55 protein-coding genes and 1 tRNA gene (2 of these 56 only partly in view) are annotated in these 56545 nt (G+C 68.9%); 17 read left to right on the top strand and 39 right to left on the bottom strand.

Annotated elements, in window-relative coordinates:
• The 3 genes from ACZ5IK_RS06005 to ACZ5IK_RS05995 form a co-directional block, all read left to right on the top strand.
• Positions 1-952: the 3' portion of a hypothetical protein gene (locus tag ACZ5IK_RS06005; RefSeq protein ID WP_465486788.1), read on the top strand. 191 nt of this gene lie to the left of the window's left edge; the window shows 952 of its 1143 coding nt (coding positions 192-1143); its start codon lies beyond the left edge, outside the window; its stop codon occupies positions 950-952.
• Positions 953-961: 9 nt separating this feature from the next.
• The gene (locus ACZ5IK_RS06000) at positions 962-1588 is read left to right on the top strand and encodes a response regulator (RefSeq protein WP_101611730.1); all 627 of its coding nucleotides are present in this window, start codon (positions 962-964) and stop codon (positions 1586-1588) included.
• Positions 1589-1689: 101 nt separating this feature from the next.
• On the top strand, positions 1690-3234 hold the full coding sequence (locus ACZ5IK_RS05995; protein WP_465486787.1) for a hypothetical protein: 1545 nt from the start codon (positions 1690-1692) through the stop codon (positions 3232-3234).
• Here the strand turns inward: ACZ5IK_RS05995 and ACZ5IK_RS05990 are convergent.
• The 10 genes from ACZ5IK_RS05990 to ACZ5IK_RS05945 all read right to left on the bottom strand — a co-directional run bounded on the left by ACZ5IK_RS05990 (position 3215) and on the right by ACZ5IK_RS05945 (position 17285).
• Complete coding sequence (locus tag ACZ5IK_RS05990) at positions 3215-5392, bottom strand: NB-ARC domain-containing protein (RefSeq protein WP_465486786.1); 2178 nt, start codon at positions 5390-5392, stop codon at positions 3215-3217. The two genes, ACZ5IK_RS05995 and ACZ5IK_RS05990, sit on opposite strands and share 20 nt — an antisense overlap.
• Before the next feature lie 73 nt (positions 5393-5465).
• Entirely contained in the window at positions 5466-6731 is a 1266-nt protein-coding gene (locus ACZ5IK_RS05985) for an HAD family hydrolase (RefSeq protein WP_465486785.1), read from the bottom strand.
• Between the two features lie 42 nt (positions 6732-6773).
• Entirely contained in the window at positions 6774-7382 is a 609-nt protein-coding gene (locus ACZ5IK_RS05980) for a histidine phosphatase family protein (RefSeq protein WP_465486784.1), read from the bottom strand.
• A 9-nt stretch (positions 7383-7391) separates the two neighbouring features.
• Complete coding sequence (locus tag ACZ5IK_RS05975) at positions 7392-8024, bottom strand: class F sortase (RefSeq protein ID WP_465486783.1); 633 nt, start codon at positions 8022-8024, stop codon at positions 7392-7394.
• A complete protein-coding gene (locus ACZ5IK_RS05970; RefSeq protein ID WP_465486782.1) occupies positions 8021-8653 on the bottom strand; it encodes an excalibur calcium-binding domain-containing protein in 633 nt (210 codons plus the stop codon). Before ACZ5IK_RS05970 ends, ACZ5IK_RS05975 begins: the two co-directional genes overlap by 4 nt.
• 132 nt (positions 8654-8785) lie before the next feature.
• Positions 8786-9931, bottom strand: coding sequence for a GAF domain-containing sensor histidine kinase (locus ACZ5IK_RS05965; RefSeq protein WP_410601692.1), 1146 nt, complete (start codon positions 9929-9931; stop codon positions 8786-8788).
• Positions 9932-9945: 14 nt separating this feature from the next.
• Positions 9946-13197, bottom strand: a complete 3252-nt coding sequence (cydD, locus tag ACZ5IK_RS05960) for a thiol reductant ABC exporter subunit CydD (RefSeq protein WP_465486781.1) — start codon at positions 13195-13197, stop codon at positions 9946-9948.
• The gene (cydB, locus tag ACZ5IK_RS05955) at positions 13194-14201 is read right to left on the bottom strand and encodes a cytochrome d ubiquinol oxidase subunit II (RefSeq protein ID WP_410601690.1); all 1008 of its coding nucleotides are present in this window, start codon (positions 14199-14201) and stop codon (positions 13194-13196) included. The genes cydD and cydB overlap by 4 nt, the downstream gene beginning before the upstream one ends.
• 537 nt (positions 14202-14738) lie before the next feature.
• A complete protein-coding gene (locus ACZ5IK_RS05950) occupies positions 14739-16250 on the bottom strand; it encodes a cytochrome ubiquinol oxidase subunit I (RefSeq protein ID WP_101611722.1) in 1512 nt (503 codons plus the stop codon).
• An 81-nt stretch (positions 16251-16331) separates the two neighbouring features.
• On the bottom strand, positions 16332-17285 hold the full coding sequence (locus tag ACZ5IK_RS05945) for a S41 family peptidase (RefSeq protein WP_465486780.1): 954 nt from the start codon (positions 17283-17285) through the stop codon (positions 16332-16334).
• A gap of 187 nt (positions 17286-17472) precedes the next feature.
• Here ACZ5IK_RS05945 and ACZ5IK_RS05940 point away from each other — a divergent pair, with 187 nt between their 5' ends.
• Together ACZ5IK_RS05940 and ACZ5IK_RS05935 are read left to right on the top strand one after the other, a co-directional pair.
• Positions 17473-18060 carry a TMEM165/GDT1 family protein gene (locus tag ACZ5IK_RS05940; protein ID WP_465487233.1) on the top strand — a complete coding sequence of 196 codons (588 nt, stop codon included), beginning with the start codon at positions 17473-17475 and terminating at the stop codon, positions 18058-18060.
• Between the two features lie 88 nt (positions 18061-18148).
• Entirely contained in the window at positions 18149-18820 is a 672-nt protein-coding gene (locus tag ACZ5IK_RS05935; RefSeq protein ID WP_465486779.1) for a DUF998 domain-containing protein, read from the top strand.
• Positions 18821-18824: 4 nt separating this feature from the next.
• Here ACZ5IK_RS05935 and ACZ5IK_RS05930 read toward each other — a convergent pair whose 3' ends face one another.
• Entirely contained in the window at positions 18825-19463 is a 639-nt protein-coding gene (locus tag ACZ5IK_RS05930) for an IclR family transcriptional regulator (protein ID WP_101611718.1), read from the bottom strand.
• Positions 19460-20314, bottom strand: coding sequence for a hypothetical protein (locus ACZ5IK_RS05925; protein ID WP_465487232.1), 855 nt, complete (start codon positions 20312-20314; stop codon positions 19460-19462). Before ACZ5IK_RS05925 ends, ACZ5IK_RS05930 begins: the two co-directional genes overlap by 4 nt.
• An 85-nt stretch (positions 20315-20399) precedes the next feature.
• Here ACZ5IK_RS05925 and ACZ5IK_RS05920 point away from each other — a divergent pair, with 85 nt between their 5' ends.
• The 3 genes from ACZ5IK_RS05920 (at position 20400) to ACZ5IK_RS05910 (ending at position 24257) form a co-directional block, all read left to right on the top strand.
• A complete protein-coding gene (locus ACZ5IK_RS05920) occupies positions 20400-21569 on the top strand; it encodes a homogentisate 1,2-dioxygenase domain-containing protein (RefSeq protein ID WP_465486778.1) in 1170 nt (389 codons plus the stop codon).
• Positions 21570-21687: 118 nt separating this feature from the next.
• Entirely contained in the window at positions 21688-23505 is a 1818-nt protein-coding gene (locus ACZ5IK_RS05915; protein ID WP_465487231.1) for a substrate-binding and vWA domain-containing protein, read from the top strand.
• Positions 23506-23516: 11 nt separating this feature from the next.
• Positions 23517-24257 (top strand): hypothetical protein, encoded by a 741-nt coding sequence (locus ACZ5IK_RS05910; protein WP_465486777.1) that lies wholly within the window; start codon positions 23517-23519, stop codon positions 24255-24257.
• Positions 24258-24326: 69 nt separating this feature from the next.
• Here the strand turns inward: ACZ5IK_RS05910 and ACZ5IK_RS05905 are convergent, their stop codons facing one another.
• Complete coding sequence (locus tag ACZ5IK_RS05905) at positions 24327-25334, bottom strand: hypothetical protein (protein ID WP_465486776.1); 1008 nt, start codon at positions 25332-25334, stop codon at positions 24327-24329.
• 95 nt (positions 25335-25429) lie between these two features.
• Between ACZ5IK_RS05905 and ACZ5IK_RS05900 the strand changes: the two genes are divergently transcribed.
• Positions 25430-26221, top strand: coding sequence for a DUF2470 domain-containing protein (locus ACZ5IK_RS05900; RefSeq protein WP_101611713.1), 792 nt, complete (start codon positions 25430-25432; stop codon positions 26219-26221).
• A gap of 160 nt (positions 26222-26381) precedes the next feature.
• Here the strand turns inward: ACZ5IK_RS05900 and ACZ5IK_RS05895 are convergent, their stop codons facing one another.
• Positions 26382-26843 carry a PPOX class F420-dependent oxidoreductase gene (locus tag ACZ5IK_RS05895; protein WP_184898131.1) on the bottom strand — a complete coding sequence of 154 codons (462 nt, stop codon included), beginning with the start codon at positions 26841-26843 and terminating at the stop codon, positions 26382-26384.
• A 23-nt stretch (positions 26844-26866) separates the two neighbouring features.
• On the opposite strand from ACZ5IK_RS05895, the gene ACZ5IK_RS05890 reads away from it, so the two are divergent.
• The 3 genes from ACZ5IK_RS05890 to ACZ5IK_RS05880 all read left to right on the top strand — a co-directional run bounded on the left by ACZ5IK_RS05890 (position 26867) and on the right by ACZ5IK_RS05880 (position 29597).
• Positions 26867-27664: a CPBP family intramembrane glutamic endopeptidase gene (locus ACZ5IK_RS05890; RefSeq protein ID WP_101611711.1), complete on the top strand. Its 798-nt coding sequence runs from the start codon at positions 26867-26869 to the stop codon at positions 27662-27664.
• Positions 27665-27677: 13 nt separating this feature from the next.
• Positions 27678-28889 (top strand): arginine deiminase, encoded by a 1212-nt coding sequence (locus ACZ5IK_RS05885; RefSeq protein WP_101611710.1) that lies wholly within the window; start codon positions 27678-27680, stop codon positions 28887-28889.
• Between the two features lie 156 nt (positions 28890-29045).
• Positions 29046-29597 carry a ferritin gene (locus ACZ5IK_RS05880; protein WP_409489378.1) on the top strand — a complete coding sequence of 184 codons (552 nt, stop codon included), beginning with the start codon at positions 29046-29048 and terminating at the stop codon, positions 29595-29597.
• Between the two features lie 84 nt (positions 29598-29681).
• Here ACZ5IK_RS05880 and ACZ5IK_RS05875 read toward each other — a convergent pair whose 3' ends face one another.
• From ACZ5IK_RS05875 to ACZ5IK_RS05855, 5 genes are all read right to left on the bottom strand, one after another.
• On the bottom strand, positions 29682-30521 hold the full coding sequence (locus ACZ5IK_RS05875) for a hypothetical protein (protein WP_465486775.1): 840 nt from the start codon (positions 30519-30521) through the stop codon (positions 29682-29684).
• Positions 30518-31030: a SigE family RNA polymerase sigma factor gene (locus ACZ5IK_RS05870; protein WP_101611707.1), complete on the bottom strand. Its 513-nt coding sequence runs from the start codon at positions 31028-31030 to the stop codon at positions 30518-30520. Before ACZ5IK_RS05870 ends, ACZ5IK_RS05875 begins: the two co-directional genes overlap by 4 nt.
• 205 nt (positions 31031-31235) lie before the next feature.
• The gene (locus ACZ5IK_RS05865) at positions 31236-31589 is read right to left on the bottom strand and encodes a DUF952 domain-containing protein (protein WP_101611706.1); all 354 of its coding nucleotides are present in this window, start codon (positions 31587-31589) and stop codon (positions 31236-31238) included.
• An 86-nt stretch (positions 31590-31675) separates the two neighbouring features.
• Positions 31676-32560, bottom strand: coding sequence for a DUF5926 family protein (locus tag ACZ5IK_RS05860; RefSeq protein ID WP_465486774.1), 885 nt, complete (start codon positions 32558-32560; stop codon positions 31676-31678).
• Positions 32561-32642: 82 nt separating this feature from the next.
• Entirely contained in the window at positions 32643-33212 is a 570-nt protein-coding gene (locus ACZ5IK_RS05855; protein WP_465486773.1) for a hypothetical protein, read from the bottom strand.
• A gap of 350 nt (positions 33213-33562) precedes the next feature.
• On the opposite strand from ACZ5IK_RS05855, the gene ACZ5IK_RS05850 reads away from it, so the two are divergent.
• Together ACZ5IK_RS05850 and ACZ5IK_RS05845 are read left to right on the top strand one after the other, a co-directional pair.
• Positions 33563-33778 carry a hypothetical protein gene (locus tag ACZ5IK_RS05850; RefSeq protein ID WP_465486772.1) on the top strand — a complete coding sequence of 72 codons (216 nt, stop codon included), beginning with the start codon at positions 33563-33565 and terminating at the stop codon, positions 33776-33778.
• Between the two features lie 53 nt (positions 33779-33831).
• Positions 33832-35001: a cytochrome P450 gene (locus ACZ5IK_RS05845; protein WP_465486771.1), complete on the top strand. Its 1170-nt coding sequence runs from the start codon at positions 33832-33834 to the stop codon at positions 34999-35001.
• Here ACZ5IK_RS05845 and ACZ5IK_RS05840 read toward each other — a convergent pair.
• From ACZ5IK_RS05840 to ACZ5IK_RS05790, 11 genes are all read right to left on the bottom strand, one after another.
• Positions 34998-35306 (bottom strand): antibiotic biosynthesis monooxygenase family protein, encoded by a 309-nt coding sequence (locus tag ACZ5IK_RS05840; RefSeq protein ID WP_043847837.1) that lies wholly within the window; start codon positions 35304-35306, stop codon positions 34998-35000. The genes ACZ5IK_RS05845 and ACZ5IK_RS05840 overlap by 4 nt on opposite strands.
• A 115-nt stretch (positions 35307-35421) precedes the next feature.
• The gene (locus tag ACZ5IK_RS05835; protein ID WP_465487230.1) at positions 35422-36360 is read right to left on the bottom strand and encodes a DUF4328 domain-containing protein; all 939 of its coding nucleotides are present in this window, start codon (positions 36358-36360) and stop codon (positions 35422-35424) included.
• A gap of 35 nt (positions 36361-36395) precedes the next feature.
• On the bottom strand, positions 36396-36746 hold the full coding sequence (locus ACZ5IK_RS05830) for a rhodanese-like domain-containing protein (protein ID WP_465486770.1): 351 nt from the start codon (positions 36744-36746) through the stop codon (positions 36396-36398).
• Between the two features lie 47 nt (positions 36747-36793).
• Positions 36794-38425, bottom strand: a complete 1632-nt coding sequence (locus ACZ5IK_RS05825) for a solute symporter family protein (protein ID WP_465486769.1) — start codon at positions 38423-38425, stop codon at positions 36794-36796.
• The gene (locus ACZ5IK_RS05820; protein ID WP_410601674.1) at positions 38422-38766 is read right to left on the bottom strand and encodes a DUF485 domain-containing protein; all 345 of its coding nucleotides are present in this window, start codon (positions 38764-38766) and stop codon (positions 38422-38424) included. The genes ACZ5IK_RS05825 and ACZ5IK_RS05820 overlap by 4 nt, the downstream gene beginning before the upstream one ends.
• 140 nt (positions 38767-38906) lie before the next feature.
• A complete protein-coding gene (locus ACZ5IK_RS05815; protein WP_465486768.1) occupies positions 38907-40697 on the bottom strand; it encodes a sodium/solute symporter in 1791 nt (596 codons plus the stop codon).
• 31 nt (positions 40698-40728) lie between these two features.
• A complete protein-coding gene (locus ACZ5IK_RS05810) occupies positions 40729-41253 on the bottom strand; it encodes a DUF485 domain-containing protein (RefSeq protein ID WP_465486767.1) in 525 nt (174 codons plus the stop codon).
• Positions 41250-42089, bottom strand: a complete 840-nt coding sequence (locus ACZ5IK_RS05805) for a LytR/AlgR family response regulator transcription factor (protein WP_410601671.1) — start codon at positions 42087-42089, stop codon at positions 41250-41252. The genes ACZ5IK_RS05810 and ACZ5IK_RS05805 overlap by 4 nt, the downstream gene beginning before the upstream one ends.
• 143 nt (positions 42090-42232) lie before the next feature.
• Positions 42233-43666, bottom strand: a complete 1434-nt coding sequence (locus ACZ5IK_RS05800) for a carbohydrate-binding protein (RefSeq protein ID WP_465486766.1) — start codon at positions 43664-43666, stop codon at positions 42233-42235.
• A gap of 187 nt (positions 43667-43853) precedes the next feature.
• Positions 43854-44699, bottom strand: a complete 846-nt coding sequence (locus tag ACZ5IK_RS05795; protein ID WP_410601669.1) for a S49 family peptidase — start codon at positions 44697-44699, stop codon at positions 43854-43856.
• 19 nt (positions 44700-44718) lie between these two features.
• Positions 44719-46014, bottom strand: coding sequence for a histidine kinase (locus ACZ5IK_RS05790; RefSeq protein WP_101611693.1), 1296 nt, complete (start codon positions 46012-46014; stop codon positions 44719-44721).
• A gap of 170 nt (positions 46015-46184) precedes the next feature.
• Here ACZ5IK_RS05790 and ACZ5IK_RS05785 point away from each other — a divergent pair, with 170 nt between their 5' ends.
• Entirely contained in the window at positions 46185-47315 is a 1131-nt protein-coding gene (locus ACZ5IK_RS05785) for a serine hydrolase domain-containing protein (protein WP_465486765.1), read from the top strand.
• 67 nt (positions 47316-47382) lie between these two features.
• Here the strand turns inward: ACZ5IK_RS05785 and ACZ5IK_RS05780 are convergent, their stop codons facing one another.
• The 3 genes from ACZ5IK_RS05780 to ACZ5IK_RS05770 form a co-directional block, all read right to left on the bottom strand.
• A complete protein-coding gene (locus ACZ5IK_RS05780; RefSeq protein WP_465486764.1) occupies positions 47383-48246 on the bottom strand; it encodes an Fpg/Nei family DNA glycosylase in 864 nt (287 codons plus the stop codon).
• A 32-nt stretch (positions 48247-48278) separates the two neighbouring features.
• The gene (locus ACZ5IK_RS05775) at positions 48279-48719 is read right to left on the bottom strand and encodes a DUF983 domain-containing protein (protein ID WP_101611690.1); all 441 of its coding nucleotides are present in this window, start codon (positions 48717-48719) and stop codon (positions 48279-48281) included.
• Between the two features lie 106 nt (positions 48720-48825).
• Positions 48826-50400, bottom strand: coding sequence for a sigma-70 family RNA polymerase sigma factor (locus ACZ5IK_RS05770; protein ID WP_465486763.1), 1575 nt, complete (start codon positions 50398-50400; stop codon positions 48826-48828).
• A 198-nt stretch (positions 50401-50598) separates the two neighbouring features.
• On the opposite strand from ACZ5IK_RS05770, the gene ACZ5IK_RS05765 reads away from it, so the two are divergent.
• Positions 50599-50671 (top strand) — tRNA-Gly (locus ACZ5IK_RS05765).
• Positions 50672-50923: 252 nt separating this feature from the next.
• Here the strand turns inward: ACZ5IK_RS05765 and ACZ5IK_RS05760 are convergent.
• From ACZ5IK_RS05760 to ACZ5IK_RS05735, 6 genes are all read right to left on the bottom strand, one after another.
• On the bottom strand, positions 50924-52666 hold the full coding sequence (locus tag ACZ5IK_RS05760) for an ArnT family glycosyltransferase (RefSeq protein ID WP_465486762.1): 1743 nt from the start codon (positions 52664-52666) through the stop codon (positions 50924-50926).
• A gap of 51 nt (positions 52667-52717) precedes the next feature.
• Positions 52718-53119, bottom strand: a complete 402-nt coding sequence (locus ACZ5IK_RS05755; RefSeq protein WP_465486761.1) for an immunity 7 family protein — start codon at positions 53117-53119, stop codon at positions 52718-52720.
• A 38-nt stretch (positions 53120-53157) separates the two neighbouring features.
• Positions 53158-53697: a DUF2716 domain-containing protein gene (locus ACZ5IK_RS05750; protein ID WP_410601662.1), complete on the bottom strand. Its 540-nt coding sequence runs from the start codon at positions 53695-53697 to the stop codon at positions 53158-53160.
• 187 nt (positions 53698-53884) lie between these two features.
• On the bottom strand, positions 53885-54493 hold the full coding sequence (locus ACZ5IK_RS05745; RefSeq protein ID WP_465486760.1) for a hypothetical protein: 609 nt from the start codon (positions 54491-54493) through the stop codon (positions 53885-53887).
• Positions 54494-54568: 75 nt separating this feature from the next.
• The gene (locus ACZ5IK_RS05740; RefSeq protein WP_465486759.1) at positions 54569-55075 is read right to left on the bottom strand and encodes a hypothetical protein; all 507 of its coding nucleotides are present in this window, start codon (positions 55073-55075) and stop codon (positions 54569-54571) included.
• Between the two features lie 70 nt (positions 55076-55145).
• Positions 55146-55445 carry a helix-turn-helix domain-containing protein gene (locus ACZ5IK_RS05735; protein ID WP_465486758.1) on the bottom strand — a complete coding sequence of 100 codons (300 nt, stop codon included), beginning with the start codon at positions 55443-55445 and terminating at the stop codon, positions 55146-55148.
• A 337-nt stretch (positions 55446-55782) separates the two neighbouring features.
• Here ACZ5IK_RS05735 and ACZ5IK_RS05730 point away from each other — a divergent pair, with 337 nt between their 5' ends.
• Positions 55783-56545, top strand: partial view of a hypothetical protein gene (locus tag ACZ5IK_RS05730; RefSeq protein WP_465486757.1) — the 5' portion only. It continues 407 nt past the right edge of the window; only the first 763 of its 1170 coding nucleotides appear in the window; its start codon is at positions 55783-55785; its stop codon lies beyond the right edge, outside the window.

Raw genomic sequence — 56545 nt, 5'->3', positions numbered from 1 at the left:
GACCTGCGAACTGCTCGGGGCCGAGCTGATGCGCGCCATCGACGACGCCAACAGCGGCCTCTACTTCGACCTGTTCTTCGCCGTTCTGGTCACCGAGGTGTCCGCTCTGGCGAAGGCCGAACCGACGGAAGCGCTGTGGCGACTGCTGCACGGCCTGCTCGCGATCGCGGCTCCCGGCGTGGTGCCGACGCTGCGGTCCACGATCGCCCGCATCGAGTCCGAGAGCGGGAGTCTGTCGGACTGGCCGCGGTCCCTCGCGAACATCAAGGCGACCGGCGAGGTCTGGGAGATGCGTGACGTCTACGGCACCCGCCTCGCGGTGATCGCGGCGTACACCTATCCCGGCGTGTACCTCTTCGATGTCGACATGTCAGGGATCCCCGCCCTGACCGACGGGCGCGTCTACGGCGACGTCGAGCAAGCCACCGAAGCGTGGCGGAAGAAACTCGGCGACGAAGCGGGCGACGCGGAGCCGAAGGCGGTGACCGACACCGAACGGCTCACCGGCCTGGTCAGCTGCGACTTCGAAGTCATCGGCTTCGAGTCACGCGACGCGCTCGACAACTGGCATCGCGCGCAACGCCGGTTCGAGGATCTCGAAACGGCACTGAAGAAGCGGAACCTGCCGCTTCCGCCGTACCAATCGCTCTTCGACGACCCCGACCCGGCCGAAATGGCCAGTCTGTTCGTCGAGTGGCACAGCGAGCGCTACGGCGGCGAACCCGATCCCGAGGCCGTGGAAGACCTGGCGGTCGAATGGATGGAGGGCCTGGTGCCGGACACCCGGTTCGCCGTTTCCCCCGGCCGGATCGGCTACTACCTGGACGTGATCGGCGACTGGCGGGACCCGGTGGCGATGGCCCTGCTGCGGAAGTGGGCGTGCTGGCTGGCCGAGCGGGCCGAACTGCCGTCTCCGCTGGTGGAGCGGGTGGTCGCCAAGGCGACGAAGTAACGTGGGGGTATGCCGATCCAGGTGCTGCTCATCGACGACCACGAGGTGGTGAGGCGCGGCCTGCGTGACCTCCTCTCCGACGAGCCCGACATCGAGGTCGTCGCCGAGGCGAGCGGGGTCGACGAGGCCTTGGCCGTGGCGATGCACGTCGAGCCGGACGTCGCGGTGGTCGACGTGCGGCTCGGGGACGGCGACGGCATCGCGCTCTGCCGCGAACTGCGCTCGAAGCCGAACGCGCCGCAATGCCTGATGCTGACCGCGTTCGACGACGAGGAGGCCATGGTCGGCGCGATCATGGCCGGTGCGGCCGGGTACCTGCTGAAACAGGTCCGCGGCCAGGACGTCGTCAACGCGGTCCGCGAGGTCGCGGCGGGCCGGTCACTGCTCGATCCGCTGTCGACGGCGCGGGTGCTGGACAAGCTGCGGCATCCGCCCGAGGACGAACTCGGCTCCCTCACCGAACGCGAGCGCGAGGTGCTGGACCTGATCGGGCAGGGCATGTCCAACCGTGAGATCGCGGAACGCCTGTTCCTCGCCGAGAAGACGGTGAAGAACTACGTGACGTCCGTCCTCGCGAAGCTGGGCATGCAGCGGCGCACGCAGGCCGCGGCGTGGATCGCACGCCGGGACAGGTAGTGCGCGAAAAAGGCTCCCCCCCCCCGTCGTTTTGGGCCAAGGTCCCGGTTGATCCCGCATTCGATCAGTGGCTCACCATCGGAATCGAACGCAAGGTCCTGGTGGTCATCCGCACGGTCACGACGCTGACCAGGTTGCTGGACATCCTGTCGTTGATCGAAAACGATCGCCGCATCCAGCTGGTCTTCACCTACGACGCGGACAGCACCGCGATCTTCAGCGCCGGCGTCCCCGAATTCCTCGGCACGCTTCGCGCCTCGGTCGTGTCTTGGCGGCAAGCCCTCGAAAGCCGCTTCGATCTGGTGATCGCGGCGAGCGAGAACGACGACCTCCACCTCTTCGCCGCGCCGATCGTCCTGGTGCCTCATGGGATCGGCTACCAGAAGTACTACCCGCGGAGCCGGACGGTCGCCGGGATGAACCCGGCCCGGCTCGTGCACGACGGCCGGGTCGTCCCCGCCATGGTCGCGCTCTCCCACGCCGAGCAGCGCGCCCACCTGCGAGAAGCGGGTCCGGAGGCGGCGGCCCGCGCGGTGATGGTCGGGGATCCGTGCCATGACCGCCTGCGGGCGGGAATGCATCGTGCCTCCGCTTACCGCGCGGCTTTCGGGGATCCCGGCCACACCCTGGTCGTCATCGCCTCCACGTGGGGACCCGGTTCCCTGCTGGGGACCGTGCCCGATCTCCCGCTGCGGCTGGTGTCCGAACTGGAGTACGACGGTTACCGGTGCTGCGCCGTGCTCCATCCGGGGATCACCGCGGCCCACAGCCCTTGGCAGGTCGACGCCTGGCTCTCCGAGGCACGGCAGGCGGGGCTTCAGGTGCTTCCTCCCGAAGCCGGCTGGCAGGCCGCGCTCACCGCCGCTTCGTGTGTCATCTCGGACTTCGGTTCGCTGGCGCTGTACGCCGCCGCGGTCGACCGGCCGTTGCTCCTCATCGGCGACGGCGGCGAAACCATGGTCCCCGGTTCGCCCATCGACGCGCTCGCCGCGCAGACCGCGCGGCTCGATCCGGACGACGCGCTGGGTCCCCAGATCGATCTCGCGATCCGGCGGCACAACCCCGGCGACCACGCGGCCGTCGTCAAACAGGCCGTCGGCGCCGCGGGCATGTCGGCCGGACTGCTACGGCCGCAGCTGTACCGGCTGATGGATCTTTCCGAGCCCGCCACCGAAGCCACGTTCCCGCCCCACGAGGTGCCCGACGTCGAACCGCAGGACGTCGCCGCCTTCGTCGTCGGTGCGAAGGAAACCGGGCACGCGGTGAGGATCCTGCGGTTTCCGAGCACCGGGCGACGGCACGATCTGGCGGGAAAACATCTGGTGGCGCACGAAACCCGGGCGACACTGCGGCAACTGTCCAGTGCGGCGATCGTCTACAGCAGACTCGAAGAGCAGGAGCGCGACCGCTTTCCCCGGTGGTCGGAGGAAATCCTCCGGCAGTGGCCGGAGGCCGCGGTGGCCGCGGCGACGGTCGGCACGAGCACCTGCCTGGTCCGTACCCGTGACGGTGCCCAGCGGGAGCTGACGCTGGAGGCCCGGTCGTTCGACCCGCTGATCGCGGCTTCCCTCGCCTACCTCGGCCGATTGTCACCGGCCGAACTGCTCGAAGTCGGCGATCGGCCGGTCACGATTCGAGTGCGCTGAAGTACCGGTCGGCCCGCGGGTGGCCGATCCGGGTGGCGTCGTAGGCCAGCTGTCCCCACTCGGCGACCGCGGCGGGATCGCCTTCCGCCGTCATCAGCCTGGCCCTCAGCTCCCGGAGTTCCCACTGGTACTGGTCGGCGCGCTGCGCGGCGAGCTGATGCCAGGCTGAGTCGAACCGCACCCGCGCCTCGGCGAGTTCGCCGAGCGCCAGATACGCGTTGGCGTAGACCATCTCGACCCGGGCCTGATTGCGCCCGGCGGCGATCATCGCGGCGAGGACGGCGATCGCCTCGGCCGGTTCGCCGAGTTTGATCAGGACGTTCGCGAGCATCCGGGGGTGGATGGCCAGGGCGGGGCCGTCGGCGAGTTCTGTGCTGAGGGCGCACGCGAGACGGAGCTGACGGGCGGCCTCGGCGAGTTCCCGCTTGATTTCCGCTGCTCCGGCCTGCCGGTGGACGAGCAGATCCGCGCGCTCTTCGTGGAAGCGTCCCCGGAACTCCGCCAGCGACGCCTGGAGCTTGCGCCAGCGGTTCTCCGCGAACCCCGCCGCCGGACCGGCCAGGATCTCCGCCGCCCTGTCGAGATCCTCCAGCGCGGCCGGGAACCAGCGGGCCATGTAGCGGGCCTTGCCCCGCATCATCAACGCCCGCGCGAGCTGCGCGGGTTTCGCGTCCCTGTCCGCCTCGACGGCTTTCACGGCCCAATCACTGATCTCGATGAATTCGCGCCAGTACCAGCGTTTGTTCACGAGCGTTTCGAAGGCTCCGGCCAGCTGCAAGGTTTCCTTGTAGCGGCGGCGCAGGCAGGCGAGCTTCACCAGCTCACCGATCAGCGACCGGTGCCACTCCAGCCAGTCGATGTGATCGATCCGCTGTTCCCAGCTCCGCTTCGACGGAACGACGTAGGTGCGCAGCCGATCGGGGTTCTCGCGAAAGTCCGCCGCGACCGCCGTGTCACGGACGTGGGCGAGCAACCGGTCGAAGCCCGCGTCCCGGTCGGCGGGCAGTTTGCGCGCGTACTGTCCGGCGAGGACGGTGAGCGAATACCAGTCGCCGGCCTGGTAGGTCAGCCGCGCGGCGATCAGTTCGTCGACGGCCTTCGGGTTGCCCGTCATCTCCGCGGCGGTGGCCCGGGTGAAGAACCCGCCGGGGTGCTCGGCCAGCAGAGCAGCGGCCTCGACGGCGGCTTCCGAAAGGTGCGCGAACGTCCGCCGCAGGGATTCCCGAATGACCCCTTCGGCGTCGACGACACCCGTCGCGCGGTACTCGTCGAGCAGCGTCGCGACCGGCCGGGCTTCCCCGGCGCGACCGGCGAGGGTGACACCGACCTCGCGGAGCGCGAACGGCATCCGGTCGCAGAGGTCTATCAGCCGGTCGGTCTCGACCGGTTCGTCCGGCAGCCGGACCTTGCCGCAGAAATCCGTGAGCAGTTGGCGAGCGCCCTCGACGTCGAGGCCGCCCAATTCGATGGCGGTGGGATCGCACGCCTTCAGTTCGCGGCTGTAGACCGAGGCCGTCGCCAGCACCAGGCTGCTGCGGAACCGGGTGAACAACGCCAGCTCGGCGGCCAGTTCGACGTCGTCGAGGATCAGCACGAACGACCTGGTGACCAGCACGGACAAGAACTGCCTGTCCAGTTGCTCGTCGTCGACCGGGATCTCGCCGTGGGGGATCCCGAATTCCGTGAGCACATACCGTTTCACCGCGGCGGCGTCGAATTCGTCGCCGTCGCGGTACCGGGCGAGCGGCACCTCGACCCGGCCCGACGGGAAGTCTTCCCGCACCCTGTCCGCGATCTGGCGGGCGAGCTCGGTCTTTCCCGAACCTCCCAGGCCGACGATCAGCTTCAGCCCTGTCCTCGGTGGGTCGGCGAGGATCGCGAAGTGGTTGCGGAAGTTCTCGATTCCGGCTGTCGCCGTCGAGACGTTTTCGTCGTGCAGGACGGAAACCGCCTCGATCAGGCGATCCGCCCACTCCTTGTCCGCCCGGGCCGCGGTGAGTGCCCGGCGGCTCAGCGCGTCCTTGCCGGACTTGCCCGTGCCGAGCCTTTCCTTGAGCAACGACACCACGTTCCGGGTCGCGGTGGAGACGGACCCCACCGCCGAGGCCGCGGCCGCCTTCGCGGCTTCGTCCACGACGACCTGAAGCAGGTCAACCACGGCCTCCCCCTCACTCAGCCAAGAACGCCACGGTAGCAGCGGGGCGACCGAGGGTCACGCTTCGTGAACCCGCTCAGGGGTGAACGGTGTCGCGCTGCTCCGGGATGACCGTGCCGTCGTCGCGCAGCACCGGGCCGTGCGTGCCGTCGGCGTTCTCGTACGCCGTCGTCGAGCACGGGTAGGTGCGGTTCAACGCGGGGAAGGGCTCGATGAACATCGGGTTCACCGCCCACTTCCCGTCCGCGTTGTCGTAGGCGCGGCACATCAGCTCGTCCTTGTTGCGGTTGAGCGTGACGCGGACTCCGGTGGCGTCGCGCAGCATGGTGACGTCGGTGGTCGCGTCGCCGCCGGCGAGCGCCTGCCGCTTGGCCGCCGGTGCCGCTTCCATCGCCTTCGCGCCGCGGATCCCGAGGATCCTTTCGTTGATGAAGCAGCGTTTGCCGTCGATGTAGGTCATGATCTCGTCGGCACCGTCCGCGTGCCCGCCGCAGCCCTCGAGATGCCCGTTGATCCGGCCGTTCGTGGTCTGCGAGTAGATCCCCAGCGTGCGGCTCGGCGGGATGCCGATCGCCGAACCCCAGACGTCCGCGAACTCCTTCGGCGAGGCGGAAACGACCCACGTCGAGAAGCCCGCCTTGTTCAGCGTCGCGACCAGGTCCTTGATCTCCGGGTAGTACCGGATCCACGCGACCTGGGTGCTCGAGCCGACCTTCTGGGTCGCCCCGACCGGCGCCAGCAGCGCCGCCGCCCTGGCCTGCCGGGCGATCGCGCGGACCTCGTCCGGCCGGTAACCCGCGTTGATCTGCGCGACCCAGGCGTAGGCCGCCTCCATGTAGCGCCGGTTGTTCCCCGCGAAGACCTCTTCGCCAGTGGTCGTCTTCGCGTTCTTCCGCACGGACAGGAGTTCGTCGGCGCAGCTGACGTTCTTGCTGGTCGGCAGCGGTTTCCCGGCCGGGGTGGCGGTGCCGCACGCCTTCCCGAGCGCGTACGCCCCGGCGTCGGTCATGAACCGGCTGGTCGTACGCCAGTCCTTGTTCCGCGGCTGCAGGACCTTGTCGTGCCGGATCATCCAGAAGACGGTCTGGTCGGAGATGTCGTTCTTGATGACCGTGTTGTCCCAGTCGAACACCGCCACCGGCCGCTCGCCGTGCTTCCCGCCGCAACGACCGCGTTCGTCGATGACCTTCTGGATCTTCGCCGCGTTGTCGCCGTACCAGTGATCGGCCAGCCGTAGCTGAGGGCAGCGCGACTCGGTCGCGGCCGCCGACGTGCCGGGTAAGGCCACCGGAACGACCGCGACGGCGGCGGCAAGGGCCATGGCTCGCAGGAACCTCGGCATGTGATCTCCCCACGTCTTCGTCGACAGTTCGGGGAGATCCTGTCATTTTCCGGCGAGAGTCACGACCTGCCGGTTGTGAAAGTAGTCGTCCTCACGAAGCACCGTGACGCTGCCGGGCGACGCGCGGAAGTCGACGTACCCGGCCGACTCGAGCGGCATCCGGATCCACGCCGCGATGACGAAGGTCAGCGCGCCACCGTGCGTCACGATGATCTGGTGCTCGCGGGGGCTTTCCAGGATCGAGTCCATCGCCGCGTAGACCCGCGCGGCCATCGCGCCCTTGGTTTCGGCGCCCGGGATCCTCTCGTCGTGCCCCAGCCGTTCGCCGGTCGGCGGCGGCGGGACGAACCGGCGGTCCAGCCACTCTTGCGGCTTGCCCCCGGCTTCCCCGTACGACTTCTCACGCAGCCGCCGGTCCAGGACCGGTGTCACGCCGAACCGTTCGCCGATCAGTTCCGCCGTCCGCGCGGTGCGGCGCAGGTCCGAGGAGTGGATCTCCACGCCGTCCGGCACCTTCGCGCGCAGCGACTCCGCGATGGCGACGGCCGCGCGCTCGCCGTCGGGGGTGAGTTCGGCGTCGAACCAGCCGCCGACCAGGCGATCGACGTGATGAGTGGACTCCGGATGGGTGACAACGTGAACCGTGCGCATCCCTCGAATCTAAGCGCGGGTCAGTTTCGCGTAGGCGACGACGTTGTCGAGGTAGTTGCCGGTCGAGGAGTCGAAGTCCCCGCCGCAGGTGATCAGGCGCAGTTCCGGTCCGGTCGTGTCGCCGTAGACCTTCTCCGTGGGGAAGGACGTCTTCGGGTGCCGCTCGACGGCGTAGACGGTGAACACCGCGTTGACCCCGTCCTTGCGATGCACGACGGCTTCGTCGCCGGTCTTCAGTTCCTTGAGCCGGACGAAGACGCCAGGGACCTTCTTGTAGTCGACATGCCCGGCGAGGACGGCGGGCCCGATCTCGCCGGGGGCCGGGCCGCCGGTGAACCAGCCGGTGGTGATCGCGTCGTTCGGCACCTGCAGGGCGCCGTCACCGGCGAGGCCGAGGTCGACGATCTCGCCGGTGCGGACCCCGATCGCCGGGATTTCGAGCGTCGCCGGTTTCGCGGGTCCGAGTGGCGGTGCGGTGGTGGCCGGAGTCGCCACCGAAGACACCGTGGACGGTGCCGCCGGCGAGGCGACCTTGCCCGTCGGCGGGACGGCGCACGCGGTCAGCGCGGCCGCGAGTACCACCCCGAGGAGCGCGCCGATGACCAGCGGAAACGGCCACCGGCGCCAAGAAGCCCTGGTCATCGCTCGGCACGCCGCCGGAGGACGAGGGACGCGCCCGCGGCCGACACGGTCAGCAGGGCCGTGCCGGTGAGCGCGACCGCGCCGATCTCCAGGAGACCGCCGTTGACTTCGGCGGTTTCCTCACCGCCGCCGGTCGCGACGCCGCCGACAGGCTTGACTTTCACCTGGCCGGATTTCGCGGGCTCGCCGAACCGGGATTCGCAGGCGTACCCGTCCTTGTCACCGTCGAGCCGGTTCGGGTCACGCGGGTTCCTCTTGAGCTCGGCCTGCGCCGCGGCCTGGGACGGGAAATCGGCACAGTCCTTGTCCGCGGATTTCGCACTACCCGGCACCGGTTTCGTTTCCGTCGCGATCGGAGGAACGGTGGGCGTGATCGTTTCCGTCGGCGTCGTTCCCCGCTTCGACAACGTTTCGCACGCGATTCCGTCCTTGTCCCGATCGAGCCCGTGCGGATCCGATGGATCTTTGTCGAGTACGGCCTGCGCTTCTTCCTGGAACTGGAAGCTCCCGCAGTCCAGATCGGCGGCCGCGGGCGCGTCCGACAGCGCGAACGCGACGGAAGCGGGGCCGAACAAGGAGATACCGGCGAGGATCACGGCCGTGCCGAGGGCGCGACGAACCGAGGACATGGGGGTCCTTTCGATGGGAATTCGCGCTTCGAGCGCGTTCGATACCCTTACAGTCGTGCGCTGACCCAGACTGTTACCGATTAATCGGAAAACGCGAATAGTCACTCTAACGAGCGACAGACACCGTTAGTTTCACACGGTTTGGTCGAGCGGAACGTCGAAAGCGACCAAAGTGCCCAAACTCGGTGACGAATTGATCGAAAAACGCCCGCCGGACGTCGTCGCGCGTTCGTCGAGATGACGGAGACCGCGTTTGGCGACCCCCTGCGGGACACCGGATCCGTTGTCCCGCACGCGGAGTTTGACGCCCTCCACATCGCGACTGAGCGTCACGCGGGTCTCGCTCGCCCCGGAGTGCCTGACCACATTGGACAGTGCTTCGCGAAGCGCGGCGCGGATGTGATCCGCCTGCTCGGCGGGGATGTCGGCCAGTTCCCCGGACAGTTCGAGGGTCGGCGGGTAGCCGAGGAGTTCGCCCGCGATGCGCACCTCGCCGCGCGCGGACTCGGCGAGGTCGGTGGCGGTGATCGTCTCGTTCGCGGGTTCCGGGCTGCGCAGGGCGCGCACGGTGCCGCGGATCTCTTCGATGGTCTGGTCGAGCTGGTCGATCGCCTCGGACAGCCGCACGCCGTCGGCCTGCGCGAACCGCTTCCGCATGTTCTTGCGGACGCGGTCGAGTTGCATGCCCGCGCCGTAGAGCCGCTGCACGATGACGTCGTGCAGTTCGCGCGCGATGCGTTCGCGCTCTTGGTAAAGGGTCACGCGGTGCCGGGCGTTGGCACCTTCCGCCAACGCGAGGACCACGCCCGCCTGCGCCGCGAAGGCGGTGAGCACCTCGACCGTGCTGGCGGAGAACGGGGCGCCGCCGTGGCGGCGGTACACGGTGAGCGCGCCGAGGACGCGTCCGCCCGCGCCGAACGCCGACGCCGCGAAGGGACCGAAGCCCTGTAGTTCCGGCGGCACGAACGGCGCCGTGCGGGGATCGACGGTGAAGTCCTCACTGACCACCGGTTCACCGCCTCGGGCGACCTGTCCGGCGGCGGAATCCGCGGCGAACGCCAGTCCCCGCAGGCCCTTCGTGCTGGCTCCATGCACGGCCTCGACGACCACCTGGCCGTCGTCCGCGCGCACCATGACGAGACCGAGGTCGGCCTCGGCCAGTTCGACGGCGCGGGCGACCACGGTCTCCAGCACGTCGCCCGGGTCGTCGCCGGACAGGGCGGTGCCGGTGATCTCGGTGGCGGCGGACAGTGCGCGCGCGGCAAGGGTGGGATCCATGAGCGCTATCGACATTAGTCCGCTCCGGCCAGTACGCGCGCTGTGACGCGACCCTCTCGTACCTCCAAGACCAGGTCGGCGCCGTCCGCCTCGGCGGCGTTGTGCGTGACGTGCACGACGGTCTTCCCGGCGAGCGCCTCGCCGAGCCGTTCGCGGACGGTGCGCGCGGTCGGTTCGTCGAGATGCGCGGTGGGCTCGTCGAGGAGGACGAGATCGGCTCGGGCAGCGCCGAGCATGGCGCGCGCGAGCGCGACCCGCTGCGCCTGCCCGCCCGACAGCCCGGCGCCCGCGCTGTCCAGCATCGTGCCGAGTTCGACGTCCTCGAGAACGGCTTGGTACAAGGCTTTCCGCAGGTCGTCCTCGGACGCCGTCGGCTGGGCCAGGCGCAGGTTCTCGGCGACGGTGGTCGAGACGAGCATCGGTTCTTGCGGTGCCCAGGCGACGTTCTCGGGAGCGTCGACGTCACCCTTGCTCGGCTTGAGGAAACCGAGTAGGGCCGCGACGAGCGTCGACTTCCCGGCACCGCTCGGGCCGATGACGGCGACGTGCGTGCCGGGCGCGATGTCGAGGTCGACACCGGTGAGGACCGGGTGTTCGGTACCGGGCCAGCCGAGATCGGCGTTCCGGATCCGCACCCCGCCGGTGTCAGGAAAGGGGCTTTCCTGACGTTTTTTGTCCTGAAAGCCCCTTTCCTGACACTCGGCGAGGCGCAGACGGGCCTGGCGCAGGGTGTCCCAGTGCTGCGCGGCCGGCGGAAGAAGGGAGAGAACCTCCGCCAGCGCCAGCGGCACCAGGGCGACCACCGGGGCGAGGACCGGGTTCAGCGCGCCGGCGGCGACGGCGCTCACGGCGAACCCGGCGCTCACGACGGTGGCGGCACCCGTCGCCAGGATGATCAGGGCGTCGGCCGCACCGGCGCCGAAGGCCTGTCGCCGCGCTTCGGCGGTCAGCGCGGTGTCGGTCGCGGCGATTCGGCGACGCCGCTCTTTGTCGGTCCCGTACGCGATCGACTCGGCGGCGGCTTCGACCAGGCTCAGCACCTGTGCCGACACCGAACGCCGTCCGGCCGCCAGCGCGCTGGTCGCCCGGCGTTCCGCCCGGAGCGCGAGCAGCGGCGCGAACGCGCTCACCAGCACGGCCGCGGCCAGCGCGAGTCCGGCTTCGGGCAGGACGGCGGTCTGGACCGCGACGGCGCCCGCGGCCACCAGCGCGACCACGATCAGCGGCGTGATCACCCGGGGCAGCAGGTCGCGCACGGTGTCGGTGTCGCCGACCAGCCGTCGCTGCTCCTCACCTGCCCGAAGCGCGCGTGCGGGTCCGAGCCGCACCAACGACTCCCAAAGCCGGACCCGCAGGCTTCCGGCGATCCGGAACGCGGCGTCGTGCGTGACCAGCCGTTCGAGGTACCGCAGGCCCGCGCGGCCGAGCCCGAACGTCCGCACGCCGACGATCATCACCGTCAAGGTCAGGATCGGCGGCTGCTGCGAGGCCTTGGCGATGAGCCACCCCGAGAGCGCGGTCAGTGCGACCCCGGCGAGCAAGGCCGCGGCGCCGAGCAGCGCTCCGCCGAAGAACCTCGGCTGCAGCAAAGCGCGCCACGGCACCGGCTTGGCCGCAGTCGGCGCCTCCGTCATGACGACTTCCGCCACCGAGCCGGTCGACATGTCGATGCCTGGCGTGCGTTCGTGCGCGGCGATGATCGCGGCGGCGCCGTCGTCGACGGCCTTGGCGACGGCGGCCATCACCAGCCCGGCGTTGACCTCGTCGAGGTGCGCGGTGGGCTCGTCGAGCAGGAGCAGCCACGCGCCCGACCGGATCCGCACCAGGGCCCGCGCCACCGCGACTCGCTGACGTTGTCCTTGCGACAGCTTCGCGACCGGCCGTTCGGCCAAGCCGGTCAGCCCAAGTTCGCCGAGGATGTCTTCGGCGCCGACCTCGTCGCGGACCGTGCCCCCGCCGAACACCGGCGACTGCGGCACCCAGGCGACGTTCTCACGCCAGCGGTCGAGGTCGGCGTCGGCGAGATCGGTGCCGCCGACGGTGATCGTCCCGTCTTGGGCCTGCACGAAGCCGAGCAGTACGGCCAGTGTCGTCGACTTGCCGCCGCCGCTGGGCGCGCGCAACCAGGTCAGTTCGCCAGGCCGGACGGAGAACGTCTCACCGTCGGGCGCGAATCCGCCACGCCTCGCGACGCGAAGTCCGCCGACGTGGATCTCACCCTTGGCCGGTGTCCCGGATCCTCGGGGCGGCAAGGGTTCCGCGAGTACGTCCGCGACGCGGCGCACGGCCTCGACGCCGTCTTCGCTGGCGTGGAACGCGGCGCCGACCGCGCGCAGCGGCTGGTAGCACTCCGGCACGAGGATCAGCACGCCGAGCCCGATGGCCAGCGGCAGTTCGCCGGAGACCAGCCGGACGCCGATGACGACCGCGACCAGCGCGACCGAGAGCGTCGCGATCAGTTCCAGCGCGAACGCCGACGCGAAGGCGACCTTCAGGGTTTTGAGCGTCGTGCGGCGATGCCGTTCGGAGATCTTCCGGACCGTCTCGGCCTGCGCCTCGGCGCGGCGGAACGCGCTGAGGATCGGCAGCGCGCGGACGAGTTCCAGCAGATGTCCCGACAACCGCTGCTCGGCGTCGGCGGCTTCGGCGACCCGCTCGGCGGTGTGTTTGCCGATCAGGATGGCGAACAGCGGCACCAGCGGCACGGTGATCACGACGAGCGCGGCCGAAGGCCAGTCGGCGACCAGGATCGCGGCGCCGGCGGCGAGCGGCACGATCGCGGCGGTCACCAGGGCCGGGAGGTACTGGGTGAAGTAGGCGTCGAGCGCGTCGAGTCCCTTGGTGGTCAACGACGTCAGCTCGCCGTGGCCGCGGCGAGCGATCCATTCCGGGCCGAGTTTCAAGGCGTGGTCGAGGGCTTTGGCGCGCAGCTCTTCCTTCGCGCGGGCCGCCGCGCGAACGGAGACCGCCCGCACCGCCCAGCCGGTCAACGCACGCCCTGCGACGAGCGCGAGCAACACGGCCAGCTGGGCGGTGCGGTCCCCCGGTATTCCGCGGACGACCGCGGAGAGGACGTCGGCCAGCAGGAAAGCCTGTCCCACCAGCAATACCGCGTTGACGAAGGACAGTGCCCCACTGAGGATCAACGCCCGGCGCGCCGCCTTCGAAAGCGGAGCGAGCGCGCCGAGCGGACCCTTTCCCGGTCGCGCTGGGTCCATTGTGGACTCCTTGGCGGAAAGGGTGTCGCGGCCGGGAAGTTCGGTCATGGTGCGTGCACCGGTGGGATGTGCCGGGTACCGATGCGCTTGCGGAACACCCAGTACGTCCAGCCCTGGTAGATCAGGACGGCGGGGGCGCCGAACAGCGCGACCCACGTCATCACGGTCAGGGTGTACGGGCTCGATGCCTCGCCCGCGATCGTCAGCGTGTTCGCCGCGTCCACAGTGGACGGAAGGACGTTCGGGTACAGCGCGACGAAGATCGCGACGGCGGAAGCCGCGATGACCCCGCCGAGCGCGGCGAACGCCTGCCCTTCCCGGCCCGCGCGGATGCGGAACCAGGCGAGGACCGCGGCGACGACGGCGATGCCGATCAGGAGCAGCGTCCACAGGTCGCCCGAACGCAGTTGTACGACGACGAGGAACGCGAGCAACGGCAGCAGGGCGACCGGGAGCAGGCGGGTGGCCAGGTTCCGCGCCCGGTGGCGGAGGTCGCCCTCGGTTTTGAGCGCGAGGAACGCGGCGCCGTGGACCAGCGAGAACCCGACCACCGCGATCGCGCCGAGCAGTGTTTCGAACCGGACGGCGGCGAACGCGCCGCCGACCCGGTTGCCGTCGGCGTCGAGCGGGAGGCCGAGGACGGTGGTCGCGAGGAGCAGGCCGACCCCGAACGGCGGGATCCACGAGCCGATCCCGATGACGCGGTCCCAGTTGCGGCGCCAGCGGTCGGAGTCGACCTTGCCGCGGTATTCGAACGCGACGCCGCGGCCGATGAGGGCGAGCAGCACGACCAGGAGTGGGAGGTACGCGGCCGAGAAAAGCGACGCGTACCAGCCTGGGAACGCGGCGAACATCGCGCCGCCCGCGACGATCAGCCAGACCTCGTTGCCGTCCCAGACCGGGCCGATCGTGTTGACCATGACGCGGCGCTCGGTGTTGTCCTTCGCGAGGGCGGGCATGAGCATGCCGACGCCGAAGTCGAAGCCTTCGAGGAAAAGGTAGCCGAGCCAGAACAGGGCGATGACGCAGAACCAGATCGTTTCGAGGGTCATCGGGCGCTCACTTTCCTGGGCTGAAGGACGCTTTCGCCGCAGGCGACACGGTTCCTACGTGCGACGCGGTGAAGGGAGCCTTCGCCGCATGCCACTCCGTGAAGGGAGCCTTCGCTGCGTGCGATGCGGTGAAGGGGCCCTTCAGCCCAGTGCCCGCCGATCGCGTGGCCGGTCGCGTGCCCGGCCTGGACATTGCGGTGCTCCGCGCCGCTGCGCGCCGGGCCGCTCTGCCTCCGGTTGCCCTGCCCGCGATCGCCCCGCCCGTGGTCGCCTCGCCCTGCCGATTCCGCGCGGCGTGTCGCGAAAGCCACTTTCGGGACATCCAGCGTCGCGAAAGTGGCTTTCGCGACACGTCCTACCCCTCCGAGGCGACCGTTCCGGCGCTTCCACCCCTGATCGCCCTGAGTTATCCACAACCACTCAAGTTGTCCACAGATTGGCTGTGGGTAACCCGCCTGAGCGATACCCCCGATACGCTGGGTGCGGGGCCGTCCCCCGGGAAGGGCGGGGGGCTGGGCAGGTGACGTAAAGAGGCGATCAGTAGGCGAAGGCGAGGGCGTCGTCATCGCTGTCACCGCCTTCGGGGTCGTCGTTCTTGCTGGTCGAGGCCGGTTTCTTGGGTGGCATGACGGCGTCGACACCACCGCGGACGTACTTGCGCATCAGGAAGACTTCGACGACGCCCAGGACCGCGTAAACGGTCGTCAGAGCAATGAGTGACGTCCATACCTCGCCTGTGGACAACTTCGAGACCGCTTGCGCGGTGAACATCCACACTCCGTCGACACCGGTCGGATTCGGCACCACCACGAACGGCTGACGACCCATCTCGGTGAAGATCCAGCCGGCGCTGTTGCCGATGAACGGGGTCGCGATCCCGCCGAGCACGAGCCACGGGAACCATCGCTGCCCGGGGATGCGCCCGCGCCGGGTCAGCCACAGCGCGAGCAGCCCGATCCCGGCCGACATCGCGCCGAAGCCGATCATCGCGCGGAAGCCCCAGTAGGTCACCGGCAGATTGGGCACGTAGTCGATCGGCTTGCCCGCGAGCGAACCGAGCTGCGGGTCGTCCGGGTAGTTCGTGCCGTACTTCGCCTGGTACTCGGTCACCAGGTTCTCCACGCCCTTGACCTCGGTCGTGAAGTCGTTGTGCGCCAAGAAGGAGAGCAATGCCGGCACGTTGAACGTCTTGACGTCCTCACAGTTCGAGCCGCTCACGTCACCGATCGCGATGATCGAGAAGCTCGCCGGTTTCTCCGTGTGGCACAACGCTTCCGCCGACGCCATCTTCATCGGCTGCTGCTCGAACATCAGCTTGCCCTGCATGTCACCGGTGATCGCCAGCACCGCGAACGCCACCACCCCGGTCCAGCCGCCGAGGCGCAACGACGAACGCCACACCGCGCGGTGCTCGTCGTCCTCCGAACGCTTGCGCCACAACTGCCAGCCGGCGACACCGACCAGGAACGCCGCGGCCACCGAGAAAGCACCCGCGAGGGTGTGCGGGATCGCGGCCAGCGCGGTGTTGTTCGTCAGCACCGCCCAGATCGAGTTCATCGTCGGCTTCCCGTCGACGAATTCGACCCCGACCGGATGCTGCATCCACGAGTTCGCCGCCAGGATGAAGTACGCGGAAGCCACGGTGGCCAGCGAGTACGCCCAGGCGCACGCCAGGTGGACCTTCTTCGGCAGCTTGTCCCAGCCGAAGATCCACAGCCCGAGGAAGGTCGACTCGACGAAGAACGCGACGAGCCCTTCCATCGCCAGCGGCGCGCCGAACACGTCGCCGACGAACCGCGAGTACGCGCTCCAGTTCATCCCGAACTGGAACTCCTGCACGATCCCGGTGACCACGCCCATCGCGAAGTTGACCAGCAGGAGTTTCCCCCAGAACTTGGTCATCTTCAGATAGCGCGGATCACCGGTCCGGACCCAGGCCGTCTGCATGCCGGCGACCAGGACCGAAAGCCCGATGGTCAGCGGGACCATCAGGAAGTGATAGACGGTGGTTATGCCGAACTGCCACCTAGCGAGATCGAGAACCTCCACGCCTCAAGCCTGCTCACCCCGAGGATGACCCGCCAGTTCAAGTGGTCCTGATCTCGGCGGGACGTAGGTCCCGCACCAGGCTCAGCCGAGGCCGGCGAGCGTGAGCCGCGCCTCGTCGGCGATCTGCCGCCGCACGCCCGAATCCCCCAGTGTCAGCACGTGGTCCAGCGCCAACGCGTACGCCGCGTCGAAAGCGTCCTCGACAGCGACGGCGATATCGGGCTGGACGCCGACGCCTTCCCAGTTGGTCCCCGTGACCGGGTTCACGGCCCGTCCGCCCGGGACGGTGACATCCAAATGGGTGTCCACTTTGTACTGCTGACGCGGATTCGCGCCGCCGCCGGTCACCGCGCCGACCGTCTTCGCCCGCCCCAGCTGCTGAAGCGAGTAGCTCAGGTCCTCCGCGCCGGAGAAGGTCTTCGGACCGGTCAGGATCCACACCGGCTTGTCCGCGCCGACCTTGCGTCCCGGCACGTACGGCAGCGTCCAGAACTGGTTGGTCACGTCGCCGTCGCGCAGGTAAATGCTGTTGAAGTGCACGGGCTCGTCGACCAGGTAGCTGATCAGCAGCGCGACCGCCGCCGGACTGCCGCCCCGGTTCTCCCGGACGTCGATCAGCAACGCGTCCGCGGTCGCGAGCAGCGTCATCGCCGCCGCCAAGGCCTCGCCGGAGATGTCCGGCCCGTAGAGCAGCTTCGTCTCCAGGTAGCCGACGTTCCCGGCCAGCCGTCGCGCCGACGCGATGCCGAAGCCGTTCAGTTCGGCCTCGTGCCGGTACACCTCGGGATCGAAGGACTGACCGTCCACCTCGGGCAGCGGGTCGACGTGATGCCGCAGCCGCAGATGTTTGTCCCCGTTGACCGATTGCAGGTCCCGAGTGACCGCGATGGCGAACGCCTTGTCGTCGAGCCCGGCGTACGCGCCCTCGCCCAGCCTCGCCTGCAAGAAGACCACGAGTTTCTCGGCGACATCGGGGAACACGTAGTGGCTCCGCAACCGTCCGCACACGCCATCGATCCGCGCTCTCTCGTCCATGCTCGCGGACGCTACCAGCGGCGACGGAAAAAAGAATTCGGTTTGCCGAAACCTCCTTTCCGCCCGGCCAAGAAATACAATTCGCCCGCACATGCCGCCCGATTCGGAAAAGCCATCAGCTTGCCCTTTTCCGAACCTCCCCTTTATCGTTGCAGTGAAAGGGGTGGAAAACATCATGTCTGGCTCGATGCTGGCGCTCATCAGCGCGTTTGGCCTGGTACTGGCCGTGGAGCTACCGGACAAGACACTCGTCGCCACCCTCGTTCTCACCACTCGTTTCCGCGCGTGGCCGGTATTCGTCGGTGTCACCGCGGCCTTCGCCGTGCAATGTGCGATCGCCGCCATTTTCGGCAGTGTGCTCACTTTGCTGCCGGAGGCGCTGGTGACCGCGATCGTCGCCGCGATGTTCGGCATCGGCGCGTTCATGCTCCTTCGTGAAGGGTTCAGCCCCGGCAAGGACGGCGGCGAGGACGCGTCGCGTTCCGGGCCGAGCCCCGCGACCTTCTTCCGCTCCGCGCTGACGTCGTTCGGCGTGCTGTTCGCCGCCGAGTGGGGTGACGCCTCCCAGCTCGCGACAGCCAGCCTCACGGCCCGCTTCGGCAACCCGTTCGCGGTCGCGCTCGGCTCCTTCGTCGCGCTGGTCGCCGTCGCCGGGCTCGCCGTCTTCATCGGCGCGAAGGTGCGGAGCCGCATCCGCCCCAAGCTCATCCAGCGCGTGGCGGGCTTCGTCTTCGCCGGGTTCTCGCTGTTCGCGCTGACCCAGCTCGCCTTCTGAGGCGCACGGGTTCTTCACAGGTTCGCCGGGTAACCTTTCGGGAACGAAAAGGTGAACACCCGCCCCGACGTGCCTGGAGAAACCGGTCGTGACCTTGCCAAAGATCATCACGGCCCGTGCCGTCTCCCCTGTGCACGGCAGGCTCGCGATCTTCGGAATGGCCGTCGCCGTCGCCATCTCGATCGATCTGCACCTGCGGCTGTCCAGCCAGGTCAGCCCGATCTGGCAGACGCTGTCCGAGTACGTCTACGGCTACCTCTCACCCGGCTCGACGGCGGCGCCGCTGTTCGGCGCGATGTGCCTGGCGTTGGGGCTCGGTTCGCTCGCCCTGCTCGGCGGTATCGCGAAGGCGCACCGCAGCGGTTACGAGTCCGTTCTCGTCCTGCTCGGGGTGTGGTGCGCCGGGCTGTTCGTCCTCGCGCTCGTGCCCGTCGACCCCGAGGGCCAGGCCCGTTCGCTGGCCGGGCAGATCCACAACTACGCCGCGCTGGCGGCCTTCCTCGCGCTTCCCGCCGCCGCCTGGGTGCTGACCCGCCCCGGCCGGGCGCGCTGCCCGTGGGAGCCGCGCCGCACGACGATTCGGCGGCTTTCGGTGGCGAGCTTCGCCGCCGTGGTGATCGTGCTCGGCGGATTCGTCTGGACGATGCTCACCGGGCCGTCGCATCAGGAGGTCACGCTCGGCCTGTTCGAGCGGCTGCTGTTCGCTGTCGACCTCACGCTGCTGGCGACCATGGTGCGCCCGCTGCTCAGCGACCGCTGACGCGCTACTCGGGCTGTTTCAGCACCTCGGCCAGCCGGACGGCGGCGCCCAGGACCGCGGGACCCACCACGGAGGCGTCCAGCGGCTCCAGCGACACGACACCGAGGCTGGCCTTCAAACCCGGCACCCCGCGCACGGGCGCGGCGACCCCGGACGCGCCCGCCTCGAGTTCACCGGACGACGTCACCCAGCCTTCGCCGCCGGGACGCAGCGTCATCGCCTTGCCCGCTGCTCCGGCGGACAGCGGATGGCGGGTGCCGACGCGGTAGGCGACGTGGAAGCTCGTCCACGTCGGTTCGACGACCGCGACGGCCTGCGCCTGGTCCCCCTGCGCGACCGACAGATGAGCCGTCGCGCCGACCTTCTCCGCCAGCTCGCGCAGGACCGGCCTGGCCGCCTCCCGCAGTTGCGGGAGGACCTGCCCGGCGAGCCGGAGCAGGCCGACACCCAGCCGCACCTTGTTGCCGTCGCGCCAGACCAGGCCGCGTTCGGACAGCGGGACGAGCAGCCGGTAGACGGCGGCCCGGCTCGCGCCAATGGCGACGGCGAGTTCGGAGATCGTCGCCGCCTCGCCACCCGCGTCCGCCACCGCTTGCAGCAGCGCGAGCCCTCTGTCCAGGGTCAGCGACCCTTCGCGGGTCACAAGAGTCCAAGTTCTCCGAGGTCGGCGACCGGCTCGTCGAACGAGGCCGCCGCGTACGAGGCGAAAAGCCCTCGCACGGCCTTCGCGGCCGGCTCCGACATCCCCTTGGCCTCGTCGGCCAGTGCGGCGCTGTCGGTCGACTCCAGCGCGGCACGCACGTCGCCGCCCGAGAGGGAGCGTGCGGACGCGACGATGAGGTTCAGGAACCCGTGATGGGTGAAGCCGCTGGTCTCGTCGGTATGCCGGACGGCGCGGTGCAGGCTGTTCGTCGCCTTGAACGAGGCCCCGCTCGAGCCGCTGACCACCGCGAGGAAGTCGGCGACCTCGTCGACGCTGGGGAAGTTCTCGCCCGCCTTGCCGCCGCAGCGGATCTTCGGCCAGCTGCCGTGCTCGATCACCTTCCGCACGCCGTCCAGCCAGCCGACACCGCGCCGCGGCTCGACCACCCGGATGACGTCTTCGGGCACGAACTCGGAGACGCGCTCCAGCCAGACCTCGTCGACGTCCGACGGCGCCGGCATCTCCACCATCCGCAGCGCGAGGATCTCGCTGCGCGATTCGACGATCGAGATCGCCTTCGGGACGCCGCCCAAGCCGGTGTCGATGATCAGCGACAGCGGCAGCGGCTCCTTGGGTTTGATCTTGATGAGTTCGGTGATGAGCTCGGGCAGCCTCGACGCCTGGCACAGGAACACGCCGAGGACGCCGGAGTGTTCACCGGACCTCGACGCGAAGTGCGCACGCAGCGCTTCGGGCATGGACGCCTCGCCGGGCGGGAACAACGCCGAGTCGTCGACGAGCCGCGCGAACAGGGGAGGGATTCCTCGGGGGCCGGGTGGCGTGAGTTCCACAGCGCTTGACACGACTGACACGCTAGTAGCGTACGACATCAGGACAAAATCGTTCGCACAACGGACACGTTCCGGGGAGATTCCGATGCCTTACTACCGGCAGGTAGGCGAGATCCCGCACAAGCGCCACACGGCGTTCCGCAAGCCCGACGGTGGCCTGTACGCCGAGGAACTGATGGGTGTCGAGGGCTTCTCGGCGGACTCCGCGCTGCTCTATCACCGCGGGCTGCCCACCGCCATCGTCGACGCCGTCGCGATCGAGGACGAACGCGGCCCGATCACCCCGAACCACCCGCTCAAGCCCCGCGCCTTCAAGACCCAGGACCTCAAGTTCGGCGACGCCGACGCGGTCACCGACCGGCGGCGGCTGTTCGGCAACGCCGACGTCACCATCGGTTTCGTCCACGCCACGCAGCCCTCGCCGCTGTACCGCAACGCGGCGGGCGACGAGCTCTTCTACGTCCATGGCGGCAGCGCCACCGTCGAGACGATCTACGGCTCGCTCGAGATCGGTGACGGCGACTACCTCGTCATCCCGACGTCGTGCACCTATCGCGTGCTCCCGCACGACGAGATCAAGCTGATGACCATCGAGGCGCGCGGCCACATCGGCCCGCCGAAGCGGTACCTGTCGGCGAAGGGGCAGTTCCTCGAGCACTCGCCGTACTGCGAACGCGACATCCGCGGCCCGTCCGAGCCGCTGGTCGTCGACGGCACCGACGTCGAGGTCCTCGTGCGGCACCGCGCCGGGCTGACGCGCTACACCTACGCGACCCACCCGTTCGACGTCGTCGGCTGGGACGGCTGCCTGTATCCGTGGGTGTTCAACATCGACGACTTCGAGCCGATCACCGGCCGCGTGCACCAGCCGCCGCCCGTGCACCAGACGTTCGAGGGCCCGAATTTCGTGGTCTGCTCGTTCTGCCCGCGCAAGGTCGACTACCACCCCGAGTCGGTCCCGGTGCCGTACAACCACGCGAACGTCGACTCCGACGAGCTGATGTTCTACGTCCGCGGGAACTACGAGGCGCGCAAGGGCTCCGGGATCGAGGTCGGCTCGCTCTCGCTGCACCCGTCCGGCTTCACGCACGGGCCGCAGCCCGGGGCGGCGGAGGCGTCGATCGGCGCCCAGTTCTTCGACGAGACCGCGGTCATGGTGGACACCTTCGCGCCGCTGGACCTCGGCGAGGCCGCCGACGCTTCGGAGGACCACCGTTACGCGTGGACCTGGTCCGGCCGGGGCCCTGGCGCCTGATTTCACCGGTCGCGGCCATGGCGGGATAAGTACCGCCATGGCCGCAACGGTTCGGCAACGCGGCCCCGGGCGGGGTGAAACCTCCGGATAATCGGTGTTCCCACCGCTGGAGGTCTCCATGGTCGTGCATCCCCGGCAGTCCCGAGGCGGCCGCAAGGTCCTGGCGTTCGCGGCCGCGGCTGTGGTCGCGATCGGCTTGATCATCGGACTGCGCGCGCTCACGAGCGACTCCGGCGAAGAGGCCGTGGAAGCGAAGTGCACGACAGGCGACGCGGTCAAATTGCAGGTGTCGTCCTCGCCGGAAAAGGCGGGCGTGGTCACCGAGATCGCCAAGGGCTACAGCGGCCGCACGGTCGCTGGGCGCTGTGTCGACGTGATGGTGCAGTCGAAGTCATCCGGTACCGCGATGCAGGCGCTCGCGCGCGGCTGGAACGAGGCGGTGGACGGGCCGCGGCCGGACGTCTGGACGCCCGCCGCGTCCGGCTGGGTGAACCTGCTGCGCCAGAACCTCACCGGGACCGATCACCCCGCGCTGGTGCCCGAGGGCGACCCGGAATCGGTCGCGAACGCGCCGCTGGTCCTCGCCATGCCGAAACCGATGGCCGAGGCGCTCGGCTGGCCCGGCAAGGGCATCGGCTGGAAGGACCTCGCCGCGCTCGCCACGGATCCGCAGGGCTGGGCGAAGTACGGCCATCCGGAATGGGGGAAGTTCCGGCTCGGCAAGACGAATCCGAACATCTCGACGTCCGGTCTCAACGCCACGATCGGCGCCTACTACGCCGCGACAGGCACGTCTTCGGACCTCACCGCGAACGCGCTCGCGAAACCGGAGGCACGGACGTTCGTGCAGAACGTCGAGCAGGCCATCGTCCACTACGGCGACAACACCCTGACGTTCCTGACAAACCTGCAGAAGGCGGACGACCGCGGCGCCGCGCTGTCGTACATCTCGGCGGTGACGGTCGAGGAGAACTCGCTCGTCGGCTACAACCAGGGCAACCCCACCAACGATCCGGAGAAGCGCGGGCAGCACGCGCCGCCGAAGGTGCCGCTCGTCGGCATCTACCCGAGTGACGGCACGCTCAATTCCGATCACCCGTTCACCGTGCTGAACTGGACCGACGACATCCACAAGCAGGTCGCGGCGGACTTCCTCGCGCATCTGCGGGGTGCCGAGGCGCAGCAGAAGTTCAGCGACATCGGCTTCCGGACGTTCGACGGGAAGCCCGGTTCGCAGACCACGTCGGAGAACGGCGCCCAGCCCGACGCCAAGCTCAACCTGATCCGCCCGCCGAGCCCGCCGGTGCTGGCCGAGGTGCTCAAGTCGTGGAAGGACCTGCGGAAGAAGGCGAACGTGCTGCTGGTCGTCGACGTCTCCGGGTCGATGGGCGACGGGGTCAGCGGGACCGGGAAGAACAAGATGGATCTCGCGAAACAGGCGGCCGTGGCGTCGTTGCCGCAGTTCAGCGACGCGGACAAGGTCGGACTGTGGATGTTCTCGACGAAACTCGACGACGACAAGGACTTCAAGGAACTCCGGCCGGTTTCGCCGATCGGCGGTGAGCCGGGCAGGCAGGAACTGGCGTCGCGGCTGAACGGGCTGACCCCGCAGAACGGCACCGGCCTCTACGACTCGTCGCTCGCGGCCTACGAGTTCATGAAGCGGCAGCTGGATCCGAACGCGATCAACGCCGTCGTCGTGCTCACCGACGGCCGGAACGAGGATCCGGGCGGGATCGACCTGCCCAACCTCGTCGGGCAGCTGCGGACCGAGGGCGGCGGTGAGGCGGTGCGGATGTTCACCATCGCCTACGGCTCCGACGCGGACCTGAACGTGCTCAAGGAGATCGCCGAGACCACTCAAGGCGTGGGGTACGACTCGTCCAAACCGGACTCGATCGACCAGGTCTTCACCGCCGTGATCTCGAATTTCTGAGATCCTCGGATATGCGCTTCGTCCGTGAGCTAGCCGAACCGTGGGGACTGCTCCTCGCGGCGACGTCGGCGGGGGCGGCCTGGGCGGTGCAGCTGCCGGTGGTCGCCGCGATCGGCGTCGGCGTGACCGTGCTCGCCGCCCGCGCCGGGGTCGCCGCCGCCACCCGCGCGAAACCCGCTGCCGAGCCCGAGGAGCGGGCCCTCCCCGACGTCGAACCGGGTTCGGCCGAGGCGGACTGGCTGCGGCGCGCGGAGGCCGCGGCCGACGGTTTCGAGTCGATCTCCGGATCGCTCGACACCGGCCCGCTCGCCGATCGGGTGGCCGACATGGAACCGGTGGTGCGGGAAACCGTCGACACCCTCCGGCGGCTGGCAGGCCGCGCTTCCGCCACCGGGAAGGCGTTGGGGCGGGTCGATCTCGGCGCGGTTTCCGCCGAGAAGGCCCGGCTGACGAAAGACCTGAAGAGCGCCGACGACGACATCCGCGGCGACCTGCTGCAGTCGCTCGAAGCCGTGCAGGCACAGGAAGACGTGCACACGCGGCTTTCGAGCGCGCGACGGAAACTGCTGGCACAGCTGCGATCCGGCGCGCTCGGTCTCGACGGCCTGGTCGCCAGGGCGGCCGAACTGTCGGCCGCCACCGGCGATTCACTGCTCGACACCACGACGATCGGCGAGCTGAGCGAACAACTGGAAGGGATCCGGCGGGGCGTCGTGGAGACCGAAGAAGCGACGCGGCGCTCGCTCAGCTGAAAGGGACTTTCCCCTCATTTCACGCGGTGAAGGGAGCTTTCGCCGCATGGCATGCGGGGAAAGTCCCCTTCAGCGGCCGAACTTGACCGGCCCGAAAACCGCGTGACCAGGCACTCCGGCCTTCGCGGTCTTCCCGGCCACCGGCACACCGAGCACCCACAACCGCCCGGTCGCGGCGATGCCGGCGGCCAGCGACGGGTCCGACCCTCCGGCCAGGACGGTGACCTGGCGACCGTCGGGCAGCACAGTCCGGCCCCGCACGGTGACCATGCCGAAGAGGTTGACCGAAGCCGGTCCGGACACGACGGCCAGTTCGGTCCACTGTGGCTCGGGCGCCGGGCGCGCCACCACAAGTGCCGTAATGGCGAGCCCGAGCGTCGCGAGGAAGCAGAGGAGCGCCAAGACCTGCGCGCTCGGCACGAGGATGCTGCCGCGGTCCGGGAGGTCGAGGGCGACCCAGACCGAAAGGGCCGCGACGACCAGGGTGATCCCGGCACCGAGCAGGTAGTACGACGCGAGCAACCGCCGTTGCAGGGTGAGCATCCGGCCCGGCGAAACCGGCTCGGCGCCGAGCGGCAGCGAACCTTTCACGGGGGCTTTCCGGATCGTGCCGCCTCGGAGGCCGAACACGCCGGGAAGCAGGAAGAACGGGCCGAGCACCCACAGCCGTCGCTGTGCCGCGAGTTGCGCGCGGAGCGGGGCCGGCAGTCGGACGACGAGCCATCGGTCGTCCAGCGGAACACTGACCCGGGAACCGGCGACGAGAGCGCCGTCCAAGCCGCTCACCAGGCGGAACGGCTTGTGGATGAGCTTCCGCATCCGCAAGGATCCGGCGAACACGAGGTAGCCGCAGTAGAACGAGACCGGTGCCATGAAGACGAGCAGGAAGACGGGAACGGCGACGCCGTACCGCCCTGACACCGCCAGGACGACGCCCAGTACGACGAGAGCCCCGGCCGCGACGAACGTCGTCCCGAGTGTCGTGGTGAGGCGGTCGAGCAGGGGGACCAGGGCCGGCATGTTCACCGCCGGAATCCCTTCGGGTGGTTCGAGGGCCCGGATTCTGCGGTCTTCCACCTGGTCAACGTATACGCGTCGGCCGAGACGTGATCGAGCCTACTTCCGCTTGGCACGTAAATCAGGTTAGGCTCACCTAACTTAGGAGGTGAGCCGTGACCACACCGACGTCCATTCGCCGCCCGCCGGCGCCGAACCCCGCGGAACGCGCGAAGACGATCGCCACCCGCAACGGGCCGGCGACGCTGATGCCGACCGCCGAGCAGCGCGACCAGCCAGGGCAGTACGGCCGCGTCATCCCCGAACTGCACCACGTGCACACGAGCGGCAGCGTCAGCATTCTGCTGCCGGACGAGCACCACCTGGTGAAACGCTCGCACGAAGCGCAGCGCGGCGAACTCGCGGTGATGGTCGAACTGACCGATCAGGCGCCGGTCGACCTGCGTGAACCCATCCGCGGGCTGCTGTGGATCACGGGCTGGCTCCGCCCGCTTTCCGAGGTCTCGGCGCGCGCCCGCGCGGTCTCCATCGCCGAAACCCGGCCGGACGAACGGCTGCTGGACGTCGGCCACGGCCTCACCCTGCTGAGGCTGACCCCGGCCTCGCTGGTGCTCGCGGACGCCGAGGGCACCCACTCGCTGCGGCCGCACATGTTCAGCGCCGCGCCGCCGGACCCGTTCCACGACTACGAAGCCGCGTGGCTGCGGCATCTGGAGACCGATCACGCCGACGTCGTCCAGCAGCTCGCCAAGCACGTGCCCGCCGAACTGCGCGGTGGCTGGATCCGGCCGCTCGGACTGGACCGGTACGGCCTGCGGCTGCGGGTCGAGGCCGACTCCGGCGACCACGACGTCCGGCTCGCTTTCTCACGCCCGGTCGAAGGACCGCCGCAGCTCGCCGGTGAGATCCGCAGGCTGGTCGGCTGCCCGTTCTTCTCCGAGGGCTAGGCCGTGTCCTGTAAGTCTGTTCGATGGGCTTCGTGATCCAGGTGGTTCCTGGCGGTGCGGGCGGATCGGCCTCGTACCGGGTCGTACTCGGCCGCATCCGCCCGTGCCGTCAGGGGCCGCCTGGGCGCGGAGACCGCGAACAAGACTTGCAGGACACGGCCTAGGCGAGTTCGGCAGGGAAGCCGCCCTTGGCGATCGGGCCCCACGAGTCGATGGTGACGCGGATGATGCTCTTGCCCTGCTTCACCATCGCTTCGCGGTACTCGTCCCAGTCGGGATGTTCGCCCGAGATCGCGCGGAAGTAGTCGACCAGCGGCTCGACCGAGTCGGGCAGGTCGAGGACCTCGGCGGTGCCGTTCAGCTGCACCCACTGGCCGTTCCACTCGTCGGAAAGGACGCAGGCGGACACCTTCGGTTCGCGTCGGACGTTGACGACCTTCGCGCGCTTCGGATACGTGGAGATGACCAGGCGGCCTTCGCCGTCGACGCCGCAGGTCACCGGCGAGAGCTGCGGGCCGCCGTCGGCCTTGGCGGTCATCAGGATCGCCCGGTGGCGGGTGGACAGGAAGTCGACGAGCGCGGCACGGTCGACGGTTTCGTTGGTCGCGATGCTCCTTGGCATGACCCGACGGTAACGTGCGACCGATGAGCTGGCTGCGTCCCGAACGCCCGGCGCTGCCGGAATTCGTGGAAGACCCGGCGCGCCGCCGCGCGATCGTCATCGAACTGGTCGTCGTCTTCGGAATCACCCTCGGCCTGTCCGGGCTGCGCAGTCTGCTGTCCCTTGTGGACTCGCTGCTGCAGCCCGTCCCGCTGGCTCAACAACAGGCCCAGCTCAACGTCCCCCAGGCGACACTGAGCCTGGTCGATCTGCTCAAGCAGCTCCTGAGCGCGGGTCAGCTGGTCGGCTGGGGCGCGCTCGGGCTGTACCTGTTGTGGCGCGGCGGGATGAAGCTCGCGCAGATAGGGCTGGACCGCCGTCGCCCCGGCCGCGACGTCCTGCACGGCCTCCTGCTCGCCGCGGTGATCGGGATTCCGGGACTGGGGCTGTACTTCCTCTCCTACAGCCTCGGATTCAGCCTGTCGGTGCAACCGTCCACATTGGGCGAAACGTGGTGGCGCCCGATCACGCTGACGTTGTCGGCGTTCGGGAACGCGTTCGCCGAAGAGGTGCTCGTCGTCGCGTACCTGCTGACCAGGCTGCGGCAACTCGGACTGCGCGAGAACACGTCACTGGTCGCCTCGTCGGTGCTTCGCGGGTCGTATCACCTGTATCAGGGTTTCGGCGGTTTCGTCGGCAATGTCGTGATGGGCCTGGTGTTCGGCAGGCTGTGGCAGAAGACGAACCGGCTGTGGCCGCTGATCGCCGCGCACACCGCGCTCGACTTCGTTTCTTTCGTCGGATACGCGCTGCTCAAGGGGCGAGTTTCCTGGCTTCCCTAGCTAGTGTGAACTGGTGATTGACGAGACGACTCCACCCCGAGTTGACAGCGAAGTCGGCCCCCTGCGTGCGGTACTGCTGCACCGGCCCGGCAACGAGCTCAAAAGGCTCACGCCTCGCAACAACGACCAGCTCCTGTTCGATTCCATCCCCTGGGTGGACCGCGCGCAGGAGGAGCACGACGCGTTCGCCGAGGTGCTGCGCGGCCGCGGTGTCGAGGTGCTGCTGCTGGCCGACGCGCTGCGCACGGCGCTCGCGGACACCCGTGCCCACGCGGCGGGCGTGCACGCGGCGGTCGACGAGCGGCGGCTCGGGCTCGATCTGGCCGATTCGCTCCGTTCCCACCTGTCGAGCGTCTCCCCGGAGGTGTTGGCCGAGGCCCTGATGGCCGGGATGACGTTCGAGGAGCTGCCCGCCGCCGAGGGGGTCTCGCTGGTCCGGCTGATGAACCACCCGAACGACTTCGCCGTCGATCCGCTGCCGAATCTGCTGTTCACCCGTGACTCGTCGGCGTGGATCGGCGACCGCGTCGCGGTCTCCTCGCTCACCATGCCCGCCCGCGTCCGCGAGACCGCCGTCCTGGACCTGATCTACGCCTACCACCCGTGGTTCCGCCACGCGTCCCGCGCGTACGGCGCGCATTCGGCGCCGATCGAAGGCGGCGACGTCATGCTGCTCTCGCCGGGCGTCCTGGCCATCGGCGTCGGCGAACGGACCACCGCGGCGGGCGCGGAGTCGCTGGCGCGGTCGGTGTTCGCGGACGGGATCGCGCACACCGTGCTCGCCGTCCCGATCCAGCAGACCCGCGCGACCATGCATCTGGACACCGTCTGCACGATGGTCGCCGCCGACGCCGTGGTCATGTATCCGCTTTCCCGCGATTCGCTGACCGCGTTCACCATGCGGCCGACCGATGACGGTTCCATGAAGGTGGAAGGCCCGGCCCCATTCCTCACCGCGGCCGCCGAAGCAATGGGAATCGACCGCCTCCGCGTCATCGACACCGGGCTCGACCCGGTCACCGCGGAACGCGAGCAATGGGACGACGGGAACAACACCCTCGCGCTCGCCCCCGGCGTCGTCGTGGGCTATGAACGTAACGTGGAAACCAACGCCCGCTTGGAGGAGGCCGGTATCGAGGTGCTGGCCATCACCGGCTCCGAGCTGGGCTCCGGCCGCGGCGGGCCGCGCTGCATGTCGTGCCCGATCCGGCGCGAAAGCATCTGAAACAGAAATTAAGTAAGCCTTCCCTAATTGATAGCAATTGATTAGGGAAGGCTTACTTAATTGAGGTGGACCTATTGTCGGTAATGGTAACCTAATAGGGGGCAGATCACCAGGTGAAAGTGGAAATCGAATAGCGCATGACGTATCTTTGAATACATGGCCCTCACCAAGAAGCAACCGCGCTCGAAGTTCTACGAACTGCTGCAGGCGCAGATCCACAACGAGTTCAACGCCTCCCAGCAGTACATCGCGCTGGCGGTCTGGTTCGACGCCGAGGACCTGCCGCAGCTCGCGAAGCACTTCTACAAGCAGTCCGTCGAGGAGCGCAATCACGCGATGGCGCTGATCCAGTACATGCTGGACACCGACCACCACGTCGAGATCCCCGGCACCGGCGACGTGCGCAACACGTTCTCCGACGTCACCGAACTCATCGAGCTGGCGCTGCAGCAGGAGAAGGACGTCGCGACCGACATCCAGCAGCTGGCCAAGGCCGCTCGCGCCGAAGAGGACTACATCGGCGAGCAGTTCACGCAGTGGTTCCTCAAGGAGCAGGTCGAAGAGATCTCCCAGATGTCCACGCTGCTCAACATCGTCAAACGCGCCAACGGCAACCTGTTCGAGGTGGAGAACCACCTGCACCGCGAGTCCATCGGGGACGGCGGAGCCGACTCGGGGATGCCCCCGGTCGCGGGCGGCGCGCTCTGACGCACTGACCGCTCTCCCACCACAGAGAAAACCCGGGCTCTCCCCCTTGGAGCAGCCCGGGTTTTCTTCTGCGCGCGGACGGCCTCAGCTGAACTGGCAGTCCTGGTTGAGGCTGGTCAGCAGGATGCTGACGGCCGACCCGTCGTTGGCCACGAAGATCCGGTACGCGCTCACCGCGCCGGCGGGCGCGACGTAGGCGCTGCCGTCCTTCGTGCTACCGGGGTACGCGGCGAGGATGTCCGCCTCGGTCGAGCCGACCCCGATCCCTTCCGGGGTGTGCACCGTGCCGGCCGGATTGATGACGGTGATCCCGTTGCCCTCGGTCAGCGACACCGACGTCGGCCCCGGAACGGCGGAACCCTCCGCGTAGCCGTAGGTGCAAGCGCCACGGACCTCTTTCGCCCGCAGCGGTCCGGCAGTGGCCTCGGCCTCGGCCTCGCTCATCCCGAGCCGGAGCTTGCCGAACCCGGCGGAGGTCAGTAGCGCGCCGGTGGTCACCTTGCCCTGCGCGGGCGGTTTCGTGGCCGCGGTGCTCTTCGGCGGTTTGACGGGCCCGTCGGAGATCGTCGACGGCGGTGGCACGGACGTCTGGGGCGGCGCTGCCACCGACGACGACACCGGCGGCACCGAAGTCCCCGGTCCCGGCTGCACCTGGCTGGTCGCGGACTGCCCCATGCTGAGCTGATCGGCCGAGATGACCGCGCCGTTGTCCTTCGAGTGGATCGAGAAGACCGCGAGCCCGCTGCCGACCATGACCACCGCGGCGGCCATCCCACTCGTCGTCTGGATCATCTGGCGGCGACGACGGCGGCGACGGGCGCCCGCGACGATCGTCTCGGGATTCAGCGTGGATCCCGCGCCCATCCGCTCATCTGAGAACAGGTCACGCAGCTTTTGCTGCACGTCCTCCTCGGACATGTTCATCCCGCTTCCCTCCCTTCACCTTTGGGCTCGAACAGTGCGAGCTTCGTGCGCAGCGACGCGATCGCCTTGCTCGCCTGGCTTTTGACGGTGCCCTGGCTGATGCCGAGCGAATCCGCGATCTCCGCTTCGGACAGCCCCTCGTAGTAACGCAGGACCATCACCGCGCGTTGCCTCGGCGGCAGCGCGCGTAACGCCTGCCACAGCGGCTCGTGCTCGAACGGATCAGCCGGACTGTACGGCTGCGTGTCCGGCAGGTCGGCGACCAGGCTCTCCCGTTTGGTCCGGCGCCACCGGCTGACGTGCGCGTTGGCCATCGAACGGCGGATGTAGGCCATCGGGTCGCCGGTCTTGTGCTGGACGTAGGACCAGCGCGAGCCGATCTTCTCCAGCACGGTCTGGACCAGGTCGGCGGCGTCGTGCGGGTTCCCGGTGAGGGCGTGGCCGTACCTGAGCAGACCCGGCAGGCTGGCCTGCACGAAGTCGCCGAAGTCGGTGAGCTCGGCCGGCACGTCTCTCCCTCGGGTCTCGCCGGACCCCCAGACATCCGTCCCCGAGATGACCGTCGCGGCAGCGGTCACCGTATCGCCTCCTCCCGGGGTCACTCGGCCAGGTATCTCTGGCTCACCTCTCCCGAAACGCATGACCGCCCCCACAGGTTGTCTTCAGCCGCGAACCATTTCGAGAGACGCCCGTCCGGGTGAGGCGTTGCGCTTCTCAACGTCTCGACACGGACTCGGGAATCTTGAACGAACCGTCCCCCCGAAGAGGGAATTCGTGCACGGCCACCACCGCGTTACGCGGTATCGGACCGTACACGTGGGGAAACTGGATCCCGGCCGGATGCGGCGGGTCGCCGTCCTCCCAGACGACGGGTGCGCCGACGAGCGCCGGGTCGATCTCCAGCAGCACCAGATCGGTGCGGCCGGGGAACACGGCGCCGGCCGGGATATGCGCCGTTCCCGGGTCCGAGCAGTGGATGAAGCCGTCGGAATCGAGGGACGCGGCGGTGTAGACGCCGCCTTCGGGCACCGCCGCCCACTCGCCCTGCCCACAGATATGAAGGATCACGCGCCCATCCTGACGCAATTCGTCCTCTAGTTGCGGTAGATGCGCGTGCAACTACCGCAACTAGAGGACTAAACGCGAGGGGTGGGTCAGCGGATGGTGAGCTGGCGGCCGATCAGGCCGTCGCGGGAGCGGCGCTCGGTGGCGTTGAGCGGCTCGGTGTCGAGGGACTTCAGCGCGGCGTCGAGCCGGACGCCGAGCTGGTCCTTCGCGTCGGCCCACTCGCGGGCGTGAGCCTCGGGGTCGAGATCCCACACCGGGACGAGCAGCCCGTGCGCGCGGAACGAACCGGCGTAGCGGGAGCCCTCGCCGAGGCCCAGTTCACCGGCCGCGGACAGGCGCGCAAGCGCTTGCAGCAGCAGGTTCTCCGGTTCGGGGCGGACCCAGCGCAGGTGCGCCTTCTCGCCGGCGAGCACCCAGTACGCACCCGCGCCGAGGCGTTCGGTCGGCATGATCGCCGCGTTCGCGCGCTCGAGGGACAACGCGACGTCGCCGCTCGCGTCGGCGTCCTCGGGCAGCCACCAGGCGAAGTCGTTGTAGAGCGTGGCGTCGAGTTCGACGCTCGTGTCGAGCAGGTCCTGCAGACGGGCCTTCTCGTCGGCGGTGGGCGGCGTCGTGGTGTCCGGCACGGACAGGACGTCGCCCTCCTTGGCCTCGAGCACCCACTGGAGCGCCCGGCCGAGGTCACGGCTGATGTCCGAGGACCGGGTCTGCACCTGCATCCCGATGTAGCGCTCGCCGTCGGACCGGACGAACGCGGCCGCCGCCATCGGCAGCACCGTGCCGAGGGTGACCTTCTCGCCGGAGCCCGCCAGCGTGAGCGCCGCCGTCGCCGAAGGGACGAACTCGCGCAGCGCGATCAGCTCGGTCTCCGCCGCGAGCCCCTCGAAGGGCTGGCCGACGAAGACGTCGCGCACCTTCGGCTTGCGATCCGCAGTCGTCTTGGGACCCTTCTTGCGCGAACCCTTGCCCACGTCAGCCTCCTCAAGCTCGGTTCGGAACGCTATCGCGGGAAGGGCGCGGGCCTCTTAAGGCCCCCGCCCTTCCCGCGCGCGATCAGGACCGCGAAGCCGGGCGACGGCGCATCAGGACCACGCCACCGGCGCCCGCCGCACCCGCTCCGGCCAGCCCCGCGATCAGCCAACCGGCCGACGCGGGCTCGTCGACGGGCCCGCCGCCGGTCTGCGGCGCGCCCGAGGGGACCTTCGAGACCTGCTTCGACGCCTCCTTCTTGACCGGCTCCTTCTTCGCCGCCGGAACGACCTTCACCGTCGCCGAAGGCTCGACGGTGTCGCACAGGAGGACGAACAGGTAGTCGCCGGGCTTGGTACCCGGCAGCGCCTTGTAGGTGACCTTCACGTCGGTGCCACCGGCCCGCTTGACCGACTTGTCCGCGACCTGCGTGAACCCTTCGGGAGCGACGATCGAGAAGCCGTGCGGCGTGACGCACCGGCCCTGCGCGGTCACCTTCCCGCCCGCCTCGACGGCCTTCGGCGAGACCCAGAACTTGGTGCCCTTCGGCTTCTCCGGCATCTCGACCGGCGCTTCGGTGGCGAAAGCGGTCGCGGGCAGCAACGCGAGAGCGGCGGCGGTGAGACCGGCGAAAAAGGCATGACGAATACGCATGGAAATACCCCAGTTCGAAAGAGTCGATTGCTTTCCGGGCCAGACGGCCACGAAATCCCCTTGCCGTCCCGCGCTTCCGCGTTCCGACACCCCTAGAGACGCCGGGCCACGGCCGAGGTTCAGCGGAGTTGGTAACGAAAGCGTCGCGCGGAAAACCCCCGCCGTCACCGAGATCAACCGGATCGACCGGTTTCAGCGGCCATTCGTGTACCACGGAACACGACTGAAAATGGTTGTCATAATCCGGACGATCTAATCGCGGGTGATCAGCCTGCCGTTTCACCCGCACCGCACCGAATACTCGATGACGGCGCCATCCCGGCGTCGTAGTGTGGAGAAGGGATCCACAGATGAGCACCTCCAAACGCCGGGCAGCGCTGGCCGCGTTGCCCGTGGCACTCGGGCCGATGCTGGCCGGGCCCGCGGTGGGCACGGCCTCGGCCTCACCGCAAACCGCCTCGGCCGACCAGGCCCGCCACTGCCTGCTGCTGTGCGGCGGCCATCACCACGGGCACCATCACCACCACGGTCTGGGCCTGCACCTGGGACTCTGGCTGCATCTGTGACTCCCCGCGCCGCGCCGGGGCGACTCCCGGCGCGGCGCGGCTACAGTCGGGACGTGTTCGACCTCGCCGATCCGGCCTTCCTCGCGAACCCGTATCCGTCCTTCGCCGACCTCCGCGAGCGCGGCGAAGTCCACCGGCACGACGGCCTCGGCATCGCCGTGGCGGTGTCGCACGCGGCGTCGGCCGCCGTCCTGCGGCATCGCGGGCTCGGCCGGATCTGGCAGGACGCGCTGCCGGTGGAGCGGTTCGCGTCGTTCAACCTGCTGCACCGCAACTCACTGCTGGAGAACGAGCCGCCCGCCCACACCCGGCTGCGACGGGTGATCGCGGGCGCGTTCGGACGCGGGCACGTCCAGCGGCTGCGTCCGATGGTCGCCGAACTCGCGGACCGCATGGTCGACGACCTCGCCGCCGAGATCGCCGAAACCGGCTCGGCCGATCTGCTGGCGCATCTCGCGCAGCCGTTGCCGGTCGCGGTCATCGCGGAACTCCTGGGCGTGCCGGTCAAGGGCGGGCCGCGCATGGTCTCGTGGTCCAACCACATCGTGAAGATGTACGAGTACGGACTCGCCGAAGAGAAGCGCGAAGCCGCCGAAGCCGCCGCCGCGGAGTTCGTCGAGTACCTGCGTGACGTGGCGAAGCAGCGCGCGAGTTCGCCCGGCGACGACATCGTCAGCGATCTCCTGCGCAGCGAGCTCACCGAGGACGAACTGGTCGCGACCGCGGTCCTGCTCCTGATGGCCGGACACGAGGCGACCGTGAATGTCATCGGGAACGGCGTCAACGCGCTGCTGACCCACCGTGACCAGTGGGAGCGGCTGGTGGCCTCCCCGGACCTCATGGACCCGTGCGTCGAGGAGCTGATCCGCTTCGACGCGCCGCTCCAGCTCTTCGAACGGACGGCGACCACCGACGTCGAGATCGCCGGGTACCGGGTGGCCGAGGGCGAGAAGATCGGCGCGCTCCTCGGCGCCGCCGCACGGGACCCGAAGGTGTTCGACCGGCCGGACACCCTCGACATCGGCCGCACGCCGAACGCGCACCTCGGCTTCGGCATGGGCATCCACTACTGCGTCGGCGCCCCGCTCGCGCGGGTGGAGATCGCGGCCGCGCTGACCGCGCTGACCACGAAGCTGCCGGGGCTGAAGCTCGCGGAGACTCCCGAGCGACGACCGGAGTTCGTGATCCGCGGTCTGCGGTCGCTCCCGGTCACCACCGGCTAGGGATACTCGACGACGACCTCGTAAAGCGCCGCGTTGGGCGTCGCGATCTCGGCGGCGCGTTCGGTCGACGCCTTGAACACCTGGTTCTTCCCTGCCGCTTCCCAGGCTTCGCGACTGTCGTAGTGCGTCACGTTGACAAGCTGGAAGCGCGAATCCGGCAGCAGCGCGCGGTGGAGCTTGGCATCGCGGAAGCCGGGCGCGTCACGCATCAGCTTCGCGCGCTCTCGCCACGTTTCGACGAACTCGTCCACGCGGTCCGCGGGGATCTCGAAGACGTTGATGAAGGTGACGCCGTCGTCGCTCATGATCACAGTCTTGAACCTCGAGTGAGCTGGAGGTCAATGGTGACCTGGCTCACTGCGCCCGGTCGCGAGTGGCAAGGACGGTTCTAACCGCCTTTACCACTCACGAGCCAGCAGGTCAGCGCACTGAAGAGGCGGGACGCTCGCGCCGGTCCGGGTCCGGAGCGCCGTCCACCTTCAGCACGCGAAGCAGGCGAAGCCGCTTCTCAGCCACAGGAGCGAGCAGACCGGACATGCGCTTCACTAGCAGCGCCGTCACGACCGCCAGCCCGGCCGCGGCCAGATCGGTCAGCGCGACCAGCACGACACCGTCGGCCAATGCCTGCACGCCGTCACGGAACCGCCAGACGATGACCAGCCCGAGCAGCAGCCAGTTCAGCACCCAGACGCCCCACCAGACCATCACGAGCCGCGACGGCTTGGGCCGCGTTTCGCGGGTCCGGCGCAGGACGGCGTGCTCGAGTTCGGCGACGATCGGCAGCACGAGGATCAGGTTCACCACCGGCACCAGCACGAACGCCAGCACCTGCCACTGCCGCCTCGGCGGCACCTCGCCGGAGGCGTCCGCGGCGGCCTGCCGGGCCACGAGCAGCCACCACACGGTGAGTCCCGACGGCAGCAGCGAAAGGATCGTCGTGAGCAGGCCGGTGGTGATCACGAAGGTGTCGGAGACCGTGACGACGGACGTCGACAACGCGGAATCGCGGCTCTGCACGAGCAGGACGTAGCGCCAGATCTCGGAGGCCGCGGCGGCGACCGCGAGGACGGCGAAGGTCCACAGCACCGGCAGGACGCTGCGCGTGATCACCCGCAGCCGCTCCCCGGCGGTGACCTCGCCGGACGCCGTGCCGGGGACCGCGGTCGGACGCCGCCAGACCAGGTTCGGGAAGCCCCATCGCGGCGGGACCGGATAGGACGGCGGACCGGAGTAGCGCTCGGCCACGGGTTTGCGCCGCTGCGGCCAGGCGCCGGGAGGCGGCGAGGCGACCCAGCGGACGCGATAGCGCGCCGGCTGCGGCCGCGGCTGCTGCATCGGCGCGGGACGCACCGGCGGCACCGGTGTCCTCGGCGGGTAGTGGCCCGGCTGCACGGTTACAGCACTTCGGGGTCGACGCCGGGATGGTCGCCGACCATCGGGCGCCCTTCCTGCTGCCAAGAGCCCATCCCGCCGGCGACGTTCACCGCGTCCCAGCCGCTCGCGTTGAGCCACGCGGCGGCGCGGGCGGACCGGCCTCCGCTGCGGCAGATCACGTAGACCGGCTGGTCGTCGGGCAGTTCTTCGAGTTCGCCGACGCGCGCGGGCAGGTCGCCCATCGGGATGTGCTTGGCGCCAGGGGCGTGCCCGGCGGCCCACTCGTCGTCCTCGCGGACGTCGAGCAGCGCGACGCCGTCCTTGGGCAGATCACGGACGGCGACGGTCGGGATGTCAGCAGGGCTCACCACTCTGCCATCCTCGCATCCCGTCCCGTTGCGCGCGCGTGAAGAACACCTCAGTGTTGGGCCGCCTTTTCGGCACCGGCACCGGTGAGCGAGCGGACCTCCATCTCCGCGTACTTCTTCTGGTTGTGTTCCTTGGACAGCACGGTGCCGAGCCAGCCGAGGAAGAACGCCACGGGGATCGAGACGATGCCGGGGTTGTCGAGCGGGAACCAGTGGAAGTCGACGCCCTGGATCATCGAGGCGCTCTTCCCGGTCTTCGCGTCGATCGGCTTACCCGAGACCGCCGGCGAAAAGACGATCAAGACGACGCACACGATCAGCCCGCCGTAGATGCTCCACAGCGCGCCCTGGGTGTTGAAGCGCTTCCAGAACAGCGAGTACAGGATGGTCGGCAGGTTCGCCGACGCCGCCACCGCGAACGCGAGCGCCACCAGGAACGCCACGTTCTGGTTCTTCGCGAGGATCCCGCCGACGATCGCGACGGCCCCGATCACCAGCGCGGTGATCCGCGCGACGCGGACCTCGCTGTCTGGTTCGGTCTTGCCCTTCTTGATCACGTTGGCGTAGACGTCGTGCGCGAACGACGCCGACGCCGTGATCGTCAGGCCCGCGACCACCGCGAGGATCGTCGCGAACGCCACGGCCGCGATGAATCCCAGCAGGACGGGGCCACCCAGTTCGAGCGCCAGCAGCGGCGCCGCCGAGTTCGTCGTCCCGGGCGCCTTCGCGATCACGTCGGGGCCGACGAGCGCGCCCGCGCCGTAGCCGAGCACCAGCGTGAACAGGTAGAAGATGCCGATGAGCGCGATCGCCCAGACCACCGAACGGCGCGCGTCCTTCGCGGTCGGCACGGTATAGAAGCGCATCAGCACGTGCGGCAGGCCCGCGGTCCCCAGCACCAGCGCGATACCGAGCGACAGGAAGTCCAGCTTGGTGGTGCCGGTCTTCCCGTATTGCTTGCCCGGCCCGAGCAGCGCTTCCCCGGTCTGGCCACCCCTGTCGACGGCGGCCTGGAACAGGCTGGAGAGGTTGAAGTCGTACTTCCCGAGCACCCACATCGTCATCGCGAACGTGCCCGCGATCAGCAGGACGGCCTTGATGATCTGGACCCAGGTGGTGCCCTTCATCCCGCCGATCAGCACGTACAGGATCATGATCACGCCGACGACGGCGATCACCAGGTCCTGGCCGAGATTCCCCTCGATGCCGAGCAGCAGATTCACCAGGCCGCCCGCTCCCGCCATCTGCGCGAGCAGGTAGAAGAACGAGACGGCGAGCGTGGAGATGGCGGCCGCCGCACGGACCGGGCGCTGCTTCATCCGGAACGCGAGCACGTCGCCCATGGTGAACTTGCCGGTGTTGCGCAGCAGTTCCGCGACCAGCAGCAACGCCACCAGCCACGCGACGAGGAACCCGATCGAGTAGAGGAAACCGTCGTAACCGTTGATCGCGATGGCACCCGCGATACCCAGGAACGACGCCGCGGAAAGGTAGTCGCCGGAGATCGCGATCCCGTTCTGCGGACCGGTGAACGCGCGTCCCGCGGCGTAGTAGTCGGAGGCGGTCTTCGTATTCCGGCTCGCGCGGAAAACGATCACCAGCGTGATCGCGACGAATACCGCGAAAATGGTGATGTTGAGGGTCGGACTGCTGCCCTGTACGCCCGCTGCCAGCGTTTTCACCGTTCGGTCCCCTCGATCTCGTGCCGGATCTTGTCGGCGAGCGGATCGAGTTTCCGGTTGGCGTACCGGACATAGAGGCCGGTGATCACGAAGGTGGACACGAACTGCAGCAGGCCGAAGACCAGGCCGACGGTGATGTTGCCGAAGAGCTTGGTGCCCATGAACCCGGTCGCGTAGTCGGCGAGGAGCACGTAGAGCAGATACCAGAGCAGGAACAGGACCGAGACCGGGAAAACGAATACCCGGAGCCGTCGACGCAGCTCGGTGAATTCAGGACTCGCCTGCACCTTTTCCCAGTCGGATTCCGGATCGGACCCGAGGTCTTGATCGGTATCGCTCACTTCGGACCTCCCACCTGCCGCAACCATTCGCTGATTTAGATGTCACGAAAGATCATGCCCCTCTTGGGGCGCGAGAGGGGCAATCCATTTGAGTGAACGGTACGACTCTGAGTAGATGGTCACGACTCGAAAGAGTGATTTTACTTCCGGTGGCGGCCCTTGCCGGTGGGGCGCGTCTTCTCTTCGGCCTGCCCGAACCGGGCGACCGCGCGATCGCGCATGAACCCGAGCGGGTCGGGGGCGTGCAGCCGCAGCATCACGCCGTGGACGTCGTCCGGCCGCCCGTACCCGGTCGCCCGGCTCACCACGTAGGTGGTCAGGAACGCCGCGGGCACGGTGATCAGCGCGGGCTGGTTCGAGAACCAGGGCGCCCAGCCGCCGGTGTACTTGCTGACGATGTTGACCACCAGCGCGGTCAGCACGAGACCGCCGCCGACCAGCATCCCGGCCAGCGCGCCGGGCCAGCTGAGCTTCCGCCACCAGACCCCGAGCAACAGCAGGGGACTGAACGTGGACGCGGCCAGCGCGAACGACATCCCGACCGAAAGCGAGAGGTCCTCCGACGGCAGCAGGACCGCCAGCGCGAACGGGATCAGCGCCACGATCGCCGTCGCTACCCGGAAATCGCGGACCCGGCCGGGCAGCACGTCGGTCGACACCACCCCGGCGACGCTCACGAGCAGCCCGGACGAGCTCGAAAGGAACGCGGCGAAGGCGCCGGCCGCGGTCACCGCGCCCAGGATCTGTCCCCAGAGCCCGGGAAGGACCGCGGACGGCAGCAGCAGGACGGCGGCGTCGGTCTTCCCGGTCACCAGCAGTTCCGGGACGTACATCCGCGAAAGCGCGCCGAGCAGCGTCGGGAACAGGTAGAACAACCCGAGCAGCAGCAGGACGTGCACCGTCGTGCGGCGCGCGGCCTTGCCGTCGGGGTTGGTGTAGAAGCGGACCAGGACGTGCGGTAGGCCCATCGTGCCGAGGAAGGTCGCGAGGATCAGCGAATAGACCTGCAGCAGATCGGTGAGACTGCCCGAACCCGGCCGGAGCCAGTCGCCGTTGGACGCGGGCGCGTCGCTGACCACCGGAACCGGGGTGCCCGCGGTGAACTTGAGCGTCGTGCCCTTGGCGACCTTGTGCGGCGCCTCCGGAGTCCACACCGCGAAACCGTTGGCACGCGCGCCTTCCACCTGGCCGTACGCCTCGAGCACGGTCACCGAGGTGACCTTGAGCGTGACGTCGGTCTGCACGGAGATCGTGGTGTTCTCGGTGAACATCGGCGGGGCGGGCTGACCCAGCGGGCGCGCGCTGCCCGGGCCGCCGGAGCCGAGGAACACGATGCAGAGGATGAACGTCGGCACCGCGATGGCGAACAGCTTCAGCCAGTACTGGAAGGCCTGGACGACGGTGATCGCGCGCATCCCGCCCGCGATCACGTTGAACCCGACGACGAAGGTCACCAGGATCGCGCCCGCCCAGGCGGGCACGGGCAGGATCGTCGCCAGCGTCAGACCGGCGCCCTGCAACTGCGGGACCATGTAGAGGATCCCGATGAACACCACGAACGCCGTCGAAACCCGGCGCAGCATCGTCGAACCCAGGCGCATCTCGACGAAGTCCGGCAGCGTGTACGCGCCCGACCGCCGCAGCGGCGCGGCGACGAACAGCATCAGCGCGAGATAGCCCGCGGTGAAGCCGATCGGGAACCAGAGCGCGTCGGCGCCGTCCTTGAGCACGATGCCCGCCACACCCATGAACGAGGCGGCGGACAGGTACTCACCGGAGATCGCGGCCGCGTTGCGGCGGGAGCGGACGGTGCGCCGGGCGACGAGGAAGTCGTGCGTGCTGACAGCCGACCGCGAGGAGCGGTGCCCCAGATAGAAGGTCAGGACCGCGACCAGCACGATGCCGGCCATCGCCCACGGATTCAGCTGCACGCCACGAATCCTCGCATGTGCAGCTCCGTAGTCAGTTCTCGATCATGTCGACGAAGTCGCGTTCATGACGTTCGGCGAGCCGGTTGTACCAGAGTCCGATGCCGAACAGGAACGGAAAAGGTGCCACGCCGAGGATCAACCAGGGCAACGGGATGCCCAGAACGACCACTCGTCCGAATGACGGGATCAGGTAGAAGAGCACCGGAAGTGAACACAGAGTGACCATCACCAGCAGCGCCAGCAGGGAGGCCGTCCGCAGCTGGATCTTCACGAGATCCCGGACGAGGAGCTTTCCCCAGCTGGTCTGTTCTTCGAGCTCGACCCTGGCCCGCAGGGTGCTGGTGGCCTGCCGCGGATCGGCGAGGATCACCCGCTGCCGCTTGGGTTTCGCGTGGTGCTCGGGCTTCGCCTGCTCGTGCTTCGGACCGGACGGAGCGCCCGGCACCGGCTCGACGGCGGCCCCCTCGGACGGCGCCGGTTTCTTGTTCCTGCCCTTGCCGAGCGTCGGATCCGGTTCGCGGACGCCGTTGACGCGGCGGTAGTAGTCGTCGGTCACGTCGACCGGTTGGCGCCGACCAACCGGTCCTTGAGCGCGCGCGTGTGACGGCGGCTCACCGGCAGCACCTTCTCCTCGTTACCGATGACGACCTGATAGCCGCCCTGGCCCATGCGCAGCTCGGTGATCAGCGGCAACGAGACCAGGAAGGAGCGGTGGATCCGGACGAAACCCGCCTTCTCCCAGCGCTCTTCGAGTTGCGCGAGCGGGATGCGGACCAGGTGGCTGCCGTCGTTGGTGAACAACCGGGCGTAGTCACCCTGCGCCTCGACCCAGCGGACCGAAGACCGCGGGATCAGCTTCGTGGTGCCCGCGAGCTCGACCGGGATGACCTCGTCGTCGTTCTTGACGAGCCCCGGGCCGCCCTCCGGTCCGCCGTACTGCGGCGCGGCGTTGGCGGCGAGTTTGTCGATCACGCGGGTGATCGCGCGGTCGAGACGATCCTGTTGGTACGGCTTGAGCACGTAGTCGAGCGCGCCGAGGTCGAAGGCGTTGACCGCCTCTTCCGCGTGCCCCGTCACGAACACCAGCGCGGGCGACGGGCGCAGCGCGGCGAACACCCGGGACATCTCCATCCCGGACAGTCCGGGCATGTCGATGTCGGCGAACACCGCGTCCACGATCGGCAGGCCCCTGGCCTTGCGATCGCCGAGCCTCGGGTCGTCGGTGGACAGCAGTCGCAGCGCCTCCGAAGCGTCTATCGCCGGGAAGACCAGGGCGACGTGCGGGCTGTTCCGGAGACAGTGAACGAGTTCGTCTAGCCCTTTGGGCTCATCGTCCACCGCCAGGACAATGAGTTTCCGGGTGTCATCGTGAGCACTCACAGTGAGACGCATCCTGCCTATTGCAGGGTTCCTTGTCCAGCCCGCTTCACGAAAGTCGAACGAAAGGACGGCACCGGCACCCCCGCGCCCGGGGTGGCCGGTGCCGTCATCTTTTCCGGTGACACGAACCGCCTCGCCGTGCCACACCTATCCCTTCACGGAGTGAAGGTGAACCAGTTGACGCTCACGAAATCGGCGGGCTGCCCGCTCGTGAAGGTCAGGTAGACGTCGTGTTTCCCGGTGATCCCGCTGATGTTCGCCGGCACGGTCCGCCAGTTCTGCCAGCCGCCGGTGTTCCCGACGGCGAAGCTCCCGACCGGTGCGTTGGACCTGCTGTCGAGCCGGACTTCGACGAGCCCGCTCACCCCGCCCGCCGCCCCGGACGCGACCCGCGCCTGGAACTGCCTGCCGGTCTGCGTCCCGAAGTCGATGCCCGGGTACGACGCCCAGTCACCGTTGCCCGCGGGGCCGATGTTCTGGCCACCGCCGGAATCGGACGTCGCCTGTTTGGCGATCCCGGCGGCCTGGCCGTAGGACTCCGCCTGGATCGTGCCGTACGCGCTGCCACCGCCGGGACCGCTCGACGTGGTCGTCGTGGGCGTGGTCGGTGTCGTCGGCGTGGTGGGTGTCGTGCCGCCACCGCGGGTCAGGACGGTGACGTAGTCGACGAGCATCGGATGCCCCGGCACGATCCCCGGTCCCGGCGTCGTGGTGCCGGAGTTGTTGTTCGGGAAGGCGCCGCCGATCGCGACGTTCAGCAGTACGAAGTAGCCCGCGTGGTTCGTCATGTTGGCCCAGGTGGTGGCGTCGACCTGGTTCTGGGCGACCGAATGGAACTGCTGGCCGTCCACCAGCCAGCGGAAGACGTTCGGGCTGACGCTCGTGTCCCATTCGAAGGTGTAGGTGTGGAACGCGCTCTGGCAGCCGGCGCCGGGGCAGGTCCGGCTGCCGACCAGGCCGGTCGTCTCGTTGCACGGGCCGCCGGGGTTGACGCCGCAGTGCAGCACGCCCCAGACCGAGTTGATCCCGTTGACGTTCTCCATGATGTCGAACTCGCCGACGGCGGGCCAGTTCCAGTAGTTGCCGCGATACGGCGAGCCGAGCGCCCAGAATGCGGGCCAGTAGCCGAGTGCGGCAGCACCGGTGACGTTCGGCATCTGGATGCGGCCTTCGATCCGCAGCGCGCCGCCCGACGGCGGTTTGAAGTTCGTGCGCTGTGTTTCGATCCGCGCGGAGGTCCAGTTGCCCGCGCCGTCACGCTGCGGCGTGATCCGCAGGTTCCCGGCACCGTCTTGGGCGAGGTTGGCGGGGTTGGCGGTGTAGTTCTGGATCTCACCGGTGCCCCAGTTGCCGGGCCCGCCGGGGTAGCCGTGGCCGGTGTCGACGATCCAGTTCGCGCTCGACGGGAGCGAACCCGCGGCGCCGGTGAAGTCGTCGGTGAACACGGTGGTCCAGCCGGACGGCGGGGGCGGGACGGCGGCGGAAGCGGGGATCGTGAGGGGAACCGCGATCAGGGCCGCGCCGACCGCCGAGCCGAGCGCGAGCTTCCAGCGGCTCCGGCGGGTCGCGTGGGGAGAAGTAACGGACATCGGACCTCCTCGTCAACGCTGTCGAGGGTTTGTTGCCGTTCACAACAAAGCGGTATGTCCGATATGAGACCTGGTCTGAACCACTTACGCCTACCACCGTTCGGGTGAATCCGTCCCGTCCCCGAACGCAATGAAGGGGACTTTCATTGCAAAATTTGCGATGAAAGTCCCCTTCATTGCACGCGCGTCAGAGGCCGAAACGGCTCCAGGCGGCCTTGCTCTGGACCGCGTCCAGCAGCGCGCTCGCCGCGGCGGGAGCGCCGATGCCGAGCCGCGCCAGCAGCGCCTTCTTCGGTTCGGCGACCGAGATCTCAGCGTCCGGGTACCGCTCGGTGATCACCTGGCGGAGGCTGCCGACGCCGTCGATGAGACCGAGCTCGACCGCGCGGGCGCCGAGCCAGACGTCCCCGTTGAACAGGTCGTCGGAGCCGGAAAGCCGGTCTCCCCGGCGCTCGGTGACCCAGTCGACGAACAGTTCGTGGAGCTGGCCGTGCATCTTCTTCAGCCACTCGACGTCTTCCGGCTTCTCCGGGCTGAACGGGTCGAGCCGGGACTTGTTCGTCCCCGCGGTGTGCAGCCGCCGCTCGATGCCGAACCGCTCCAGCAGGCCGGTGAACCCGAACCCGCCGCTGATCACGCCGATGGAGCCGACCATCGACGTCCGGTGCGCGTAGATCTCGTCGGCCGCGCAGGCCAGCCAGTATCCGCCGGACGCGGCGACGTCCTCGGCGAAGGCCAGGACGGGCACGTTCTTCTCGTCGGCGAGCTGGCGGATCCGCTCGGCGACCAGGCCCGACTGCGTCGGCGCGCCACCCGGTGAGTTGATCTGCAGCGCGACGGCCTTGAGCCGCTCGTGCGCGAACGCGCGGGTCAGCGCCGATTCGACGGCGGCGAGGTTGATCGACCCCCTGGCCAAGGGTGACGGGGTCGGCGTGATCACCCCGTGCAGCTTCACCACGGCGACGACGTCCTTGCGCTCACCCCGATCGCCGATCATCGGGAGACGGGAGGTCAGCTTGTCCGCAACGCTCATACCGCCAGGTTACCGACGTTCAGGAGGGCAGCACGCCGCTGCGCGACCCGGCCACCCCACTGGCCTCGTTCGGGCCACCCTGCGGGGGGACGGCGGCGCTGTCGGCGGAGAAGTCCGGCAGGTTCGGCCGCACGCCGGGCATGAACTTCGGCACCCGCAGGGTCACCTTCATGCCGGCGCCGGGAGCGGTCTCGACCATGAGCGCGTAGTCGCGGCCGAACACCTGCTGCATCCGCTGGTTGATGTTGCCGAGCCCGACGTGGGCGCCGGTGCGGTGCTGGCTGCGGAGATCCGCGAGCTTGGCGGGCTCCATGCCGATGCCGTCGTCCTCGACGCTGATCAGCGCCTCGGCGCCGTAGTCCTCGGCGATCACCGTGACGCAGCCGCCCGACGGCTTCGACGCGAGACCGTGTTTGACGGCGTTCTCCACCAGCGGCTGGATGATCAGGAACGGGACGACCACCGAAAGCACCTCGGGCGCGATCTTCATCCGCACCTCGAGCCGTCCGCCGAAGCGGGCGTTCTCGATGGTCAGGTACCGGTCGATGTTCCGCAGTTCCTCGGCGAGCGAAGTGAACATTCCTGACGTCCTGAACGAGTAGCGCGTGAAGTCGGCGAAGTCCTGAAGCAGCTCTCGCGCCTCCTCCGGGTCTGTCCGGATCAGCGACGAGATGGTGTTGAGCGCGTTGTAGACGAAGTGCGGCGAGATCTGCGCGCGCAGCGCCTTGATCTCCGCTTGCTGGAGCTGGTTCTTCGACTCGTCGAGGCGCGCCAGCTCGAACTGGGTGCAGACGAACTGCGCGACCGCGTCGGCCATCTGCACCAGCCGCCCACGTGTGCGCCCGACGACCAGCAGCGCCGCCTCGGTCTCGCCCTCGACGATCAGCGGGACGATCACCGCGGTCCGCATCCGGCAGGTGCCCCGGTGGTTGCACGGCATCTTGTCGTGCGCGACGACCTCGCGGCGGTGCTTGCGGATCGCGTTGCCGATGGCGTCGACGAGATCGACGTAGTGGTCGTTGGCCTCGCCGTCCCAGGACAGCAGCGTGCCTTCGCTGTCGGTGATGCCGACGGCGACGCAGTCGAGCATCTCCAGCAGCTGGCTGGTGATCTTGTCGGCGACCTGCTCGTCGAGCCCCTCACGGAGATCCGGCGTCGCCTTGGACATCCGGTGGACGGCCTGCAGCACCGCGTTCTCCACGATGCTCGCGGGACGCCTCAGCTTGATCAGCAGGACGACCACGAGGATCGCGAGCAGCAGCGCGACACCCCACGGGATGATCTGCGCGATTTCGAGCCCGGACACGGCGTCCATGCTCTGCGCTCGACCAACCGGGTGCAAGGGCTGCTCCCCACTTTCCGTTGAGTTGTGACAACTGAGGGTGGGGCCGACCCTACCCAAGACCGGGGTGTCCTCCCCATGGTCACTCCCTGTTGACCAGTAAAGACTCCTCCGTAGGCAATCGCTTCCGGGGGAGGAACACAATGCGCGGAACGGGGAAGCTCACGGCGGGCGCGCTGGCGGGGGTCCTGCTGGCGAGCGCGACGGCGGGGACGGCGGCGGCGACCGGGGATCCGGTGCGCACGGCGGTCGGGAACCTGGTCGCGGAAGGGGGATTCCCGGGAGCGGTCGTCCAGGTCCGGAACGGTGAAACGGTCTCGCGGTTCGGCGCCGGGTACGCGAATCGGATCACGCGCGAACCCGCGGGACCGCATCACCGGTTCCGGATCGCCAGCAACACCAAGGCGTTCGTCGCCGCGGTGGTACTGCAACTGGCGGGCGAAGGCGCGCTTTCACTCGACGATTCGATCGAGCGGCGGCTGCCCGGTGTCGTGCGCGGACCGGGCTACGAGCCGGAAAAGATCACCCTGCGGATGCTGCTGAACCACACGAGCGGCGTGCACGACCCGCTGGATCCGCATTTCTTCGACCCGTACCTCGTCCGGGGGAATCGGGCGCACATCTACCCGCCGTCGGAAGTGATCCGGCGGTCGCTCACCGACCCGCCCTCGTTCGCGCCCGGGACGAAGGCGGACTACTCGAACACGGGATATCTGTTGCTGGGCAAGGTGATCGAGAAGGTCACCCGCAACGACGTCCGCGAAGAGATCCAGCGACGGCTCCTCGATCCGCTCGGCCTCCGGCGGACGTACTTCCCGCTCTGGTCGCCGTTCCTGCGCGGACCGCATCTGCGCGGATACGACCTGAGCGAACCGGCGAAGGACATGACCGTGTTCAGCCCGTCGTACGACTGGACCGCGGGCGCGATGGTCTCGACCGTCGACGAGCTCGCGACGTTCCACCGCGCGTTGCTGGCCGGACGGCTCCTGGAACCCGCGCAGCAGGCGGAACTCGAGCGATTGGTGCCGCAGGGCAAGTTCGGCGCGTACGGCGCCGGCGTCGAGACGCTCAACCTGCCGTGCCCGGGCGGCCCGAAGACGGTCTGGGGGAACACGGGGGCGGGGCCGGGGTTCTACAGCGTCTCGATGAGCACCGAGGACGGCTCGAAGCAGATCGTGCTGGCGTTGAACGCGTACGACCTGGCGAAGGACGTGGCGGATGAGAACGCGCTGCCGAGCAGTCCTCTTCCGGCGGTCGTCGCGGCCCTCTGCTGACCGCGTTTCGTCCTCTAGATGCGGTAGTTGCGCGTGCAAGTACCGCATCTAGAGGACGAAACGCGGGTCATTTCAGCAGGCGTGACATCCGCCGGTCGGCCAACGGCTTCCCGCCGGTCTGGCAGGTCGGGCAGTACTGGAACGACTTGTCCGCGAACGAGATCTCGCGGATCGTGTCGCCGCAGACCGGACACGGCAGCCCGGTCCGCGCGTGCACCCGCAGCCCGGACCGCTTCTCCCCCTTGAGCCGGGCCGCGGACTGGCCGACCGAGCGCGTCACGGCGCTGGTCAGCACCTCACGAATGGCCTCGGAGAGCCCGTCGAGCGCTCCTTCGGACAGCTTTCCGGTTGTGGCGTAAGGAGAAAGCTTCGCCATGTGCATGATCTCGTCGGAGTAGGCGTTGCCGATCCCGGCGAGCAGCGACTGATCGGTCAGCGCCGTCTTCAACCGTTCGGTGCGCCCGGTGAACAGCTTCTCGAGCCCGGCCCGGTCCAGCGACAGCGCGTCCGGCCCGAGCCGCGCGATGCTCGGGACCTCCTTCTCCGGATCGCGCACGATCCAGACCGCCAGCCCCTTCTTCGTGCCCGCCTCGGTGAGATCGAACCCGGGACCCGCGGCCGCGTCGAGGTGGACGCGCAGCGAGATCGGCCCCTTGCCGGGTTTGAGCGGCGTCGGCGACAACGCGTCGGACCAGCGCAGCCACCCCGCCCTCGCCAGGTGGACGACCAGATGGAGATCCCCGGCGACGAGGTCGAGATGCTTGCCGAAGCGGCCTGCCCCGGTGACCTCGCGGCCGTGCAGCTCGGTCCACGGCGGTGTCGCCGTCTTCAGCACGCTGAGGGACGACACGTCGACACGGAAGACCGTCTTGCCCACCGCGTCTTCACGCAGGTGGTGAGCGAGCGCTTCGACCTCGGGTAACTCGGGCATGCGCCCAGTCTCGCGCGTTCAGGCCGCCGCGACTACTCCACCGGGTGCAGCGGACCGTCGAAATCGGGCAGTGAGTGCTTCTGGATGGTCTTGGTGATCTTCGAGACCTCGCCGCGCACGGTGAACATGCCGCGGATCGTGCCCACCCAGCGCTCGGACGGCCTGTCGCCCGCCAGATCGCCCTCGGTCTCGGCGACCACGGTCCACGGGCGGCGCAGAATCCACCGCAACGGGAAGAACAACGCGATCAGCAACAGGGCCAGCGGGACCCAGGACGGGATCATCACATCCGTCGGCGTCCACATGATGAGCACGAGCGCGAGCACCGCCGTCACGACGATCATCGCGATCCCCGGGCCGTAGCTGCCTGCCACGTCGTGCTCGAAATCGTCCGCAGTCGCGGGAGCACGCCATTCCATCTGGGCTCGGACCACCCAGTCACGGCCGTCCTCGCCGTGCACCAGCCGGTTCATTCAGTCGCCTCCCGCGCGGCCGCTCGCTCGTCGTGAGCGACCCCCACCGTACCGTGATCGCGTCCGGATTCGCGAGAGTTCGAAGGCGATACGTCCCTCTCGGGAGTTACGGGCACGTCGGGTAGTCGATGCCCGGTTCCGGATAGTGAGAAGTCGGCTTCACCGGGCTCGGCTCGTCCTCCGACGACTCGTCCGGCTGCGTCCCGGTGCCGCTTTCCGGGGTGCCCGTCACCGGCGAAGTGGACCCGTCCGGGTCTGGCGCCGACTCCGTCGTGTCCGGATCCGAAGGCGTCGTGGAGTCCCGTGGCGTCGTCGTCGGGTTCAGCGACTCCTCGGTCGGGTTGAGCGTCTCGGACGGCGGGATGTCGTCCCGCTTCGAGGTGGTCTGGTTCGTGCCGGTCTCCGGCGGGACCTCGTTCCGCGGCGAGGTCTCCTGCGACGGGACCAGACCTGGCTGCGGCTGAGGCTGCGGTTGCGGTTGCGGCCGCTGGAAGTCTCCGCCGCCGAGTTCCTTCCGCGACGTGCCCGCACCACCGGGCAGGTTCGGCAGGTCGGCCACGCCGAGTTCGGCGCCCGGGCCCAGCCCGGTCGCCGCCGGCCCGGAACCCTTGCCGTGGAGCTGGTCTTCGGCGATCCGCTGTGGCGGGATCTCCACCGGCCGGTCCTGGGCGGGAGGGGCGACCTGGGCCGGCAGCAAAGCCAGCTCCGGCAGCCCGCCACCGGACAGGCCGATCGTGTGCGTGACGTCGGTGCCGAACACGGCCGGACCGGCGACGATCCCGACCGCGCCCGCGGCCGCCGTCGACGCCACCGCCATGCCGACCTTCACCTTCGAGCCGAGCAGAAGGCCCTTCACCGACGCGGCGAATCCGGACAACGCCCCGCTCGCGTGGGCACCGGCCGCGGCAGGCAGCAGCAGGGCCACCACACCGGCGTGCGCCCGCAGCGAAGAACAGACGTCACGCAGCTCGTCGTGCGTGGCCTGGCAGGACTGGCACCCGATCAGGTGCGCCTTGATCCGGCGAGCCTCGGCCCCGGTGACACTGCCCGCGGTGAACCCGCCGAGCTTCTCCACCACCGCCCGGCACGAATCCGGACCGCGGTTCACCGACAGATGCGCCTGCAGATACGCCGCCCGCAGGCCCTGCCGCGCCCGCCGTGCCAACGCCGCCGTCGCGTTCGCGCTCAGCCCGAAATGCGGCGCGACCATCGACGGCTGCTCGCCCTCGACCTCGGTCTGCCACAACACCGAACGCCAGCGCTCCGGCAAACTCGTGAAAGCGGTCGTGATCAGCGAATGCTCAGCCGTCCGGGCATGCGTGTCCGCGCCCGCCCCGGCCCGGAAGGTCAGCTCGTCGTCGCTCACCGGAACGTCACGGCGCGCGCCATGCCACTCCCACGAGACGCGGCGAGCCACCGTCAGCAGATACGCGCGGACGTAGTCCCGCGGACCGGCACCCCGGCGCAACGCCTGAAGCACCCGGAAGAAGGTCTCGGCCGTGATGTCCTCCGCCTCCGACCGATCGGAGGCCAGACTGCGGGCCAGCCGCCGCACCGCGGCGGCGTGAAGTTCGAAAAGCTCCCCGAAGGCGGCGTCCTCCCCCTCGCGGAGCCGCTGGAGCAATGCCTGCTCGTCGGATTCCGAGGCCGCCTGAAGCGGCACCGTGCCCTGCTCGGTCATCCGGCCAGGCACCTCCTCCCCGAAGGACTCACCATTCGGTCGAATGGGGACACCATACGGAGGTATGCAGCCGTCGTCACCCCTTGTACGCCAGGTGTGACACCGAAGCACCTGTCGGGGTGGGTCAAAACCGCTACAGACGGTCCGTGTATGGTGTGTTCACTGCTTCAAACGAGTGTTGAAGCGTGAAAGTCACATGCGGATGTAGCGCAGCTGGTAGCGCATCACCTTGCCAAGGTGAGGGTCGCGGGTTCGAATCCCGTCATCCGCTCGCAAGTGGGCGCGGTGTGTCCAGGGAACGCCTGGACCGTGGCTTGCTCACCATAATTCCCGGGGGCCGAGCCCCCGGACCCCCACGGTGCCTGTACCTCACCTTCTCGGGTGGTGCTGAGCACGTGGGGCTTCTTGTTTTTTCCCTCCTTTTGCTTCGGTCTTGCGGTTACTAAGTGCTACAGGTCCGGTGAGCGGAGTCACACGACCGTAGTAATTCGAATTTGTGCATATGTGGGGTGCGCCCTCGTGCTCAGGAGGCCACGCAGGTGGGCTGCGGGCGCTTCCACAAGGTCACCAGCCGACCGTTCGGTAAGGGCCGCGTCGCGATCGGCGCGAACCCCGAAGCCGTCGCGGCGGACACCATGGACGGCGGGTCCACCTTCGGCTCGAACTCGTTGATCGTCCCCGTCGCCGTGAACAGCAGGCACGTCTTGCTCGCGTCACCGCCGTTGCTGTCCCGCCGCGAGGTCAGCCAGGCCCGGTAGTCCGGCTCGGTGTTCCCGTCCTCCGTCGGACTGACCTGCGGCAAGGCCACCCCGTAGCCGTACCTGCGCAGCATCTCCAGCTGCAGGGTGTTGGTGTTGAAGAGCCGGTCACGGAACCCGAACGCCGTCGCCCCGCCCAGGGCGTGGTTCTCCTCCACCTGCCCGGCCGCCCACTCCGCGACGGCCTTCCACTCCCGCACCGTCTCCACGCTCACCGGTTCGGTGACCTCGCCACCCGGATCGACGTAGATCTGCGGTGACCCACGTCCGTCGGTGATCTTGGAGTTGCCCAGCACCGGGAGATCCACCGACCAGACGTGCGCGGTCGGCAGCCGCAGGTCCACCAGCGGCACCGACGCCACCAGCCCGACCACCGCGACCGCGACCGGCAAAGCCCGCCGGAGCGAACGATGCGCGCGGTACAGCCCCCAAAGCGCCAGGATCGCCATGGACGGGATCAGCGGCATGAAGAAGGCCGTCCCCGCGTTCTTCGACGTCAGCACCGCCACCCCGCCTTCCGCGACGAGCAGCGCCGACGGGAACAGCGGGGACGCCACCATCGAGCGGAGGGTGTCCTTCACCGGACCGGTCCGGACCTTCGCGACCGCCACGACGATCGCGGCGACCAGCCCGGCGCACAGCAGCACCGTGTGCGGCAGCCCCTGGTCGAAGATCAACAGCTTCAAGCGCTGGACCCACGCGCCTGGGTTGAGGACACCCGCCTCCTCCCCGAACTCCACGGACTGCTTCCCGTAGCCGAAACCCGTGAGGTACTGGAAGACCCGCACGCCGTTGGGCACCAGCCAGATCGCCGCGACACCGGCACCCACGACCGCCGCCAGCGCGAACCACTTCAACCGCTTCACCCGGTCGTGCGGGACGACCGCCTGGATCAGCGCGGCCAGCACCAGCCCGGGTACGAACGCGACGGCCATCGTCCTCGACAGCGGCATCAGCCCGACGAAGATCCCGAAGGGCACGACGAACTTCGGTTTCGACAGGCCCTCGGAACGGACCAGGAAGTAGATCGCCGCCGTCGTCATGACCGCCGCGGGAAGCGCGAAATGGTAGGCACGGGCCTCGAAGAGGACACCGGGGGCGGTGGCGATCAGCGCGGTGGCGATCCAGGCGAACGGACGGCCCGCGACCCTGTCGGCCACGGCGTGCGTGAGCAGGATCAACGCCACCCCGGCCAGCAGCGGGACGACGAACGCGGCGACCGTGCCCGTCCCGGTCGCGAAGAAGTGCAGTGAGGTCAGCGCCGGAAGCAGGGGCGCTTGGATACCCGGGGCCTCGACGGCTTCGACCCAGCCGGTCACTCCGTCCCGGAGCGCGGCGCCGTGATTGTTCAAGGCCATGCCGAAGTAGCCGGCCTCGTCGATGTCGAACACCTGGCCGTCGCGGTAGAGAACGATCCACCGGAAATTGACGGCCAGCCAAGCGAGCGCCACCCCGAACAGGACCCATGTGTTCACCTGGACGCGGCGAATCCCCCTGGTCAAGACCATGGTCGAGAATCTAGCCGCGCGGGCGGGCCCGCCGGATCGCGGGCGCTTCGTTCAGATCTCGTAGCCGTCGATCACGGTGGGCGCGACCGGGGACAGATGGTCGTCGCCGCGTTCGGTGACCAGGCCGCGGGCCATCCGGTACACCTTGAATTCGTTGTCGTGCGCGGGGTCCTGGTCGTCCCAGACGTGCAGGAGACCGTAGGAGCCGGGCGCGAGGTCGCCGACGCGGGTGAACAGGTCCACCAGCTCCGGCGCGATGGCCGTGCCGTGCTTGTCCATCCCGCCCAGGTGCAGCACCGGCACCCCGGCGGACCAGCGCAGGTCCACCAGATCGCCGTCGTCGAAATCGCGGACGGCGCGGTGCACCCGTTCGACGATGCGCTCGAGCAGCGCCGCGTCATCGTCGCCGGAAGGGCTCGCTTGGATGGTCACCCACCCGTGATATTCGAACACCTGCCTGAGTTTAGGCAGGTCCGCCCACCGGACGGCGGTCAGCCCGCCATCGCGGCCGGCGCGCCGTTACGCCGCAGCGCGTTCTTGAAGACCCTTTCGCCGTGCTGTTCGAAAGCGGGCACGAGCTTCTCGCCGTAGACGCACAAGGTCCGTTCCCAGGGATGCCCGAGCGTGCCGAAGCGGAAGTCGTTCGCCAGGAACATGTGGTAGTCGGTGCGCGGGAACACCGGGACCGGCCACGGGTCGAGCGCGGCGTGCCGATGCGGGTAGAAGCGGTACGACTGGTGCTGCCAATGCAGCACCCACACCCACTCGTCCTCGGCGACGCAGTCCTTCAACGCCGAGAGCGCGACACGGGCGACGTCGTTCTGCTCGACGGCGTACGGGCCGAGCCGGAATTCGGCCGACGAACGGTCCAGTCCCCCGGGCGCGAGATCCCACGCGACCGAGGGAGCGGGCTCACGGAAGCCCGGCCACGCGTGTGCGTAGGTACTCGGCCAGAACGCGAGCTTGTCGTAGACCCAGTACCAAGCCGGCTCATCTGTGACCCTGGAGACGGCTTCCCAAGCGTTGTTCACGAGCGACCCTCGGTGGTTCGGCCGATTAAGACTGGGAAAGCTTCGTGTTCAAGGCCCAAGTTGTCCAGCTCGTGGGCATACTCCGTGAAACTGTCACCTGATCAGGTGTCTTGCGCCGCCGCCCGAACCGTGAGAATGACGGTGCGTGAACGGCGAGCCCACCGAATGCGGGCTCGCCGTGGCTCGATCACGCGGCCGCCTCCCAAAGGCTCATGAAGGCCGAGGCCTCACTCCGGACCCACGGCCGCACCTTGTCGCGGTCTCGCGGCGACAACGCGAACTCCTTCGACCGCCGGACGTCGATCACCAGCGGGCGCCCGCCCGGCCGCAGCTCGTCCATGGTCTGCTCCAGCAGCCACAGCACCAGCTGCGCCGCGTCCCGGCTCAACGGCTCCTCCTTGAAGTAGAGCCAGGTCACGTGGACCGGGCCGTCGCCCTTGCGCAGGCCGAGGTGCGGATTGATGCCCACCTCGAGCGTGCCGAGCCGCCACCGGGACCGGCCGACCTCGGCCAGCCGCAGGTCACGGCGCCCCAGGTAGCGCAGCCAGCCGTTGGCGATTTCGGTGTAGTGCGGCCGCGTGCGCTCGTCCGCGTTCTCGACGAGGGCGCGCATGACCTCGCGATCCCGTCCGGAGACCCGTCCGGCACGGATCGCGTTCGCGGCGCGGAGGTAGAAGTTGAACCCGCCCCGGGCCGGGTCCTCGTACTGACGGCGCCAGCGCCGGACGAAGGAGGAACGCGAGGGACCCGAGCTCGTGCTGTACCCCACGAACGTGGGCAGGGTGATGTAGGCCATCCGTGTCTGCCTTTCGCCGCTGTTCCTGCTGTACAACGACCATTTTAGAACACATGTACGACAGAAACCGGCGCCTTACGGGTGACGCGGGCCAGGAGGCCAGGGACCTTCGAGCAGCTCGGCCGATTCTTCGAGGATCGGGACTTCACAGACGTCCCTCGGGGTGAGATCGGTCGGGATCCAGCTGTCGAGCATCGCCGACCAGCGGGTGATCCCCCGCAGCGACGACGGGGAGCCGAGCAGCTCACCGACCTCGCTGACCAGCGCGCCACCGGCCGCCGGCGAGAGGTCGCCCTTGACCATCGCGGTGAGCCAGCCGTGGATCAGCAGCCAGCGGGCGGCCGTCGGATCGGCGGGCAGTTCGAGGCCGAGTTCGTCGACGACCTGACAGAACGCCTTGTCGACAGCGTCTTCGGCGGAGGACCCGAGGCCGGCGAGCAAGGCAAGGGAGGGGGCGTCGAGTCCGGCGACGATCGCGTCCAGCCCGGCCTCGACCAGGTGGGACGTGCGGACGTCACGCCCGGCGAGCCTGCCGATGGCCAGCTCGCGCAGCGCGCCGCGACACGCGTCGATTTCCGTCACCCGGCACTTCCCACGTCAGCCACCGTACCGGCGAGACCGGTCCGCCGCCTCTGACCTGCCGAAAGAGTCATCACACCGTGGACAGCCGCGGAGTGATCCGGACGTCGAGAACGGCTTCGAGGGCGTGCGCCAGCCTTTCCAGCACCGGAATGGTCGGGACGGTTCCCCCCGCCTCGAACCGCGCGACGGCGGACTGCGTCATCCCCGCCTCGGCGGCGAGCCTCGCCTGGGTCCAGCCACGCGCCTCACGCATTTCACGCAAGTTTTTACCAAGGCCGTAGGCCAGTTTCGCGGCCTCGTACGCGTCGGCGGCGCCCGGCTCGGCCATCCGCCGCTCGCGTAGCCGCCGCCAGTCGGTCCGCTCGGCCATCGTCCTCACTCCCCACCATGCTCATCAGTCGTATGCCTTCGAGCGACACAGCGCCACATCGCCTTCCGCGCCCGTCGCACCTCACGCTCTTCGCGCATCCGGGTCTTCCGGAACTCGGTCAGCAACACGTCATAGCTTCGATGCTATATATGCAGGTGAGGACACTTTCGAGCGATCCATGTGCGTCCTCGCAAACGCCGGGCAACGACCTGAAGATCGCGCACGATCCGTGCTGGACCGGGTCGTGAATGGACGCAAGAATGTGGAAAGACCACATCAACCACCCATAAGGGTGCATGCAAGACTGGCTGCCCACACCCGGCGGCAGGGGGGCCAAATGAGCTGGCAAGACGAGCTTCGACAGCTGGACGTCGAGCTGGCCGCGGGTCGCATCGGGCACGCCGAACACCGCCGGAAGCGTGACGAGCTCTTGGCCGAGGCCTCCGGCGGGACGATGCCGTCGCCGGTCCCCTCGCCGCTGCGACGTCCGGGCGGGGCATGGCACAGCACCAATCCCGCCGCCCGGCCGGTCGAGATGCCCACCGTCACGGTCCCGCAGCCCCAGCCGTACCAACAGCCCCAGCAGGCCTACGCGCCTCCGCCGCCGGAACAGCGCACTCAGCCTTTCGACACCGAGAAGCCCCGGCCGCGCGAAAAGAAGCCCGTCCCCCGGATCGCGGACCACAAGACGACCGCGCCCTCCCCCGCCGACATCAATCCGACGGTGTACCTGCGCGCCGAGCCACCTCCGGTCAGGGACAAGCCGTCGACCCGTCAGCTGAACCGGCCGCTCCCGCCGCTGGCCCCCGAACCCGGTCCGCGGCACCACGCTCCGGCCGAGGACTACGCGGTCGTCGGCAAGCGCAAGCCGACTTGGCTGTTCATCGGCGCCGGCGTGCTGGTCGTGCTGGCGCTGATCATCGGCGGAACGCTGTGGCTGGGTTCGGCGCCGTCCTCGAACGTCGCCGAGCGGCCGCCGTCGCCGAGCATTGCCCAACCGCCGGACGGGCTCACGCCGTCGGGCCAGCCCAACAGCGCCCAGACGCCGTTGGAAGACCGGCTGCCCGCGCTGCCGGGAACGCCGTCGAAGGACAACTCGA

The organism is Amycolatopsis sp. NPDC031561 (genome assembly GCF_055580625.1).
This window is presented reverse-complemented; position numbering and strand designations above follow the sequence as displayed.

Bases quoted from the DNA above. Each gene is read 5' to 3' on its own strand.
- ACZ5IK_RS06000 (WP_101611730.1), top strand. From the start codon at position 962: ATGCCGATCCAGGTGCTGCTCATCGACGACCACGAGGTGGTGAGGCGC.
- ACZ5IK_RS05985 (WP_465486785.1), bottom strand. From the start codon at position 6,731: ATGCCGAGGTTCCTGCGAGCCATGGCCCTTGCCGCCGCCGTCGCGGTC.
- ACZ5IK_RS05980 (WP_465486784.1), bottom strand. From the start codon at position 7,382: ATGCGCACGGTTCACGTTGTCACCCATCCGGAGTCCACTCATCACGTC.
- ACZ5IK_RS05975 (WP_465486783.1), bottom strand. From the start codon at position 8,024: ATGACCAGGGCTTCTTGGCGCCGGTGGCCGTTTCCGCTGGTCATCGGC.
- ACZ5IK_RS05970 (WP_465486782.1), bottom strand. From the start codon at position 8,653: ATGTCCTCGGTTCGTCGCGCCCTCGGCACGGCCGTGATCCTCGCCGGT.
- ACZ5IK_RS05965 (WP_410601692.1), bottom strand. From the start codon at position 9,931: ATGGATCCCACCCTTGCCGCGCGCGCACTGTCCGCCGCCACCGAGATC.
- cydD (WP_465486781.1), bottom strand. From the start codon at position 13,197: ATGACCGAACTTCCCGGCCGCGACACCCTTTCCGCCAAGGAGTCCACA.
- cydB (WP_410601690.1), bottom strand. From the start codon at position 14,201: ATGACCCTCGAAACGATCTGGTTCTGCGTCATCGCCCTGTTCTGGCTC.
- ACZ5IK_RS05945 (WP_465486780.1), bottom strand. From the start codon at position 17,285: ATGGACGAGAGAGCGCGGATCGATGGCGTGTGCGGACGGTTGCGGAGC.
- ACZ5IK_RS05940 (WP_465487233.1), top strand. From the start codon at position 17,473: ATGCTGGCGCTCATCAGCGCGTTTGGCCTGGTACTGGCCGTGGAGCTA.
- ACZ5IK_RS05920 (WP_465486778.1), top strand. From the start codon at position 20,400: ATGCCTTACTACCGGCAGGTAGGCGAGATCCCGCACAAGCGCCACACG.
- ACZ5IK_RS05915 (WP_465487231.1), top strand. From the start codon at position 21,688: ATGGTCGTGCATCCCCGGCAGTCCCGAGGCGGCCGCAAGGTCCTGGCG.
- ACZ5IK_RS05910 (WP_465486777.1), top strand. From the start codon at position 23,517: ATGCGCTTCGTCCGTGAGCTAGCCGAACCGTGGGGACTGCTCCTCGCG.
- ACZ5IK_RS05895 (WP_184898131.1), bottom strand. From the start codon at position 26,843: ATGCCAAGGAGCATCGCGACCAACGAAACCGTCGACCGTGCCGCGCTC.
- ACZ5IK_RS05890 (WP_101611711.1), top strand. From the start codon at position 26,867: ATGAGCTGGCTGCGTCCCGAACGCCCGGCGCTGCCGGAATTCGTGGAA.
- ACZ5IK_RS05880 (WP_409489378.1), top strand. From the start codon at position 29,046: ATGGCCCTCACCAAGAAGCAACCGCGCTCGAAGTTCTACGAACTGCTG.
- ACZ5IK_RS05875 (WP_465486775.1), bottom strand. From the start codon at position 30,521: ATGAACATGTCCGAGGAGGACGTGCAGCAAAAGCTGCGTGACCTGTTC.
- ACZ5IK_RS05855 (WP_465486773.1), bottom strand. From the start codon at position 33,212: ATGCGTATTCGTCATGCCTTTTTCGCCGGTCTCACCGCCGCCGCTCTC.
- ACZ5IK_RS05850 (WP_465486772.1), top strand. From the start codon at position 33,563: ATGAGCACCTCCAAACGCCGGGCAGCGCTGGCCGCGTTGCCCGTGGCA.
- ACZ5IK_RS05840 (WP_043847837.1), bottom strand. From the start codon at position 35,306: ATGAGCGACGACGGCGTCACCTTCATCAACGTCTTCGAGATCCCCGCG.
- ACZ5IK_RS05805 (WP_410601671.1), bottom strand. From the start codon at position 42,089: ATGCGTCTCACTGTGAGTGCTCACGATGACACCCGGAAACTCATTGTC.
- ACZ5IK_RS05800 (WP_465486766.1), bottom strand. From the start codon at position 43,666: ATGTCCGTTACTTCTCCCCACGCGACCCGCCGGAGCCGCTGGAAGCTC.
- ACZ5IK_RS05795 (WP_410601669.1), bottom strand. From the start codon at position 44,699: ATGAGCGTTGCGGACAAGCTGACCTCCCGTCTCCCGATGATCGGCGAT.
- ACZ5IK_RS05790 (WP_101611693.1), bottom strand. From the start codon at position 46,014: ATGGACGCCGTGTCCGGGCTCGAAATCGCGCAGATCATCCCGTGGGGT.
- ACZ5IK_RS05785 (WP_465486765.1), top strand. From the start codon at position 46,185: ATGCGCGGAACGGGGAAGCTCACGGCGGGCGCGCTGGCGGGGGTCCTG.
- ACZ5IK_RS05780 (WP_465486764.1), bottom strand. From the start codon at position 48,246: ATGCCCGAGTTACCCGAGGTCGAAGCGCTCGCTCACCACCTGCGTGAA.
- ACZ5IK_RS05775 (WP_101611690.1), bottom strand. From the start codon at position 48,719: ATGAACCGGCTGGTGCACGGCGAGGACGGCCGTGACTGGGTGGTCCGA.
- ACZ5IK_RS05770 (WP_465486763.1), bottom strand. From the start codon at position 50,400: ATGACCGAGCAGGGCACGGTGCCGCTTCAGGCGGCCTCGGAATCCGAC.
- ACZ5IK_RS05760 (WP_465486762.1), bottom strand. From the start codon at position 52,666: ATGGTCTTGACCAGGGGGATTCGCCGCGTCCAGGTGAACACATGGGTC.
- ACZ5IK_RS05745 (WP_465486760.1), bottom strand. From the start codon at position 54,493: ATGGCCTACATCACCCTGCCCACGTTCGTGGGGTACAGCACGAGCTCG.
- ACZ5IK_RS05735 (WP_465486758.1), bottom strand. From the start codon at position 55,445: ATGGCCGAGCGGACCGACTGGCGGCGGCTACGCGAGCGGCGGATGGCC.